Genomic DNA, 44,313 nt, shown 5'->3' on the forward strand with positions numbered 1-44,313 from the left:
CATCAGCGTCGGTTAAGGGTGGATTATGAACGTTCGGTAAAGGTCTCCGAAGCGATGATCCAACTGGCAATGATTCGTATTATGATTCGACGTTTTTAATTTTTAGACAGCCTCTAAGACTATGTATCTTAAAAACCTCGTTTGGAAAAAAGTCTTCTTTTGTCTGATTAAGGCAACAATACGCTCATCGTTCGGCTTATCTAAACAATTGATAATGTGCTGCTCTGCCAGCGAAAACACTGACATTAAACGACTTTGGAATAGTGCGGACACTTCCTCCTCACTGTATTCTTTATTCATAGACTATGGAGATAGATTTGAACATCCTCGTCTTCAAAGGATCCGAGGTAATGTTCGGTCGAGCGACCTTGTGTGTGGCCAATTTGCTGACCAATCATCGCAACCGGCGCACCGCTACGGAGTAAAGTAGTAGCAAAGCTGTGACGAGCTGTGTACGTCACCAAATCACCCTCAACTTCTAGCTTTTCGCCTATCCGGCGCATCCATTTGTTAGTCTGCTTCACCACTTGACCGATTATATCTTTTTCTCGTTTTACTGTTTCCGCACCATTTAGAAAAGGAAATATATACTGATCGGGGTCGTGTTGTTGGTTAGCGTATCGGTTAATTATAGCCCATGTTTCTGTTCGTAATGTTACTCTGATGGGAGTACGGTCGCCTTTACGGGTTAGCTTTGTCTTTTGTCTGACAAAGAAAAAACAGTTGGCTGACTCATCTATATCACGCCATCGTAAACGGCATAAGTCGGCCATATTTAAGCCACTTGAATAATAAGTGAAAAGCCAGAGGTCATGTGCTCGTTGCTCACTGCTGTCCGATTGAGGTCGATAAGATTTAATTTTATCTAAATCAATCTTAGGTAACGCCTTTTTGGGAGTACGACCAGCCGGAATAACGTATCGGTTACGCCCGAAGGGATACTCTTGGATTGAGATAATGCCTTTGTCCTTTGCTTGGTTAAATACCGCCCGTAGGTGTCTGCAATAGATACCTACCGTCGTCAACGAGGCCGGTTGGGATAATCCATTTGAGCTTTGTGATGCTTTTCCCTCATGTAACATCCAGGATTCATATCTGCTCAAAAAATCGGCATTTATTTGCTTAAACTGCAAAGATATCTGCTCTAACGTTGGTTGTTTAGGTAGTATTGGTAAGCTCATACGCCGGCGTTCTATATCAGATAACTGATTAATAAACCGTAGTAACGATTTTGCCACAAGGCCGTATAAACTGGCAGTTCCAACGCGTTTTTGTTCCTGCATTGATTCTTGCCTACGAAGTAGCGATTGAATCACATCATCGCGATCAGCATGGTGTAATTCCTCTTTGCCATAATTGGCGAACTTGTCTTTGAATGTATCAAAAGTAAAGTTTGGTCCTAATTGCTCAACTACGTTGCGAGCCTTACCTAACCAGCCCTCTATATAGCCGTTAAGCGAGTCTTTAAATCCGTAAAGACTACGATGCAGATTGATAAAGTTATCATCTTTGATGCGATTATCTAAATCACTTTTCATTCTGTCAAGGCGTTGCCAGTCAGAACGAGTAACTTTAATGCCAGTTGTGAAGAATCGTTTTTCCCGCTGATGGGTCACTCTAATTTTGATGATACCGAGGTTAACATCCTGAACTTTCTTTTGGTCGAATACCAGGGCAATTGTTACCTTTTGCATAAGCTATTTATTAATTTAGGGACACCACAAGGGACACCACAAAAATAACGAATAGACCATAAATAGCAATAAAACCAAGCTTTCTCTTATTTATAAACTACTGATATTCAGCAATTTTGCCTGAAATACAAAAACAGCTATAAGGACATCTATACGAGTACTTATGACTGTTAATCAGAGGGTCGCTGGTTCGAGCCCAGCTTCGGGAGCCTGATAATCAAATAGTTACGCTCTAATTTTTCGTAACTCCCTTATCAACAGGTTTTATTTACCACAGGCCGCTACCCCATAGCGGCCTGTTTTTGTGTTATCGCAACCCCGCCCCTGAGTCCCAGCACCTTATTTCCCGCTATTTCCGCGCTGCAAACCCCCTCGACTCCCCATTTGTAGCGGAAATCTTTTGTACACCAACTATTCAACAAAAATATATAAAATCATATGATGTTAACAAATTCCTGAATGAGTAACCTTTGCGGCTTTTTTTATCGCCAATAGTGGCTATATTTTTTCCTTGTTAGTAATGATTACCAAAAAAGAATGCCTATTAGTGTCCGATTTACGGTTCGTAAGAACTATAACCTGCTCTTAGCCAGACTTAGTGTAGACGGAATAGAGGGTTCCCTGTTCTCGCCCGTAGTCAAGGGCAAGCCCGCGTTAGTTGTTGGTGGCGTGTGGACCCAGAAGCAACAGAAACGAACGGATCGCAATCAGGAAGCTACCGACTTCAATAAATTGCTTCGCCAGATTGTCACCGACCTTGAAACGATTTGCGACCGGCAGCGTGACGCGGGCTACGAACCGACACCCAAAACCGTTCAGCGCGAATACCAGACCGGCGAGACGCCCGAATCCCTCCTACCGGCCAAACCCGCCAAACCAGAAAATACCCTCCTCGATACGTACCGGGCGCAACTCATTACCCTCCACAGTTACAGGGGCACCGAAAACCAGCTATCTCCGAGTACCATCGAAAAATGGGCCTATGGACTTACCTATTTGGAAGCTTATCTCAAGGAGAAGGGACAAACCAACCTGAGAAGCGATCAGGTTAGCGTGGGTTGGGCCAAAGACTACCACGTTCATTTGATGAAGGCTGGCCCTATGTCAGCCGACAGCGCCACCCGCTACGTCAAGCGAATCAGCGATTCCCTCGATAGTCTCGTCGATTACCGAACCCTTCCGTTTAATCCCATTGCGGGCTATAAGTTCGGCCGAAGCAAAACCAAAGACGTGTATTTTCTCGAAAAACCCCACCTCGAAAAATTCTGGAAACTCGACAATCGGGGCAAGGCCGGTGAATGTATCTGGTGGATGGGCCTGATCTTCCTGACTGGCTTAGACTATCCTGATGCGGTTCGCTACGTTCGGAACCGCAGCGACTATGACCGGCCTGGCAATAGCAAACCCAGCATTCTGATCCGGCGCAACAAAACACCTCATGCCGAGTGCCGTATTCCCGTCTGGCCCGAACTAACCGCGTTGCTTCAATTCGTGCCACCCGGTGAGCCACCCGAACCCGAAGAAATTAACGACTACATGAAGGGCGTCGAGGTGCTGATCAACTTTCCACACCGGCTTACCTGCAAGATTGGTCGGAAAACAGCCGGGTACATTTTTCTGATGCGTGGCTACACCATACGCGCCGTTTCGCGAATCCTGGGTCATTCGAGCATCGCTGTAACCGAACGCTATTACGTCAAGGTCACGTCCGAATTAGTTGATCAGGAGACCGAAGCCCTTTAATCCGCTATTTTTTTGCAGCTCTTGTACATAATTATGTACAAGCCTTGATATGTGTGTCATTCCCCCGGTCCGACTCTCCTATTTTGGGGGAAAACCGGGGGAAAATGACCACAATTCGGGCGATAATAGCCGCTTTTCTGGATTTCGAGGGGATTAATAAAGCGTACATTGCCGAGCAATTATACGGCAAGCGAGGGCCGACATGGACATCTAAGTTGCGAAGGAAGCACCTCGGCATTGAGGGACGGAGCTTTACGGATGCCGAGATTGACCGGCTTATGCAAATACGAAAGGAGTTCCATCAAAAGTTGTTGTAATCAATTTTTTCGTACATAATTATGTACTACATAAGCTAAAATAAAAACTCATATGATTAGAACACCCAGTATCTCATCCCACCGGGTTGTATGCAGAAGGGCCTCCGGCCCGTAGTGAACTCTTGAGCGAGTCGACTCCGAGCCGGAGGCCCTTCTGCATCTAAGCACTGGACTTTGTCAGGTGGCAACGACCGCAGTGAGAAAACGTTTAGTAGATAGTGTCGAAGAGCGTATAGGTGCCCAGAGTGAAACCAGAAGCGCCCGCTCCATGACCGGCCCCTTTCAGGGTTATCAGTTCAACGTTTGTCGCACCAAGGCTCCTCATGGCATCATACGCATTTTTCGAATTGAAGTAAGGCACTACTTCGTCGGCATCGCCATGATACAACTGCGTGGGGGTCCGGGGTTTCCAGTCGTGAATGTCATTATCCTCTATAGCCGCTATAAAGGCCTTGTCGGTCCCGCTATTAACGCCCCTCTTGAACGTATCGGTAAGAATCGTATTCAAGCTGACCCTGATTATTGCCTCTTTGCCCTGGGCAGCGATTTGGGTAGCATAAGGCTCCTTAAAGTAGTACGACATTGGTCGATTCAGCCCATAAACCCGGTCATAGGTCAATAATGTCCAGATATAAAGCCTATTGATGCCGGGGTCAGGAAGCGATGGTTTATTAATGATTTGATTCATAAAGGCCGGTTTGTCGTAGGCCCCAGCTCCACAACTCGACGCTACTAAATTAAATTCGCTGCCGGTTTCTTCTTCAATTTTTTTCTGTAAAGCCAGGGTGGCATAACCCCCTTCCGAATAACCCGCAATGAACAGCCGCTTGTCCCAATTCATATTTTGGGCACTCATAAACTCGCGGGCAGCCCGCAGCATATCGAGCGATACGGTAGCTAAGCCATTGCGATTCTCATAGGCATGCTGGAGGTTTTTTGAGACTCCATACCCAATATAATCCGCAGCGGCAACAATGTATCCCTGCGAGGCAAATGCTGACCCATAGTTGTAGGCATCACTGCTCGGCTTGTAGTACGACGGCGCATCATTGTCGCTTATGATTGTGCCATGTTGTGTGCTTAACAGGGGTAAGGGCGTTGTTAATTTAGGCACAAGCAAGGCACCCGATGCTTTGACAGCTTTCCCATCTGTATCGGTCGTATTGTATTCCAGCCGGTAGACTTTGATAGCATATTGAACGAAGGGCAGGTACTTGACGCTTGCCCCTGTAAACCGGGTACGCAACTGTGCGGCTGAATACTCGCCAATGAGCGAACCGCTAACTAATGTTGCGGCCTGGGTTGACCGTGCGCCATTTGGTACGGTAATCTCAGTTGGGACAGGCTCATTGGTTTCCGACGTTTTGCAACTGACCGGTGCTATAAGTAACGTGCAGCCAGTAAATAGGGATACAAGAGTTGACTTGATGGGTAACATCATGAGGGGGTGAGTTAAGTAAGTTACGTGAGTTTATTGTTTTAAAGGGTTGTTTTCTTAGTATTTGTATACTATCTGCTCAACAACCAAAAAAATCAAGAAGTGAATAGTAGTCACTTATTCAGCTACTTATTAATATTTTTTACAAAGGTAAGCAAACTCAACCAACCGTTTAATAAATAAATTATTATTATATTTAAAATTTACATTAACTAATTAAGTTTTTTTAGGATATATTTTACATTAATAATATACTTATGATTTATAGAAGAATTAGTAAAACTTTATCCAGATTTCGTATTTAGATAGAGAGGCCTGTTCAAACGCATATAGCTTCTTAGCGATATAGAAACTTCTCGAAAGTCAGCGGTTGTCCTGCTACTGTCAATGCGTCAAATAATAGCCCGGTTCAAAATTGAACTGGGCTATTATTTTGTTTTTAATAAGATTGCTCAGAACCGACGAACAATTAGCACCACCACACCCACACAGAACCCGGCAAACCCGGCCAGCGTGATTCGGTATCTGTAGCGACTGTGCCGGAGCCGACGAACGGTCAGGATGAGCAGGCAGACGGTGATAATGAGCATAGATTGCGTAGCGGAGGTGTGAACGTGGTGGTTCATAAAATGATAATCTGTTGATTGTTAAGTATTTAAGGATTAATACTTTTCCATATATTTTTTAAGTTCACTAAGAATTGGCAAGATTTTGGCTATTGTTGTAGGCTTAAACCACCCCATCAATGGTCGACCCTGAAAATACCGATCTGCTCAAAGAGTACATCATGACGCTACTGGCCACTGAAGAGGTGTTTCCCGGTATTCCACACCGTCAATGGGGCAACGAGTTTACTAAAACCGAACTACAAGCTATTTACTCTGGCCTGAAATTTGTGCTCGAAGAGGCCAATCGAAAAACCCATAAAGAGCTACTCAAGGAGTTCATCAAGATCGATGAACCGAATATGCAACTGCGTTGGTTTTTGCACAACCACTGGGAGGACATTGTGAAGTTAATGACGAAAGAAGCTAAGTAAGTGATTGGACGCAGCGTGATACAAGTAGTTCCATCGTCGGCGGTGGGTTGGCATTCCCGATTTGCTTCTGACGTTGCTCCTTATTGCCCAAAATCTGGTAATCGACCGGGAACCCTTGCGCCCTGGCTGTTTCGCTCGGCTGAAGCATCCGAAAATAACAGTCCTCAATGTTTGGCCGTCCGTCGATTAAGGCGATGCTATCCCGCGTCGGTATGGTTGAGGTCGGCTCATACGCGTGGCTCGCCTGATCCTGACCGTGATAGGGTGCCAGAATCAAACTACTGTGTCCTGTCGTCATAACCGTATCGGTCGGCTCGGTGGTTGGTTTGGCTCTGGCCGAGCCGTGAATCGGCACAATCAGCGACATACTGTTTCCCTGTCCAGTAATCGTAGGCAGCGAATCGGTCATCTCACGCGCGGGGGTCGTTTTTCGATTCGGCACGATGAACGAACCCAATGGAGCGAGTAGCATTTCCTGACTTGCCGTTGTCTGGGTGTGCATGATGTCGGTCAAGGCCCGAGACGGTGAACAAGCCCGATTCGCGACCAAAAACGGTTGAGGACTGACCAAATTCATATCAATACCTGTTGTCTGGGTTGGCATTGCATCGGTCAAACTTTTCGTTCTATCGCCAGCGGAATGCGTAAACGAGGATTGAAACAGGAATGGCGCAAAAAGGTAGCTGCTGTATCCCGTCGATTGCGTGTTGAGCGGGTCGGTTTCGGCTCCCCGAATGCGACTTTCTAAACTACCGTGCTGGTTTCGCTGGTCCAGAATCGTCGGTTGGTTGCCGAATTTGTCAAGGCCGAATTGAATACGCTTGAGGGTATTTGGCGTAAGCGGTTTTTTCTTAAACAAATGCCGGTCGCCAATCCGAATCATTGGGTAAGTCAGGTCGAGGGCGTTGAGTGCAGCATAGTAAAACGGCACGACGGGAGCGGCACAAACCGAGCAACGGTAGATGTACTGAGTTTTGTACTTACCGGCCCGGCGTCCGTTTTTCCACGTTTGCACGGCTTCGACGGTTCCGCAGCGAGGGCAGGGCGCTTTCGGCCTGATGTCGAGGTCGGGTTTCTTATTGCCCTTTTTCCAGAAAACAATATAAATCCGGTCGCGGCTCTGGGGAGCAAACCCGGTGATTCCCTCGCCATGTGCGAACATCGCATTCATGTAGACGCATTCGTGTAAATAACCGAGTGCGTGCATGGCTTTCAGCCAGGCGTCGAACATGACCCACATCCGCACATCGACCACGTTTTCCACGATGACGTTCTCGTATTTGTGAACCTCAGCAAAGCGGGGAACGTCCCACATGGTTGCGCGACTCCGAACCGCCGAGGCATCGAATGCCTTATTTTGAAAGATGTCCTGTTGGTGGAGGTTCTTTCGCTTTTGTCCCTTGGCCAGACTGTGATTGGTACACTCAGGCGACGCGATAAGCATCGTCGTTCGCTGATAGCGGGCGGGATGCGTTTCGGAGATGTCGGCGCAATCGTGATGCGTGTCGGGATGGTTCGTGTTGTGCGTTTCAATGGCGAGTTTCCAGTGATTGAGGGCATATTGAACGTGAACACCGGCCACTTTGCGAGCACCCTGTGAACTGCCACCCATGCCGCAAAACATATCTTTTATGGTAATCATACTTGTACGAGTTTCGTTTTATAAATCCATTGTTTCCGCTCCTCCAGACTCTCTGCCACAGCCAGCCACGCGGCTTGTTCATCAAGGGTTGCGCCCAGCAGATCGAGCGCATGAAAATAGACCGGGCGTTTGTTGCTGACTACGCCGTCCGCATCGGGTGGGTAGGTGAAGGTGTAGTAGTTCGTCGTGCCGATCCGGGCATCGAATAGCCAGGTCATGACGTGAGCGGTATCGGTGGGCAGATACACAGGCGTACCGCGCTGGAGGGTGTTGAGTTCGTCGGTCGTCATTGCTCGTTCCGGTTGGGCGGTTTTTGGTTCATCGGTCAACAGAGTAAGCCCGTTCACGCTTAGCCAGAAGTGAACGGGCTGTGAATAATTAAGACTTTTTGGCGTGTTCCACTTTCAAGACCACCACGTCACGCACGGCACCGCCAGCGTTGAGTTTCTCGACCATCTTATCGAGCAGGGGCGTTGCCCAGTTGGGAATGTATTTGTCAGTCGTTTCAATCATGACTTTAGGGAAGTCGTACAAGGCCCGGCCTAATCCGAACTGAACAGCGCAACGTTTCATGGCATCGCTGATACCGCCCTTGACCGGCTCGATGTTCGTTCGTGAGGCACCGTCGGTTTTGCGAACAATCTCGCCACCGGGTAGCACGGCGGTAATGGTGCAGAGGAAACCGCCCTCGATTTCCTTAATCTCATTCTGCCAGCCCGCCCAACCGAACTGATCGTCGAATCGTTGCATCACACAGCGATTCGTGATATAGGGCACAACGATAATTTTTTGCCCGTCTTTGGTCTGGCTCTGCATTCGCCATTCGATTTCCTGAACAGAAAGTGGGGCCATTAGTACGTCTAAATTCATTGAGGTAAGGGGTTATTTGTTGAGGGCTTCGATTAGTGCGTCAGCGTATTCGACGGCTTTAGTTGTAGCCGTTTCCTTTTTGGTATAGGCTGAATTAGCCAGTAGGCCAGTAAGAGCCTGAGCCGCGAAGTATTCGCGTTTGGTTAGGCCGGATTGCCAATCGCTGGCAAAAGCGTTATCGCCATCATTGGTAGGGGCTTGTTGTTCTTCCATACTTGACATTTGAGTTTAAGGCCCGGTTATGAGCCGGGCCGGTTGATTAATTCATCGGTAACGCACGGACAACCTCCTGTTTCTGCCGGGTAGCTACGACTTGCAGCATCGTCAGCATGAGTATTGTGGCCTCAAGGTCATTGCCCGGCAAAAGCCTCGATTGCCCATTGCGTGGGTCAGTCGCCAATAGGTCATACAGCGCATCGGGCGCATCGGTGATTGTCACTTCGACCGCGTGAGAGAGCCGAAGGGTCTGGATGCGCCCGACCTGATGCGGAAAGGGTAAAAAGTTCATAGCGATAGATAGGATTAGTCGAGAATGAGCCGATCAGCGCGGAACGAACGCCAACCCTGAACCAGTGTATCGTAGTAGCGAATGGCGAGCAGGGTGCCGCTTGGTTTGGCATCGCTCTTGGTTTCGGGAGCCGCCCCATAGTATCCCACCGCGAAACGCTCGCTACCATCGTCTTTGTAGTAGAAAAAAGAGACGGGTTTGACCAGCATTTGGGCTTTCAGGCGAACCGTTGCCCACGCCCGTTTGAGGGCTTCGCCGAACGATAAACCCGCTTTTTTGATGAGTTGCCACGCCATGCGAAGAATTTCGGCGCGGTCGGGGTTGGTAAATTTGATAGTCGTTTTCATGTGTGTAATTGTTTTAACTGTGACAAATATATCACAATTACACATAAAAAGAAAACAATTGTGATAAAAAAAGAGATTTTTTAACGCAACTTTTGGTATACTTGTAGGCACACTCACCAATTGTATTTCCTACCGCCCATGAGCAAGCCTATTCCGGCCCTGTTTGCTGAGCAATCAGCCGCCCCCTTTGTGTTTCATTCCGATACGGTTCCCCGCCGAATCTCCGAACCCAAACTCTCGTTTCGCTTCAATAAAGGCGAAATCGGCTTCACCAAAGGACTGCTCGAACTGCTCGACTACGACAAAAGCAAACGCGTCGCGTTCGTCAACTTCAACGCCCATGCCTACCTGACCCGCGTCGATAAAAACGGTCACTGGCTCAATGTCATCGCGAAAGGAAAATTCGGCATCACCGGCGCGACTGTGTGCGACAAAGGGTTTGTGCAGACGGCCATGCGCGCGCTCGGTCACGGCCCCGGCGATGTGATTTATTTCCCCGTCGCGAGTTACCCGACCACAGCCGCCGAACTCGGTCTCGACCCCGCCGTATATACTAATCCGTTCTACCGGATCGTCAAGGACCAGAAGACTACGAAAGGCTGATGCTCAAACTCCGAATCGAAACGCAGCTTACTCCGAAACACCTCGGCGTTGACCTGGCTCCGACCGAGGCCCGGTACCTGCCCGTTTTTCCCGCCCCCGAGGTGCCCGACACCTTCGGCGATTACGAAAAAGCCCTCGACCTGGCCAGAGCGGTTAACCTCAACGACTGCCCACGCATGTACGCGCGTCTATCGGGTAGATTCATTTTTGGGGATTTGATCGAGGCTCTGTTCACGACCTATAACATTCACACGGAACGGCTCATCATATCGACCTACTCCTACTCACAGAATAACGTCGATAGTTTGCGAACCCTGCTCGACGGCGGTTTCGTTGATTCGATTGATTTGCTTGTTTCGGACCAGTTCTACACCCACGAAAACCGACCGGGTAAACTCATCCCGTACACCTATCAGGAATTAGACCGGGATAATCGGTTTCAACTCGGCGCATGTGGTACGCATGACAAGCTGACGTTTTTTAAAACGGATGGTGGTAAATTCATCTGTATGCACGGATCGGCTAACTTTCGCTCGTCGGGTTCGATGGAACACGTTATGATTGAGAACAGCGAAGCCCTGTATACTTTCGTCGTTCCCGGCATTGACCGACTGATTAAATATTTCAAAACGATCAACAAATCCGCAAGGCACTCCAACTTATGGCAAACGGTTCAGGCTCCTACAAATCCATAAATCGCTTTCGCGAACGTAACGCGTTTACTGCCGGGCGCGGTACACCCTCAGCAGCCGCCCAGCGCCGAGCCGAGACGATTCGTCGAGAGGCATTCAACGTGGCCAATCCGGTTCCGTTTTAATCAACATCACGACACGATCACGACATGCCATTCAAAAACGGCAACACATCGGGCAAGCAATTTTCGAGCGACTATCAACCGGCTGACGACCGCAAAACGCACGGTCCCCAACGGTCATACGTCGCCCGTCAGGTATTGGCCTTACGCATGGAAGTGGAAGCCGACACCATGATTGAACTCCTCAAATCGTACCCCCAGATTGATGAGTACCTGACCGCCGAGGAACTCATTACGCTCATGCAGGTACACCGGGCGGTTATCCACCAGGACACAGCCGCGTATAAGGCGTTGATGGATTCGGCCTATGGTGCCCCGATGCAGCCGCTTGTCGGCGAAGACGGCGGGCCGGTCCAGATTGATCAGAAAGCGCAGAGTACGGTGTACATCATTGACACGACGGGCGGGCATCGTATCCCCGCACCTGATGAAGATTATAGCAACCCCGACAAATGAAAGCTATTATCTGGTTCCTTAATAAACTACTGATTCTCGCTGTGTTGGCGATCATGATTTACGTAATCGGAACGCTTGATTCGATTACCGCTGAAGAAAGGGGCGAATGGTGCGGCCTTCTTATTGTCGTTTTCGTCTACTGTCTGCTTTCTAACGATGAATAAGCAACCCCGACGCATGAGAGAGCAAGAATGGCCGGTTCCGCTTTACCCTGTTGGCGGTTGCAGTACATGGCACTGCCCACTGACGGGTAGACTATACGTCATGCACATTCGCTATTCTACTCTCAAGATTCACTCCGAGGAACTTACCAACTTCGGGCGTCAGGTCGGCCAAATCGGTAACAATCCGATTGATCGGCCCCATCCCTCACGACGGGGTCGCCACCTCAAACCCGACGAGTCTCGTAAAGCCCGGTATTCGACCGCTCGCAAGTAACTTAAGGAGTGGTTTTCTGTTCCCCCATCTACGCGCCCCTCTACAACTTACCCCCCGAAGTTCGGTACATCGACCTGTGGGGCGGTCGCTCGCGCGGTGGCTCCCATGCCGCGACCGATTACGCGCTGTTTTACCTCTCCCAGCCCGATTACTTTCGCGGCTACCTGATGCGCTACATTCAGGGCGACATTCGCGTATCGCTTTGGCGTGACGTGATGGACCGCATGGACGAGCGCGAGGCTAAGGGATTGCTCCGACGTTCCGACTACCGCATCAATACGAACGCGATGTCGATTGTTCACATTCCCTCTGGCAACACCTTACAGTCACGCGGGTTTAAAAAATCGTCGGGCGCACAGACCGCCAAAATGAAGTCGATTGCCGGAGCGACGCATATTTTCATCGAAGAAACCGAGGAGGTCGAAAAAGACGACTTTAACCAGCTTGACGATTCGCTGCGGACGACCAAATCACCGCTTCGCGTCTTTCGGATTTTCAACCCGCCCAAGAAAAACCACTGGCTCATTCAGGAAAATTACACCCTCACCGACTCACGCGTAACGGGTTACTACGTCGCCCAACCGATTTCCCGCCCGAATTTCCTATCAATCTTTTCGACCTACCACGATAACATTAAAAACGTCGCGCAATCGACGATTGATAAGTTTGAGAGTTACCGCTTCACCAACCCCGAATGGTACTGGACTGTCGTTCGGGGTTTAATCAGCGAGGGGGCCAAAGGCCGGATTTACCGAGGCTGGAAACCGATGACCAACGCCGAATTTAACGCGTTGCCCTACTCGTCTTATTACACCCTCGATTTCGGGTTCAGTAATGATCCGCTTGCTCTCACGGAAGTCAAACGGCACAACAAACGCCGGTATGCCAAAGAGTTAATCTACGAAACAGAGGTTTCGGACGAGGAATTGATGCGTCGGCTCAAGGCGTTTCGGGTCGGCTCGCGGCCCATCATTGCCGATTCTGCTGAACCTAAATCTATTTCCCTCCTGCGGTCGAAGGGCTTCAACGTCATTGCCGCCCGCAAAGGAGCCGATTCGGTTCGGTACGGCATTAAGACCATGCAGGGGCTTCAGTTCTTCTATACCGAGGAGTCGAAAAACATTGCGCTGGAGTATCAGGAGTATCGCTGGCAGCTTGACAAAAATAAAGAGCCGACAGATGAGCCTGAAGATAAGAACAATCACGCGATGGACGGTCTACGCTACGGGGAGATTACCGACCCCTGGGGCGGTGGACCCATTGAGCATACATAGCCGCTCCTTATCTTCAATTCGCAATCTGCCTTGCTTGTGTGTGTCACGGCGGCCCGACACTATTGGTTAACGACGGCCAATTTGTCGCCCGCCCTTTTCCTACACAGTAAGACTCCAGACTGCACAGACTGCACACACACGCTATAGACGCACCCGCGTCAGGGTATGACTGCCTCAGCCAGTCACCAATTCCCAATTATAGCAATGCCAAAACGTTTGTATGAAGCCGCCAACCAAACCGGCGTCGTTCAGGGGTCGCCAAATACGGGCGTCGATATTGTGCCCGGTAACGTCGTCAAGGTCATTTTCGTAGCCCTCGCTGACTTTACCCTCACGACAACGACGTTCCTAACCTCAGCCGCCTGGATTGCCTTTCTCGCTGATGTCGCCAAAACCCACGCGGTCACGCCCTTCATTGACAATTTCAAGATCGAGGGAACGACGCCCCTGACCGAAGGCGGTAACGATACAACCACGTATAACGGGGTTCCTCGTTTGCTGTCCACCAGTTTCGCCAAAGCCTCGGGGATGATTGTAGCCGCCGACCCGCTCCAACTCAAGGCCATGCGAAAACTGGCTGCTAAATCGGGCAATTTCCAGCAGGGTACGCGGGTGGGCTGTTTTCTGGTTCACGAAGGCACCGGCATCACAGGCCGCGAACCATCGGCCGGAGCGCCCACCATCGTTCGGGCCATTCCCTGCTTTAACATCTTTATCGGCGATGCCGAGAAGGGCGGTTTAGGGGCACCCGATAAGTATGCGTTCGAGTTCCACTTAGAGGGGGGATGGTCGGATGAGCAGAAAATCTATGAACTTGCTTTCGAGGGAGCGGTCCTAACTAACCCCGCTCCGTAAGCGAGAACATGGATTCCAATGATGCAGCAACCACCTTTCTGTTACGAGGAAAGGAGAAAGAACCCGTCGAATTCCCCAAAAAACAGGCCAAACGAATTTTAGACCTTCAACAACGTACCGGACTTACGGACTACGTTGAAGCCGAAGACGAGGCCCAAACAGACCCCCCAACTCCCAATGCCGATAACGGACAGCCAGGCGATTCAGTCGATACTAACGCCGGTAAACGCAAAGGCTCTAAAGCGGGCGAGTGAGGATAATGACCGGCAACGGTTCCATACCGGCCCGGCGACCGACGAAACGGACGCCGGGCCGTATGCCGCTGTTTTGAAAGCAAGGGTAAGCGGGATTCTGAACAATGAGGAGAAGTTCAAACGGTTTTGCTCGCTACTCAATTACCCCCTACCCTCCTCACGTCTGATTGACAAAGGAGCCGATGAATACGCCAAAGCCTTTAACGCCGAGGATCGCTACGTCGATTTTGAGTTTAGTTCTGACAATCTGAAGGCCGACGCATCGGAATTCTTAGACGCTATCAAGTTCGACGACTGGCTAACCAAAAACCTGTTTAATCAGTGTTTACGGGCGTCAGCCGCCATCTGGATTGTTGATTTACCCGCCGAACCCAACCTCACCGGCTTCGCTACCCCCGAACTGCTACTTCGCGAAGTGGGCGGGTTGACCGACCTGTTTACCGACAAACGCGGGGACGTGACGGCGGTTATCTACCCGATTTCCCCATTACGCGACGAGACCGGCCAGAAAATTACCGCGAAGCGATGGGCGGTTCTCGACGATGAATCGTATCGTGTACTGATTGAGCGCGACGGTCAGAATGGCGCCACTGTTCAGTTTACCAATTACCACGAGTTGGGCCGTTGCCCGGCCAACTGGATATGGCACGATAGGCTCGACGAAAACAAGCCGCTCCGCATTCAGTCACCGTTACACGCCATATTCTCGGACCTCGACGATTTGGTTATCGGCAACGTCTTTCGTCAGCACGTCGATTTGTACGCTTCATTTCCCATTCTGTGGAGTTTCAAAACCCGGTGTGGCTACGAAACGCCCGACCGCGAATCGAGTTGTAACAATGGCCTGATTACCGTTCCGAGTAAGGATGAAAACGGCTCTGATTGCCGGGTTTCGGCCCCTTGCCCGGTTTGTGCGAAGAAAAAGCCCATTGGACCCGGTTCATGGTTAGAAGTGCCGCCCCCGGTCGATAACCTGTCGGCCAATCTGAGTACACCGGCTGGCTTCATCAACGCTGACCGCACCCTGCTCGACTACAACGTCGAGAAGCTTGACGCCCTGAAAAAAGACATTCTCGAGGCCTTGACCGGCGACAGCAACAACGTCGACCAAACCAAAGATGCCGTGAACGCCGACCAGGTGCAAGCCCGGTTCGAGTCACGAAAAGCCATTTTGTCGTATTGGGCGTCCCATTTGCAACAGACCCACGCCGAATGCCTGTCGGTCCTGTTTTCGCTTCGCTACGGCCCGTCGTTTATCTCGCTCGCGGTTGACTACGGGACCGAGTTTCATTTGTTGAATCCCGCGCAGGCCATCGCGGATTACGACGCAGCCCGCAAAGCGAACCTGCCCATGTATCAGCTTGCCATTCGTCGAGAGCGGATTGATAAGCTACTCGCTGGCGCCAACGAAGCGAAAATGACCCGGCTGGACATGCTCGCCCAGCTCGAGCCTTACCCTGATTTGCCCCTCGCTCTGGTTCCAGTGGGTTCGGACGCGTGGGAATTAAAGGCTAATTTCAGTCAGTACATTGCCCGGTTTGAGACCGAGAACATGGGTCTCGACCTATTCGGTAAAGGAAAGCCCTTGCCGACCCGCTTAAGCAACATCACCCAAATTTTATACCAATACGTAAACGATGGAAAATCCAGACGAGAAGTCCCAGAACCAACAACAATTCCTGGACAGCCACGGTAAACCCCTGACGGGAATTGCCTTGATTAACGCCCAGAAAGCCGCCGAACGAGCCGCGCTCGCAGCCGAGGCCAACCTAAATGCGGGGCCAAAACCGCCCATCGAAGCCATCAAAGACGAGGCTACGGCAACCGGCGAAACCGAAGAACAGCGCATCGCTAAAGCGATAGCCGCCGTTCGGGAAGCCAATCCCGATATGTCCATCGACGACATCGCGAGCTTAGTTACGAAAGTGTTCAAAAAAACGGAGACAGTTGAGGCCAAAGTGGATAAGGAAGCGGCCCGCATTATCAGTTTCGTTGACAACACGTTCAAAAAGAAAGTCTTTCTCAAGAAAGATAAAGACCGTCAGTTCCCGCTGGAGGAAGAAGCCCTGAACGGGGTCGTGGTTCGGCAGACCTACAGGAAGACGACCGAGGAAGGCGACGCGGTGACGGTTCCCGCCCGGAACGTCAACGAGATTGCCATTTACTCGAAAGAAGATTTCGAGCGGCTCAATCACGGCGATCCCAAGAAGCCCGGTTTTGCCCGCGAAGGCATCACGGTTGAGGTATGGCACAAGCCCGGTCAAACCGATACGGTTCAGGATTAACCAACGAACTGTAGTATTTTCATCGGAAACTAAACACGCTTAGCAAGGCAACGCACGCAATGACTTACGAAGAATTTCAGGCTGGATTAGCCGAGACCCCCGAACTACTCGGAACCGTGTTGGAGAAACACGAAGCCGATGCAATCAAGCATCTGACGGATGGAAAAAAAATGGTCGTCACGACGCTGGATGAGTACAAGACAACCACTCAGAAAGCCATTGACGAGGCCACGAAAAAAAACCATTCGGATTGGGAAGCCAAGATTGAGAAAGTGACGGGTCAGAAGCGGCCGGAAGGCAAAAAGGGACTTGAATGGTTCGACGAGTTATCGGCCAAAATCAAGTATCTGGATGGTGAAGGAGTTGACCACGAATCACCGCTTTACAAAGGACTTAAAAAAGAGTTGGACGATCTAAAGACGGAGCGGGCCACCGAAAAGAAAGAACTGTTTAAAGCGAAAGTGGAGAACCAGGTGACTAATGCCATTAAAGGCTTACAGTTTGCGACGCCCAGCCATTTAAAAAAAGACGACGACAAAGCGTCGTTTCTCAAACAAAAGGCTGAGGATGCCGCCGACATCTTTACCGCACGGTACACGCCATCCTACGATGATCAGGGCAGGCTTATTTTTAGTAACAAAAAGGGAGAAGCGCAGACGTTAAATGGCGAGCCAATGACAGCCGACGCCATAGCCGCCCGCGACTTCGCCAACGAACTCCAGCCGAAGGGTCACTCCCAGGGCGGAGCCGGTTCGGGTGGTACGGATACCCCCAACCCCAACGGGAACGCGGATTATTTAGGCGCAACGACCGAAGACATTCGGACCAAACTCGCCGAAATGATGATTCCGTTCGGTAGTGATAAATGGGCTGACCTGTACACCAAAGCGCATTTGGCAGCCGGGTACATCAAAACCGAGGAGGGGACTTACGTTAAAAAAAGTTAGTGCCGCTCCGAGTGAGCAGGGTGAATGAGACTACGCACAGCAAGGCCATGTCTCACAATTTCACCTCCTATCAAAAATGGCTGCTATTGCCGGAACAGTTCTCGAAAACGCCGTACTCATGGCGCGGGACCGATTTATGAATTTTGAGAAACGTCGGCCCGATTTGGGCGTCGTTGGCGCCTTCAACAAGTACGGTGATAACCTCATCGACGCGGGAACGATGAAGAAAAACCGGGCCTCGGCTCGGCGCCAAACAAACATCGTCGTGTTGAACCGTCAGCAGACGGTCGTTCGCGACACGCGGTCGGTGAACATCACGCCCATGGGTTCGACCAGCGCAAAGGTTGGGCTGAACTGGAAAAGCTACGGCTTTGACGTGGGCGTCGTTGAGTCCATCAACGCCGATAACTACATCACGGCCCAGGCTGATTTAGCGAACCAGCTTGAACAGGGCATTCGCGACGTCTTGAAAGCCATTGACGCGGATTTCGCCACGTTCCTCGAATTAGGGAAGTATTCAGCCTTACCCGCGAGTACGCTCATGGCCATCTCGGGGGGTGCCTACCTGACCACGCAGAAAGACATCTGGGTCAATTTGCCCGCCGTCATGCGAAATCTGGAACTCGACGGGCCGTACCACATGCTGAGTAACATCGAAGCCCTGGCCAACCTGACGGAGTTATCGATCCACGGCACGTACAACGACCAGAACCGGCAGAAGCTGATTCAGAACTACGAGTTCGGCTACAGCAAGAACCTGAATCCAGGCACGTCGAACGAGGTCTACTACGCCGTACCAACCGGCTCGCTGGCGATGGTGGATTGGGTTGAATACGATTGCCGCAAACCGGGCGGGCGTGGCTCGTATGACGGTGGGTTGTACTACGATACGATGACGCTCGAATTTACCGCCCTTGGGGGTGAGAAATTCAGCCTAACGTTCGGGTTCATGTACCGGGGCGAAGCACAGGACAAATCAGCCATTCTGCCCGGTCTGGAGCGTGCCTACGCTGATGCGTGGTCGTTGTTTGTGGACATCGCCCCCATCAAGGCGTACTCGTCGGAAGCGGGTAAATCGCCCGTCGTGAAAGTTCTCGCCGACGCGGTATAAGGATTGGGCCCCGATGGTGGCTAAGTAACCACCATCGGGGCCCATTTTATAACTTCTTGATTTGTTCCCTCATAAACCGTTTTCAGGAAAATGAAATCATTCCTTATTCTCGCCATTGGCGTACTGCTTAGTCTGGTTCTCGCGCAGCCCGACGCCAACGCCCAAACGACCCTGTTACCTTCCGCGAATCGAATCGTGTATTCGACCAACGCGGTTGAGGTGCAGGATTCGGTGAAAAAGGTCGCCTATACCTTCAAAAAAGGCACGCTGATTGTCCAGACGAAAGGATTTTCAGGCGGTTCGGCGGTGCTTGTCGAAGCCCACAGCCGACAGCGTATCTGGGCCGGTCCCGTCAACAGCATTAGAATCGTCGGCGTCGCGAGTAGCGACTCGTTGAAAGTCCTATCGCTCAAAGCGACGCCGTTCTAAATCAGTTACTATTGCCTGATTATTCATACTGTTGCAAAACGCCCGCCTGCCAACGCTGGCGGGCGTTTTGTTTAACCTCATCGCCAATCATGCTGACTGACAAACTACTTACCCGCTTGCAGCCCATGATTGGGTTTCGGGCCAATACGTTCAACCCCGCCGATGCCAACAATTACGGTTTGACCGATGAGTTAAAGAAAACCTCGACCGGGCTGACGGTGGACCAGTGCCACGAACTCCTGCAGCTACCGACACTCTTTGCGGTCTATCCCAACAAGCTGGCCAACTTCGGCGACTTTCTCAAGCAAACGCGGGACGATGCAATCCGCTCGCTTCTCACTACACTCGATACCCGGCTCGCCGAGGTGGGATTGGCGGCACGGCTTCTAAACCCGACGACGTTGTTCAAAGGTACTCCGGCCGCGACGGCCGTTATTGAAAAGGCGGGCAATTCAGTTGGGTTTCAGCTTCGCCTGCAAAAATCCGACGTGACCGTCACGCTCGACCGATTGCTGTTTTCGGGTTTGTGTGACGAGGGTTTCGCCCTCACGCTGACCAATGAAGAAACCGGCGAAGAAACGCCTATCTCCATTGGCGAGGCTGGCATCTGGCAGGATGTCGCAATTCAGTTATCAGCGGGTTATGGTTATTTGCTCCTCTACGACGAGGCCGGGTTGGGCGAGAGCAATGCAGCCCGGAATACGATCACCCAGTGGCCGAGGGCAAAGTCGGGCTGTCAGGGGTGTTGGGCGGGTTGCCTGAACAGCTACGTAGCGATTGATTCAATTAAGGTCAGTAGTAGCGGAACGACGATTACCAAAGACACGAATTACGGCCTGAATCTCGTCTTTTCGGCGGAAGGCGACGTTTCGGGGCGGCTCGTCGATAATCCGAAACGGCTACTCCCCTTGCTACGCCAACAAATGGCCATGACGTTTCTGGAAAAAATTGCCTATTCGACCCGGAAGAATCCCGATACCGAGGATGCAATTCAGGGAGCGTTATTCGCCCTGACTGATAAAGACAATGCAAACCGGGTGCCAGTGCTGTATGAGCGTGCGTTGGCGTCCCTCGTCAAAGCGATGCAGGCCGAAGCATCGGTAGCCATCGACGTAAATCAGGCGGATGAAATAAGCTGGAGTAGCATTTAATTCTGCAAACGAAATGGTTTCGGAACTGGTTAATTTCTTCATCGGTCCACTGCTTCGAATTCCCATTGAGCAACTTGTAGCCCAGACCATCGACGCCCACGACGACGACATCGTTGAATTGAACCTCGCTCAACTCGCAGCCGGGAAAACCGCTGAGGGGTCGGACATTCGACCGTTCTATAAACCCCAGACCATAAGGCTCCGGCAGAAAGAAGGTTTGCAGACTGACCACGTTGATTTGAAGCGAAAGGGCGGTTTCTACAAAGGCACATTTGCCAGGCGCACGACGGGCGGAACGGAAGTGTCGAGCCGTGACCCCAAAGCCCAGTTTTTGCAGGGTCGTTATAGTGTCGATATATTCGGCCTATCGGTTGCCAGTCGTGAGCAGCTTAGCGAACGGATGCGACCCACGCTTCAGAATAAATTTAACCAGGCGCTTTTATGAACGAACCGCGCACCCTTACCGAAGCGATAGAGCGGATCGGTAATAAACTCTCGGGCCTTGAGTGGACCGAAGTAATTTACAACCGCGTCGCGATTCACGATGTTAAACTCGCCGGTCAGGACAAACCCCAGATAAAGCCAATGGCCTATGTGGGTAATGGCGAGTATGCCGATTGCCGTCCGAATGACAACTATACTTCGGTTGTCTTTTTCGCGTCGAAGGATCCCGAGAAGAACGACTATAATCAGGCATCACCGTTCGGCCATGCCCAAAACCATATCAACCACGCTACGCGCGCGGTCACGTTGTACGGGTGGGTGAATCTGTCGAAACTACCCGACTATGACGACGGGTCGGGGTTTCCGGAAAAGATTAAGCTTCAGGTAAAAAAATCGCTCCAGCTGGTTCGATGCGTCACGCAGATAACCGGTTATCAGGATGGCGTGTTGCCCGACGTGTTCAGACCGTTCGTCGTTTCCGACCTCGACCGCAAGTATGACCGTTGGCCAACTGTTGCTTTCAGAATTGATTTCACCGTCATGACCGTCGAAACCAATGTTAGTTAATCAGAACGTGTTGAGCATTTTTGACGGGAAAACTCGTCGAGAGATACCGTTGTCTCAAATCGAATACCTCGCCGGGATTGGTAACTATTCGCTGATTCACATCGCGGGTGAAAGACCGATTCTGGTATCGAGAACGCTCCGAATAATGGCCGAGGAGTTGCCGGGCTTTATTCGTATCCACAAACGCACGCTCGTCAATCCCCGGCACATCGTCGATTACCAGCGAAAGGCGGGCACCATCCGTTTACCCAACGACCGCTCGCTGCTAATCTCGCGTCGACGAGAATCCTTCGTCTACGCCCTGCTATGCAAACCCTGATTGCTTCGCCCCAACTGACGGTCTTACTGTATGACTCGATTAAGGACCAACCGGCGAGCCTATACCAGTTAAGCCGACAGTATGAGATCATGGCGGCTGAACTCGGCAGCAACGAAGCGGAACAGGCTGAAATGCTGAACAAAGCCGAGGACTACGCCCTGACCGGAAAACTCCCCGAATTTCAGGAACAGATGCGAAATTATCGGCTGGCCAGAGTATTAGCCAAAAGCCGGTTTCAGACCGGGCAACTCGATTGGGCCTGTCGGATTCATTCGGTCAACGGTGTACCTGTAACTGATTATGGCGAAGATGCACTCCTTACCAAAATCGACGAGTGGTCAGCGCTTGGGTTGACACAACAGCTAATCGAGGACTCCCTTGCTGACGTAAAAAAAAATGCCTTGACGAACTGAAACGGTTCTTTCCGGGACGGTTCGGAAAAGGCGGGGTACGAAACCAGCTCGAGCACTTGCGGACCTACTTACTGGCCAAAGTGTCGTCGGTCCTCGACCCGTCCGCAGCGACGCAGCAAGCCTACCGCGATGCGTTCGGCGTCTTGGTGGGCAGCCAGAAACCGGCCTGTTTTTCCGAGAGCGGAAACCATGTGCTGACCGCAATGGAAAAGGGATTTGAAAAATTGCTCGTTGTTTTGTCGGAGTGTGGTTGCTCATCGCCCGACCGATTGACCGTTTTTCAGTTTTACACCTGGCTCGATCACCTCAACGAAAAGTACGAGGCCCAGAAGCCCAAACCCAACCCGCAGCATGGTCAACGATAGTAATTTTCTGGTCTGGTTTCAAAATGGTGAGTCGGAATTCGATTCGAGCCTACCGCGTCCCTTTCTTCGGGAACCGGAAATCCTTTCGCCAATCGTCTGGCTGGTTCCGGGAGAAACCATCTCGTTTTACCTCAACGCCACCGACAATACCGCTCCCGCAGGAGTCCTAACGCTGGTCGATGAGAAAGGCGTATCGCACGCGCTGGCGCAAACGCTCTCGACGATTGAGTTTTCAAATGGCGCCCATCGGTTCGGCTCATTCACAGTTCCGGCCTTATCCGAAGGGTTCGCGCGAATCAAACTTGGTACGCTGACAAGTCAATATTGTTGGGTGAGTAGTGCCGCCAATGCAGTTGATAAAACGGCCCTTGTCAAGTTTCGCAATAACGACCGGCTTCAGAACTTTCGGTACCGGTATTTGCCCCCCAATTTTTACCAGCAGTTTCGGATTCGGTTAGCCGTGCGCGGGGAAGAGGCCGAACTTAATAAATCGACATATCGCGAAAGTACTACCGGAAAAACCCGGCATCTATACTCCGAGCCGCGTCAAATCGTCACGTTTTTAACGCCCGAATACGACCGCAACGGACACCGGGCGATGGTGTCGATGCTCGAACACGACTCCCTATTCATCAATGGCGAACCGTTTGCCTTCGCCCAGGCGTATAAATCGAATCCCAACGAAGGCCAGGCACTCACGACCGGCGAGTTTAGTGTTTCGGATGAAAATTACGCGACACTGCACCGGAGTTAAAAAAGCCCGGATTTGCGAAGGCCGGGCCTTTTTTGCAGGTGGAAAGCAGCAGGTAACGTTTAGCGGGCGTATACCTGATGAGGGAAGGGATTATCTTAAAAATAGGTAGGCAAAAGGACTCAATTCTACCTTTAAATAAAAAGGATAGTATTTGCAGTGTCAGTGCTTTTTATAGCTTTAGATTGACCGCTACTTGCCTGTTTTCAGTGCCTTAATCCTTATTAAAATTCTAAACCTCCCTCACTATGAAAACAATACGTATAAAAAAGGCTCTTTTCGGCCTATTGTATCTGGCTTTGGCTACTCTGCCCTGGTCTTGCGCCGATCATCGCATCGACCCGCCCGTGAGGGTAACTTGCTCCTGCCCCTATCTGTTTAATGATCCGGGCAATCATGGATCTGAGACAAGAACGATGGAATGTCCTACCGGACGGTTTAGCTGCATATGTGGGGATCTTTCCTTCAGAGGAGGAATCCGAGAGTTTAAATGCCTCGATTAAGAGTATGCGACGTTGTTGGTGGAGTTTGGATCTGACTACTCCAAACTCCGTTGGACACACGTAACAGGGCTTTAAAGTAACGTCAATTTACACTTCTTACGCTCACAAAAAAGCCCCAACTGATGTCAGTTGGGGCTTTTTTAAGTCAAAGAGAGTTGATTGTTTGATGCAATTAAGAAGGGTACTCGTTACGGCGCTTCACCGCTTCCTCTATGAGTTTTTCGAACTCGCCATATTCAATAAACCCATTAAGGCTTGTATCGTACTTTGTAATGAGCTGCTGAACATGAGTCGTCGTGACTTTGACACTATAAGGATAGTTATTCAGACCAGTAAATAATTCTACATCGGACAGTTGCCCATTTTTGTCCGCATCAAAATCCTTGAATCCTGCCAGAACTTGCGCCGGTGTGAGTGTGATTTGTGCAGCGCCTTCGCGGGCATTTGCCTTGTTAGTCACTGGATCGACGTCACCGGTTTGCTGACAAGCGGTGAAGGTTACTGTCATGGCTACAGCCATCAGAGAAAGCAGTCGTTTTTTCATAAAATCCGATTCGTTAAATTGATAGAAAATGAAGTTAATACTATTTTAGGAGATTGGGAGGCAATGTGCCTCTTTTACTACTCAAAGAAATAGTTCGTGCTAATTAACACGAAAATTATCTTTCTAAGTAGAATATCTAAGTAATAATCTATTAATACTTATAAATGTTATGTGCTAGAAGGGCAATATTTACTAAAAGGTTAAATTTGATGTATAATTATTTTAAAATATGTTAACAAATTTCAGTCGTTGCTTATCGCCCCTGCAACGACATAAGCTACCTACGCCAACATTGATACCCTAAAGTTTGTTGAGGCCTTTTGCCTCCTGACTCAACTCCGGTGCAACGTTGCACCGGAGTTGAGGCCGCCCTATGGTCCCAAGTAACGGGGTTTAGCCAAAGCCCGGACTTACAATCCGGGCTTTTTGTATCTTCATACCCGACACGCAGTTCAAGGCCATTGCATCAATCCGATGTATCGCAATGGCTATCTTAAAAAATTCTGACCTTTTCGACTTTGAAGGCTATTCTGCCAGCCTGAAAGCGCTTGAAATGGATACTCAATCCTGGGCGCAATCGACTGTCACATGGCTGAATCGCATTAAAGCCTCTGAGCGGGACGCCACTGAACAGCTTAACGGAATTGAAGCCGCCCTTCGTAGCCTCTCTACGGCCAATCCCGATAAAGCAGTCGCACAATTCAAGTCCTATGAACAACAGATTGAGCGACTATCGTATCAATTGGACGGCGCTCGGCACGCCAATGATCACCTATCGGATGCTCAGCGATTAAATGGACAGGTCATTTCAGGCCTGACCTCAAAGCTTGATTCACTTCAAAAACGCTACCAGGCGTTAGACCCCTCCCAGAAAGATTACCTCAAGCAACAACGGGCGATTCTGAATGAAGCGAAAACCGTTACAAAAGCGATCGACGCTCAAAGTAAATCGCTCAAAGCCGGAAAAACCATCATTGATGCCGCCGAGAATTCGGTCGCACATCTCAAAAAATCGACCGCAGAATTAAAACGGACGCTCGATGGTCTGCCAAATGCCTACGATGCCGGAACGGGTAAGATCAATGAACAGAACAAGGCTGCTGTATCGCTGAATGCTCAGTACCAAAAATCAGTCACGCTGTTAAAGCAGATTGAAAGTGGACAGCAGGTACATAACCGAAATGTGGGTAATTACCCCAAACCGGGCGGTTCAGGTGCCATAAGCGCGATTGGCGACCTAACGGGTTTGGGCGGTGTTGCGACGGCAGCCGGTGTCGGGGCATTGGTTGCCTCGGCAAGTTCGGCAGTGCTGGAGGTTGGGCAGGAATACGAAAAGCTGAATGCCCTGACGGAAAACGCCCTCAATAATAACAAGAAAGCAGCCGCCGAAGCGAATGCTGTTATCCGTGATTTTGCCGACCACAGCCCGCACGATATGGAGGGGGTTACCAAGGCATTTAACCGAATGGTTGACATTGGTATTGTCCCCACCAAAGAGCAGCTAACCGAACTATCTGACATGGCCGTCGCGAAAAATAAGACGGTCATGGATTATGTAGAGGCCATCGCCGACGCGCAACAGGGCGAGTTTGAACGGCTCAAGGAGTTCGGTATCAATGCCAGTAAAGCCGGTGATAAAGTCAACTTCACCTTTAAGGGCGTTCGCACGACGGTTGCAAACAACAGCCAGGCCATTAGCGACTACCTGATCGGTCTGGGCAAAGTACCGGGCGTTATGGGCGCAACGGATAAATTAGCCCAACAATTCTCCGGCCGTTGGTCCACCATTAAAGACGGAATCAAAGGAGCGGCCAGCGACATTTATCAATTCCTGTTACCCGCCCTGAATGGGTTGTTAGGCTTTCTAGGAAAAGGTGTTTCAGCCCTGAGCAACTTTACCGCTGGATTGCGCCAAATGGCGAAAGAGCAGGGCTTTTTAGCGACGGCCCTCAAATTTGCGGTCAACCCTTTTGCGGCTACAACTGAAGCGTATCAGGCCCGAGATCGAGCGGCTACCGTCAACCCCAATCAGGGTACGCCCGAACTGGATAAGTACCGCAAACAGCTACAGCAACAGCAAAAAGTAGCCGAGGCCAAGCGAAAAGCCGAGGATGCAGCCGCCAAAGCCGCCAAGGATGCTGATAAGGTGCTGAATGAAAATCTGTCCAATCGCAAAGCCGCCAACGATACCGAACTTGCCCAACTGGAAGCCAATAAACAGGACGGCCTAATCAGTGAGAAACTGTATATCGAAGAACGTCAACGTATAACGCTGGCCGGTATTACCGAACGTCAGCAGTTGTTAGCCAGGGCAGGTAAAAAGGAAACCGACGACTATAAGCATTTAGCCGCCGATAAACTTGAGGCCGAAACGCTCTACAAACGCGATAGCCTCAAACTCAAACTTTCCGACAGCAAGTCCGATGCGTCGAAGGCCGTCACCGGATTAGCCCGCGATAAAGAAGACGGCTCCATCTCGGAGGCTGATTTTGTTGAGGGTAAGCGGGGCATTATGGTGGCCTCCCTGAGTGAGCAAAAGCAGATTTTAGCGCAGGCAGGCCAGGCGAATAGTAAACTTTCCAAAGAGATTGATGCAGAGTTATTGGAGGTAGGCCGGGTTTATTACAAGGATCGGCTAAAAGCACAGGAAGAAGCCTGGAAAAAAGAACTCGAACAAACCAAAGTCGCCCTAACTGCATACGACCAAACGCTCGGCGAAGATTACCAGAAAAAATTAGCAGCCCTCGATAAGTTCTACAATGAGAAAGAGCGAAAGGTCGAGGTAGATATGGCCGGGCGAACCATTACGCCCGACGAAGGAGAGGCTCAATTATACGCCATTCGATTAGAGCGACTAAAGGCTGAATTAGAACTCACCGAATCGACTTACCAGCAAGATAGGCAACTCAGTAACGCCGTCGTTGATGATAAAATAGCGGCCCTGAAACGCTACAAAGAGGAGGCCATCCGAACGCCCGCTGAAATCGCAGCCGCCGAGAATGCGATTGTAAAACTCAAACAGGCCCGAGACAAAGAAGCCGCCGACGATAAAAAACGATTAGATAATGCCGTCGCTGATAACGCCCAGAAAGCAGACGACCTTGCGACCGAGCATCAAAAAAAGAATGCCAAAGACCTCGCCGACCATCGGCAGCAACTTTGGCAGGCCGGTTTGCAACTTGCCGACACGATAGGGCAATCGCTGTCCAGTATAACGCAATCGTATAACCAACGCGACCTCGATAACCTCGATAAGCAGAAGGAACACGAACTCACCCTCGCCGGGGACAATGCCGACGCCAAAGCCCGAATCGAGGAACAGTACCAGAAACGAAAAACCGAACTGGCCCGTAAAGCGGCCATTCAGGAACGGGCAGCCGCCCTGTTCTCCATTGCCATCAACACCGCTCAGGCGGTGATGTCGGTGCTTTCGACCGGGGGCGGTGCCCATTACCTTGATTTTGGCGTATCGGCGGGTATTCTGTCGGCATTCGTGACCGCAGCCGGTATCGCCCAGGCCGCAGCCGTACTCGCCAAACCCTTACCCGCTTTTTGGTCGGGTACAACCTCCGCGCCCGAAGGCTTCGCCCTCGTCGGCGATCGGGGACCTGAACTTAGGAAAAAGACGGACGGAAGCTATCAGTACTACGATAAACCAACCGTCGATTACCTCGGCGCAGGCGATGTCATCTACACGGCGAGCCAGACCGCCCGGATGGTCGCTGACTGGCAACGCGACGAATCGGCCCGCCAAGCCCTTCAGGAATCCCTACTCTATAACCAGACCGCCGACCACCTTCAGATCGGCCGTCGCGATGAACAGGTTATCATTCACCAACTCGCCCTGAATGGGAACCCGCCATTGAGTGAATCCCAACTCGAACGCGCGTTCGGACGGGCATTGGATGCCAGGCCAGTCAACGAAACCAACATCGACGAAATCGGCGTTCGTCGCGGTCAGCGTCGGGGTCGAAACCGTGAGGAATATTTAGAACAACGCCATCGCCACTAACCATGACTGAGCAATTATATGACAACTGGGGGCGGGCCTTTACCCTTCCGGGCGTCTATTCTGACTTTATAAATTTCTGTCGGCTGGTTCACCTGGCACCCGATGGAAGGCGAACCCCTTACCCCCTTCAACGCGAGCCGGTCGGTTGGGCCAACATCCGATTTACCCTCAAACGAGGGACGTTGCACGGCGTAAATTCGGAATACAGTTCGTCGGGTTCTACCCTCGAATTCGACCAATCGTCGGGGCGCGAGTTTGTACAGTCCATTTTCCAAGTGGAAGGCGAAGACGCCAACCTGTTGTTTCAATTCGGCCTGACCATTCCCGAACTCATCGACGCAAATTCGGGCATCGGCACGCCCGGTTTCGAGGTGATTGAGTACGAGGGCCGGGTCAATCTGTCGCTTCGCAAAACCGAACAGCGACGGGTTCTGGCAGGTCTGGAGCGCAACACCCTACAGAGCCGGGTCGAAGCCCGGTGGGATACGTCGGTTAACCTGTCGGCGTCGCGCTCACTCGATAACGCGCCAATTACCCCGCCCACGTTCGGGCAAATCGTCCTAACGCCCCAATCGCTCGACGAGCGGTTTGGGTGTAATCTGATTGGTAGTAATCGGGTAGAACAGTCGTTTCAAGGCGACACAAACGGGCACGTCTGGATACAGTTCGATACCAGTCAGCCGCAAATCTCGGAAATCGAAGAACTCGCGGGCGGGCGTCCGATGGGTCTGTCGGAGTCAGACGGCCCGATTGCCAATGATGAATGGCTATTTAAGTTCCGCTCAGCCGGTACGCGTCAGGTCAAAATAGAGGTAGCGTATAATCTATGGTTCACCATCAAAAAACGCACGGTATCGGTTGGAAAGGCCAAAATCTTGGGGTTTCGGCTCGATACGTTCCTCACGCTGATTCGCGCCGATGGAACCCGGCAGGACTGGACCATTACCAACCCCTGGGCCGAAGGTCTCGGCAAACGCCCGCCCGCTGGCTTCGCTGAGGAAATCGTCGAAGTACTCGCGACCGGCAAACTCGATACGTCATTCGAGACCAAACCCGGCGACAAACTGTTTTTATACGGCCTGTTGCAGTTTTCCCACAACAAGAACGAGTTGCAGCAGACGCAGGTCGTTGTGCAGACCAAAACGCAGCGCATCACCGTAAGCGGCAAATCGACCAACAATTCCTCAACCGCTCGTTGTCTGCCCATTGGGGAGGCCATCAATGCCGCCCTGACGGTGCTGACGGGCTTACCGGACCGCTTTCGGTCTGACTTCTACGGGCTGCAATCGGCCCGCTACGGGGTGAATGGGTGTGGAGCGCGGAGGGTGTTGTTCAATGGCTTTGCCGCCCGGCAGTTCAAGCCGCTCGAACGACCGCTCGCCTTTTCCCTTCAGGAAGCCATACAGAGCCTTTCGGCCATTGATTGCGTCGGGTTGCAGTATGGCCATGAACTCGACCTCAACAGCAAGCCGCAGGAGATTGTATCGCTCAAACCCATTCAGGAGTTCTACCGGCCTGTCGAGTTACTCCGATTGGATGAAGTCGGCGACTACAGCGAGGATAGTCTACCCACTGAATTATACAGCACGGTCGAGGTCGGCTATCAGGAATGGGTATCGGACGGGTCCAATTCGCTGGAGGAGGTGTTCACCACGCACCAGATTACCACGCCGATTCAACACGAAGCGGCCAAAAAGACCATCATCAGCCGGTTTATTGCCTCATCGCTGGCCATCGAAAAAACCCGGCGCGAACAGTTTACCGACACGCCTAAAGACGGCACGGCCTACGACGAAAAAGTATTTATCGTGCAGTGTAAACCCATTCCGGGCTTTTCGGGAGCGGGCACGTTCACGCGCGGGTTCATTGCCAACATCATCCAGTTACCGACCTCGCTGAGCTGGCTGGCCGCAGGGATGAAAATTACCATCGGCGGCACAAGTCAAAACGACGGGATATATACCGTGTCGTTCGTAGCGGATGCGGGTCAGCGCCCCTGGTCGTTTTACGTTGCCGAGGAAGTTACGAATGAAGTTACGACAACGCTCACGATTGAGCCGGTACCGGGTTCGCTCGAGCTGCAACCCGAAACCGGAGCCGACTTCGAGACGGTTTCGGGCCTGCAATCGCCGAATGACACGTACAATCTGAGATTGACACCGGGCCGGATGCTGCTGCAGAATGCACCGGTTTGGGCGGGTTGCCTGATTAACAAGGATAAATTCAATCTCATCAATCAGCAGCCGACTACCGAAACCGGACTCATCGACGTCACCTTCGGGCACATTCTGTTTTTAAACGTCATTACCACTGACCTCTACGTTCCCTGGCTGGCGGCTGGTATGACGGTCGCGATTTCGGGCAATACGCCCAACGTCGGCACCTATACCGTTGTGGCCGTTGCCGCGCCGGATTATTCGCCATGGGGTTTTTTCGTCAAAGAAGCCATTGCGGGCGGGTTCGGCTCGGCGGTCAACATCGCCTTTGACAGCATCGGAACCGACGATCTGTATGCCGCCGTCAACAAAACGCGCATTCCCAATAACAAGTCGGTTGTGACTGAACTACCCGCCCTCGATGCGTGTGGAAAAGCGGGCCGGGTTGGTGAATCCGCGCCGGTCCGGGTCGATGAATTGATCACCGACCTGTTGTATTTGCCCCGACTGATTCGGTTCAAGACCCGGCTAAGCCACAGCCAGATTCAACGACTTCGCCTTGGCCATTCAGGGTATTTGCCCAGTGAAGCCGACGCCAATGGCGACCCCATCGATCCGAATTACGGGTACATCTCACTACTCAATGAAAGCGGCATTCGGGTCGCTGGTTTCCTGCACACGCTCGACTACAGTCGCGATAACGAGGAGGCCATTTTTGAACTTCGTCAGACCGCGTTAGATTTGAATGACACGACTTCGGGGCTGGATTGCGGACAGTTCGCCGGGTGGACACTCGAACAGGCACAGGCTGCCAACGAGCGGACACGCAGGCGGATTGAGATATGTCGATTTATCGACGTTGACCCGCTCTAACGAATGGCCATCACCCCCCAAAAAATCCCGGTACAAAATATCATTCGCAAAGTCGCTGAGGTCGTTGACTTCAACGCCGACTTGCTGATCGTTTCCGGCGAAGCGACCGACGCCGGGTTTAGCCTGGCGACCGAGAGCGGGGAAACCGTCGAGGTGGACCTAAGCGAGAAATTCGTCACCCGTCAGGAATACGTCGACGGCACTGACGTTCCCCCAGCCTCCGAATTAGATTCCGGTCGAATCAAAATCGCCGATCAGCCAACGGCAGAAGCGGGCGAGGATGATACCGAGGCCATGACGCCCCTAAAAACCGGGCAACTCCTTCTCAAACGCGGTATTCCCTTATTTGACCTGACCGATGCCGAGAATGGCCAGGCGCTGATCATTGAGATAACCAATGAGGGTTTACTCATCAAGCCGGGCAACGCGCCGGGCGGCACAGCAGCTACACTTTTAGCGCTCTACACTGCCGCTCCGTCCCCCGACCAGATTACGTTCATTGCGGCCCTACTGACCAAAATTGCCGCGACGCCCGCCCTGAAAACTCAATTCTGTGCGATTGTCAGCAGTTGCACTGTCGTCACGCCACCCGATCCGGTTCCGGTCTTTACGGGCGGTACGCACTATCAGGCCGCACCGGTTACACCGCCCGTCGAGTCGATTGACGTGGTGGCCGATGCCGCCGACTTTACCCCGATAGTGCCCCCTGCTGACTCAATTGATGTCGTTGCAGACGCGGCTGATTTTACCCCGATTGTACCGCCCGCCGATAGCATCGACGTGGTAGCGGACGCGGCTGACTTTGCACCCATTGCCCCAACCATCACCGATTACCGAATTGACGTCGCGCCGTCACCTAATATTCCTGAAGGTGGAGAGGCTACGGCAAAGGTCATGATCGAGTACTCATCCGGTCCTGACGAACAGTACACCGGGGGCGGCTCGTTTGGTTTGCCTATTCCATTAACCGGCGTAGACGTAACCAATGAGCCGAATGCCGAATGTACGATAACAGTCGGAGACGATGTAGTCAACGCAGATACCGAACTCGTGCTTCGCTTCACCTTCCCGGCAGAGGGAAGTTCCGGCATAATCGGAAAAACCTTAACCATTCTCAACGGAGCAGCTACGGTGACGGGCCACACCCTGCCCGACCTTGACGTGACCGAAGGCGAGGACAGCGTAGAGATTCAGGTAAAGACGCAGTTTTCAAGTGGCCCCGACCAACAATATACCGGGGCTGGTGATTATTCCCTGATTGCTCCCTATCCCGATGACATGACCCTGACACCGGGGCCAAATGCCACCGCCGTTGCTCATGTTGCCGAAGGCAGCATTACCGCCAACGTCCCCGTAACGTACCGGTTTACCTTCCCCGATAACAGTGTCATCGAGGGAATTATTACGGCCGTAAACGTGGCCAGCCCGCCCGCGCTCATTATTGAGAGCATTCTACGGGAAGTACGGAACAGTAACATCATGTTTTACGTCCGCACCTCACCCGAAACGTTCGCAACCGGGAATTTCACCAGCATTTATTACCGACGCACGATCACCGACGAAGAAGGCACTACCGGCTATAACGCCTGGGGCGAACTCTACACTCTGGGGCCGAATGGGACCGATCCAGCCGCGTTTATTTTCGACCCGGATGCCTACGACGACGGCTACCATCATTTGAGTTACGGCCAGTACTACCAGGAAAGCGGAGCCGCCTTCTCCTTCAGCATCGAATTTTCCCTATCGGCTGACGGCAGCAACGCCATTCACCTCGATTACGAGATGCCTGCAATGGCCAGCAACCCCGTCGATACGGGCACGATTGTCTACAACGCCCCAACCCCCTAACCGATATGGCCTACCGACCCTACACCAACACAGGCGACACGATTCCGGGCTGGGCTTCGGGCGAAGAACGCTTTTTCGTCTACGATGACGCGCTGAGTTGCGACGAAGGCGATGACCTGTTCGATGGACTTTCGCCCGCGCAGAAAATAGCCCAAACCACCGCCGTAGAGCCGGTTTACCCGAGCGGCAAAGTGGCCCGCAACTGTGGCGGAGGAGGTAGCAACCCACCACCCGCAGGCACTTTCGGACTCGACGGCGACCCGATTGAGGGTGGGGATGATGGCAGCGAACAATCTAACGACGCACTGAACTAAGATGAAAAAGATACTCAGCCTTTATCTGATTTTAATCAGCTTTTTAACGTCCGCTCAGGTTGTGTACCAACCCGTTTCGGCGACCGTAAGCGGTACTGTCGTTAAAAAAATCGTTGCCCGCAACAAGAGCATTTACCCACTCACACCAACGGGCAACACGGCCTTTCTAACAGCAGTCAATACCGGCACGTTGCCCCTCAAAGCTGTTCCCGCCGAGGGGTCAATCGTGGGTCGGTACACTTATGCGTTCAGCGATTCGCGTCAGGACTATTTGAATCGAGCGGTTCAGTCGGCACCCGCGCCGGTCCTTGCCGATGGCGTGCGAACCGTTCCGCGCTTAGTCGGCAATTACTACCCGATGGCTCCGCAAACGGCTCTGAATACCGCCTTGTACAAGCGGTTCCCGGCCTTTACGCCCCACGCGAGTAAGGTCATTATCTATCCGGGCGGGCTGTTCAACGATGCCAGCGATAACGCCCTGACCTCGCGCGGCTGGACCCATACCTCCGAGTCTGCCCACTGGATCGATGGGCAGACCTACCCCACGCAGTACCGCCGTGCGCTCGAACTGGCCAACTATGCAGCCGCTTACAACGCGGCTCAAACCCTACCCAACAGCGATCCCCGTAAACAAAAACTCCTCGATTGGGCCGGGCCGTTACCCGCCTTCGAGGGCAACCATTTGTTTATCGACGATGAAGAAACCGCTAAACTCTATGCTCAATTCTGGTGGAACACCTTTAAGCAAAATGACTGGAAAGGAGCCGGGGTTGATTATTTCTCAGTAAACCACGAAATCTTCGTCGAACGGCAGGGAACGGGTTTAAGCTACTATCAACAGTGGTTTCGGCAAATTGGCTGGCTCACTAAGGAGATTATTCGCCTGGCCGCGCTGGAGGGCGTGACGCTCAAATCGGGCATGTCCGATTTTGGCAACCTGACCCATCTGGCCCCCTATTTCTTCGATGACAACGATCCGGCGACGGGCTATCCCAAGTATATGTCGTATGGCTATATCCACGAGCCGTACCGGGGGAGTAGCCAGTCGGCTCCGATGGGTACACCGTCGGATATAGGCCAGTTGGTGAAGGAGGGGAAAGCCTTTACCGGCGTCGGCTCCTACGTGCAGCACACCTTCGACGAGCAAAGTCTTTTCGAGAAAAACACGAACGGCACCTACAAAATCGGCAGCGACGGCGGGCTTATCTGGCGAACCGACGTTCGCAATACGACGATAACCGGTCAAACGACGGTACTCTACAATGAGGATGCTTATAAATCACAGTTAAAGTTTTACGGCATTTTCGCCCGGTACTGTGCCAATCAGTTTTTTCGGGCGGGGGGGGTGCATTTGCCCCTATCGACCGACCGGCAAACCGGCTTTGAAAACGTTCGGTTGTTGCGTCAATTCCGGCTCGACGCCGAGGCCGAATCGGGGATAACCCCGCAGGGCACCGGCACGACGCAGCAACAATACGACCTGTTGAACGAACGCCCGCTTAATCCTGACTGGACCGAAGCGGACGCGATGGGTATGTATTTGTTCAACGACTACCTACGCGGGTGGATGGCCACGCAGCCTAAATCCAATCTGGGATCATCGACCATTGCCCATTCGCGGGCGTCGGTGGAAATGTACAGCAAGGGGTTCCACCGGGCGTCACAACTGAACTGGATTTTTGATACACCCTGGCGATTGGTTCAGCCCAAACTATGGATCAAAAATCAGGGTATCGTTTCGAGCGTTGACCCCAACGAGCAGTTTTACCGCAAACCCATCATAACGGGCGGTATTGCCACAAAGGACGGGAAACCTACTTTATGGCTGTATTGGTGGTGGCCGTGTCAGGACGTGGACCGCTATACTGACGTAACGGTTTGGGTAGACAAGGGAGCCGGAGCGGTTTCGCCCGGTTATCGCATTCGCTTGAAAGGTCGCAAGGCTGGTCTGGAGTATTGGCGGTTGCCCGATGCCGCAGCGGGTTTGGCTCCCAGGGATATTTATTTTCAGTTTAAAAGTTTACTCGGCGAAAAAATAACGTGGCGTGGCGATTACCGCGAAGCCCGGATCACCTCCCATCCGACACCTCCTGCGATTCAGGAATCCGAACTAACCGGCAGCACAAGCCCACCGCCGACCGTCGCCTGTAGTTTCTCTGTTGCCAATGGTACGCAGACGTCGGGTTGTAGTTCGGCGGTTACACTGACGTCTACTGTATCCGGCCCCGATGCGACGGGCTTAACCTATAGCTGGTCAGGTAACAATCTTTCGGCATCGAATCAGAGTGTCAATACGGTCTCCCTGACCGCTCCGAATGCCAACGGGCAGTACACGTATACCGTGACCGTTGCCAAGTCAGGCTGCACCAGCAAAACCGCTACGCGGGTTCTGACCGTTTCGGGCTGTGGTGGTGGAGGGGGTGGTACAGTGGCTTACAATAAGCCAGACTTCGACAATTTCGATTACACGCCGATAACCACGAATCCAACGTGGCCAAGTCATGATTTTACACCCAATCCGCATACCAATACAGAAGCCTACTGGAGTGGCGACGTTGGCGATTATGCCGAACTGAGTAACGGCATTGTAACCGTCCGCATTCACCGCAAATTCGGCGCAGCTCCTACCCATATTTCGGTCTGGAACGGGCCGAATTTGGTGAACATACACGATCTCGGCACCATGAATGGCTATGCCTTGTACAGAGGTGGCCGCACAACCCAGAGTGATAACATTGAGGTGGCTACCCAGTGGGCGCACCGCTTAGGCACCTACGCGCCTGACCCGCCTGGACCTGGCACGGGGAATGACCCGATTCAGCATGGCAGCTATTTTGGCAACTCCAGCGAGGTCGTCGCCATTGGTCGCACCGACGACGCGATTTATACGAAAACGCACATGCGGAACTGGGCTGTAAACGACGAATACACCGACGTTTACTTAGAACAATGGGTTTCGTTAGACGGTCGGGGCATTCACATACACACGAAATGGACCAACAATCGGCAGGATGATAAACTCTGGTATTTTGCCCGGCAGCAGGAATATCCATGTGGCTATTTTCTGGGTAATCACCGGTACGCTCACTACGTAGGAGCCAATGGAACCAGAGAAATGGTAACCGGCCACTCCGATCAGTTCGGTATCTTTTTGCGTGAGCCGTTTGTGGCGATGCTACCCAGCACCAACCCGAATGATGTCGGTATCGGGCTTTGGGCCGAAGGCATGTATAAGGGGGCGCAGTGGCAGAAAAATCAGGGGGAAATCGGCGATCAGTTTGAGAACGGATCGGGCTACACGGCGAATCTACCGATTATGCATGTCGATTGGGATGGCGTCTATTATGCCCACCATGCGTTCATCGTCGGCAATTTCGACCAGCAACGGGAATGGGCCAATGCACACCCTGACCCACGAAACAAAGTCAGTTGGAAATTCAACAACCGCAATGGGCGGGGCCTGTTCTGGTATGAAAATGCGTCTGACACCGGCTATCCCACGCCGGAGACGGGCATTGAACTGACTGTTACCAAAAATTCGGATTACGGGTTTTGGTTTCCCCGCTTCGCCCTGCAAGCCACGCAGGTTCCCGATTTATATATCCGCTACAAAGCCTCCGCCGGCTACCCCAGCGCGGGTACGCTGTACTACGCCAAATCGCTGGCCTTCGACTGGACCGGCAATCAGCATATCGATTATAATCTCACAGTTGACAATAACTGGCACACCCTCCGAATTCCGGTCAATCAGAACAGTGACTGGAATGGCCTGATCAACCAAATCCACCTGACCGCGCCCGGCGCACCCGTTGGCGCAAAGTTCCAGGTTCAGTGGATTAACACGGTCGATGCCGAGCCAACTGAGAACGGTAGCGTACTGCTGTTACTGGCGGCTGGTGGGCTTTTCAAACGGCGCAAAAAAACTTACGGCATTCGTGCCAACAAACCAAAAACGCTTATCAATCATGGCAAACGAAACCTTTCACGCAACGATTAAACGCAACAGCGACGGCGTATCGCTCTATACCGTTACGTGCGTCGCTGACCGCGCCCTGTATCCCAGAACCAACAACGGTAAGAGTGGGTTCGAGGCCGCAGTCAAGGCCGGAACGTTCGAGTTGACCGTCGATAATGGCGCAATCATTCCGCAGGGGACCGTACCACCGTTGGTCAAGCCAGCCGCGCCGGGCGGGGGTAGTATTCCAGCCCTGAACCTGCATCTGAACGCGACCGATGCCGCTGGCTCGGTTGGGGTAAGTGGTTCGCAGCGTGGACCCATCGGAGCGAGTGGCTCACAGAATGCCCTAAGCTATTCGGCCAACAATCCGAACAGTGTCACCCTCAACAACGTGACGCTCAAGCACAAGTACCAGACCAACACCGCCGACACGGGCAACGGTCAGTACCGCGTGAACAGTGGGGCATGGGTTGATTTCGCGCTTGAAGGTGCCGCAGGAGGAACCCGCACCATTGTCCTGTCGACCACCATCTCGCTCAACGCGGGCGCCAACACTATCGAATTCCGGTGGAAGGATGGCACCGTGTATTTCCATGAGTGGATCGAACTCACGCGCCCGGCCTCGTAACCTGCTTTCCCAACGTCTAACCAATAAATCGCAAATCAATGAGACAGTTCCTAATTAGTTTATTGCTGATTGCCGCGTCGTTAACAGCCAGCGCCCAGACATCGATCAATCGAATCTGGCGAGTCAATGACGAGGTGTTAATCACCGACTCGGCCGGAGTGGCAACGCCGAGAAAATACAAAGCCTCAAGCGTCGAGGTTCGCGTGTTGGGGGGTTCGTTCATACGGATTTCTTCAGGCGGCTATTCGCGAACGTTCCTCCCAACCCGCTTTCTGAACCAGTCGGGAACCCCCTGGGGCGGTACGGTCGCGTCGGCCATTACCGCGTTTTATAGTAATGGGTCGGGCGGTTCAGGCGGGTCGGCCTTTTCGGGGAGCGCGGGTGAGTTAACCTCTGGCCAGATTCCAGCGGCCCGGTATGGGCCTACGGTTGTCCAGACCACCGGCTCTTATACTAACCCGGCATGGCTGACGGCACTCGACCCCGCAAAAATCACATGGGGAGCCAGCATCACTTATGTTACGGTAGGGCAAAAGTTGGCGTGGGACGCCAAGCAATCGGCGATTACGTTCACCACAAACGGCACGTCGGGCGCAGCTACCTTTTCAAACAATACGATTAACGTTCCCAATTATAGCGGGGTCACGGGCGGCAATGGGGCTGATGGAAAAACCATTCTGTCGGGAACCGGCATTCCCTCAGCCGGGCAGGGAACGGATGGCGATTTCTATTACCGAACGACGAACTCGCAGTTTTACGGCCCCAAAACGTCGGGAGCATGGGGATCGGGCATTAGCCTGATTGGCGCAACGGGCAACAACGGCCCTCCCGGTACCGATGGAACCAACGGCACCAATGGGAAAACGATTCTATCGGGTTCGAGTAACCCGACGAGTGGACAAGGCGTTGACGGCGATTTCTTCATCAACATCACATCGACAACCCTGTTTGGTCCGAAAGCGGGCGGTGCGTGGCCAACTGGTGTTAGTCTGATTGGCCCGGCTGGTTCGGGCGGAGGTGGCTCGACCACATTAGCCAACAACCTGACGACGGTTTCTTCTGGTAATGCTGCCTTAGATGCCGCTCAAGGGCCAACGATTGCCGCCCAACTTAAACTCATTAAACGGCTGGCCCGGTCTGCCGGAACCGCAATTCTGGGTACGGGTCGATTTTCTGCACCCAATCAGAATGCGTATGCTGGCACCGAAACGGACTTAACGTATGGCTACAATTTCACGCCCAACGTATATGGCACCGGCCTACGCTTTAGCTGGCCGAACTGGACGCTGTGGGTCAGTGGCGCGCCCTTAGAAGCCGCTGGACTCAATCCGCTCACCATCGAAGCGTCGGTCTCGAATGGAACGGCGACTCAGCAGATCACCTGGGATGGTAGTACGACCGTCACGATTGCCCCCGGCGCGACGCTCATCAACGATCCGCTGCCTTTACCGCTCTTCCCCACCGCTACGGCTAACCTTCGCGTCCATGTTATAAAAGGCGCGTCGGATAAGGTCGTTGTTGGCACCCAAACCAATCAGTTTAGTACGACTGATGCGGTGCCATCGGGCACGATGACTACGACTGTGGTAGCGGGGTACGCTCCGCTTGAATTGATGATAAAACCCACAGCGACGCCCGCCAAAGAGTCGGTGGCGCTGGTCTTTGACTCACAGGGCATTGGCGTCGAAGGCTCTGAAATGGGCTGGATTCGCGCGGGTTTGGACGCACAGGGTATCCCCTGGGCGAGATACGCGGTCGGTAGTTCCGTTATCGGGACGTTTGACAACAATAACACGGCCTTCGTACTCAATCAGGTTGCCAAGTACAAGGTCATCATCACCGATATTGGTAACAACAATTCCTTTAGCTGGACGACGGTTGCCCAGGCCCAAGCCGCGCTGACCGCCTGGTGGACAAAATTGGCAGCCCTCAACGGGGCCGATCTCTGGGTAACGACCATTTCCCCCAGTACGGCGGCTAACTCGACCCAAATAACGCTACGGGGTCAGCTTAACGACTGGATCAGGTTGCAGGGGACCGCACCAACGCTATTTCGGGCGGATGGCGTAACACCCCTTGTAACAGGCGTGTACGACGTGGGGGGCATTACTGAAACTCCTCAGTTTTCAAACTCATGTGTACCGTGCAGTGGCTGTACGTCGGATGGTACCCACTTAAGCATTACGGGGGTCAACTTAGCAAAAACCCTCGTTACCAGCACGTCGCACCTGAAAGAAAATTAACCCTCGCTCCCCTGCTGGCTTCCAGGCTGGCAGGGGTTTGGCATTTATCCCAATTGAAACCCCACTCAACCCAACATGACTGACTTGTTAGAAAATTTAAAGGGAGTACCCGGCGAGGCTTATTTCGTGCTGGCTCTCTTTGCCGGATCGACCATCCACGCCATGCGCTTAAAACAGGTGCCAGTCGCTGAGGGGTTAACGGGGGCATTTATCTCATTCGTGGGTGGGTTCTTCTTTTTCAAGATTATCTGTTTAGCCTTTTCGCTCAACCTCGATGACGTCTGGTTTCTGGGCTTTCCCGTCGCGTATATGGCAAACTATGCACTCGGCGGCATGGACACGGTCGGCTCACAGATTCGCGACTCGCCGGTTCAAACGATTGTATCCCTTTTGGGTACGCTCGTCGATGAAGTACTCGCTAAGATTGAAAAATTCAAAACGCAACCCCCTAAATAGTTATGGAAAACACCGCAATTCTACAGGCCGGTTTGCTGGCCGCAAGCATCTTTCTGTACGCCGTCTGCCTGACGACGCACAACACAGGTAAAGTTCTGATTGTCTCCATCTGGTCGCTGATGTTCTCGACCTTCTCCTCGTTCGTGTGCGTCCGGTGGATTCCCCAGGCGGCTTACACCTTACTCGGCCTGACCTTCTTTGTATTGGCCTTTACCTGTGGGTTGGTCGCCTATAGTGACTTTCAGCAACCCGAAACCAATCGCATCCGAACCGGGGCGAAACTCGCCTACGGCTTCGCGGCCTTTCTGCTGTTTACCCTCATTCTGTGGACGTTCGATAACCGCAAATCGCAGCGCATCGAGAAGGCCATCGAACACGTATCGGGTCAGGTCGATACGATTGCCGCCGTTGCCGGAGCGAATGCCATCAAGATTACCCGGCTCGATACGTCGGTCGCGAAGCTGGCAAAAAACGATACGGCACTCACCAAAACCGTTGAGCAGACCAAAGCCGAACTGTGGGAGAAAACCGACGCGACGGGCCAGAAAGTTTCGGAAAAGCTGGATAACCTCAGCTTACGCCAACAGCGCATGAATACCAACATGCAAAAACAGAAACGCAAATGAGCGACAAACGACACGTTCCCCTCATGTGGCTGGTTAATCTACTGCTGCTGGGAGTCGGGCTGTTTTTGCACTTCAGCGCACGCGGGCAGTCATCGACCCGGTGCGATACGCTCGAACACGACCGCCCGATTCTGGACCGGCTTATTGCCTTACAGGATCGGAAACTCGGTGAACGCGGTCAACAAATCGCCCTGCTTAAAATTCGGGTCGGTCTGTCGGATTCGACGGCAACCGAGATTCGCAAGGAAGCGAACCAGCGCATCGTGACCTTAACGCAGCAACGCGACGAAGCCGCAGCGCGGGCAAACCGGGCGAACGTGCCAAAAACGTTCGTCGGCAAGGTTTGGCAGGGTTTCAAACTCAACGTACTCGCCCCCATCGGCGGAGCAACACTCGTTTACGTAGGGATTAAACTAATCGTATTCTAATCGGTAAACTCAATGAAAAAGAACGTGCTGTTTTTTGATATTCTAACCGGGTTTCTCAAGGAAAATCCAGCTTTAACGTGGCAGTCTGTATCATCGGGCGAAGCGATTCAAGCCGTTCGGCTGCCCTGGTATAAAATCCTTCGCTGGACGGATGAGCCGAACGGGGAGGCTGAAAAACGACTGGATTATGCTGTTGAAAGTGATGTGCCCGATGGTAAATTCTACCAGTTGCATAACCTGTTTGTGGAAAAGAAGCTGGTTAGTTTCAAGCGCAAAACGGCTGACCGCAACACCTTCGATCTCTACATTCTGGCTTTCTACGGCTGGTGGTATGTGGGCATAAAAACCCGCCTGGTGGAAGAATAAAAAGACTCCGAACATCGACGCCGGAGCCTTTATATACCCACTCTATAAAGATTAATAGCTGAAAGATACGAAAAAAAGGCCCTGAACAACTGTCCAGAGCCTTTAGCCTTTTACCTTAAAAAAAGAAGGCCAAAAATAGCAAAAAAGGCCCCGTACAAGTATGCCGGAGCCTTTAAGTACCACTATATGAGATATTTAATCAATCAAAGATAACAAAAAAGCCACTGACCGTATAGAACCGCCAGTGGCTAAAAATCATCCTCTTTTTAATATTCTACACTACTAACATGAATAATCCTGTATTTGTTCAACCGACTGTACCCTTTGCCAACTTCGGCCCCTGGCTGACCTACAGTGAAGCGGTCAAGTCAGCGACCGCCATTCGGCTTGGCATCGTCAACGTGCCCACCCCGGCACAGTACGCCAATATGGTACGGGCTTACAACGGCCTGTACGTCCCTATCTGTAAACAGTTCGGTAAACTACCGGTCACGTCCTTCTTTCGGTCGGCCAAACTCAATGCCGCCGTGAAAGGGTCGAAAACCTCAGCGCACCTTGACGGGCTGGCGATTGACATCGACTGCGACGGCCTGAGCCACGTTAGTAATTTTCAGCTATATAAGTTTTGCCGGAAGAATCGCAAAGCGCTGAATTACGATCAGTTGATATTAGAAGGGTATGATTCCACTACAGGACAAGCCGCATGGGTCCATATTGCATTTAGGCAAGTGGAACCACAACGCCAACAGTGCTTGATCATGGTGCGAAAAAATGGCAAAACAACCTATGCCATTGACCCTGAAACTGCCTGATTTTTATGCTGAGTCAGGAGAAAGTGAGTGGCCAATTCAGTAAACGGTAGTAGGGAGGGGGGACGATAAGCACCTCTATTTATAGTTTTGCCTCTTTACCCACTGCGGCTTGAAATTTTGCTTTAGCTTTTAGTTCAGCAAATGACGAGGGGGGGGGAGGTATATTGTCAGTTGGTGAATTTTCTTCTAAGGGTGGACTTAGGTCGAAAATAGGATTCATTGAAATAGACTCAAGTAGAGTTTCCTCTGAGCTTAATATGTTTTCGATCCTAAATGCTATACTGGGCTTATTGCCAAGTTGTTCATTAAATAGATACGCTGCGTTTTTTAACGACATTTCGGATGTGTATAAAATGCCGAACAAACTGTTTGCTTCTTGCTTTGCTTCTTTATCTTTTATTGTACCTAATTGGGTTCTCAGGTACATATTAATTTCCTGAAGGGTTTGTATTTTAACTCCATACCTGCAATACTCATCATCAGTTAATGAATATGTATCTGCTTCGAATTTTTTAAAGACATCCAAAACAAAGCCCCATATAAATAAAATAAGCAATAATGCAATGAAGCCAACAATAACGTAAAATAAGATATCAGCTTCCATAATTATCAACGGTTTAAAAACCTTATGTAACCAACGATAGCTCTGTAAAGAAACAATAGACCCCCACCAGATACAATAGTTAAAACCATTCCAATTGCAATGAAAAATAGTTCTTTAGGCCGCGTTAATGTATCTGGCTTTTTTATAATTAATGCAATAGTTCCTGTTATTGTTGCTAAAAATAAAGCAAAAATAATCTTTAATATCTCTGAAAGAAACTTAATCTGTTCCTTTATATAGTCGGTGTTTAGAACTGAGGGCATGTAATTATTTAATATACACAATAATCAAATCTATAATTACAAAGATAGTTTGCTGAGGTTTACCATTTTCATATTCACAAACAAAATAAGCTACTACTTGATAATCAGTTATTTATCTTATAAAAGCGTATATAAAAATCAAAAGCAAATGTCACTTCAAAGAAAGGTTAAAGTTTGTAAAGGGTGCTTTAAACTCAGTTTCTGCTTAAAGTCGACCAGATTCAATAAAAATCGAGGCTGTCGACTTTGCTACAAAAATTGCTTAAGCCACTCGTTGTCCATTAGCTTAAGGGTCTCACATACCTCTTTAATACGCCTGCGGGAGATGGGTAGTATCGCCCCGTTCTTCATCAAGACCACCGCCGACTTCGGGCCGGTGCGCTGGCAATTCAGGGCATAGGCAGGGTTGATAAGATGCTCTCGATGAATGCGGATAAAGCCCGGCAGTAAGGGGGCATAGTGGGCCAATGTCCGGGACGATAATGTTTGCCGACCCTTTGTAAGGTGAAACCAGGTGTAATTGCCTTCCCCGTCCAGATACTGAATGTCCGACACCGCCACCTTCAGACCGGGCAATCTAAATAGTTGAGCATCCATGCCATTGA

Annotated in this window: 47 protein-coding genes; 34 read left to right on the top strand and 13 right to left on the bottom strand. The window is 51.6% G+C overall.

Going from position 1 to position 44,313, the window contains the following annotated elements; all coding sequences use genetic code 11:
• Positions 1-296 precede the first annotated feature (296 nt).
• Positions 297-1,694: a tyrosine-type recombinase/integrase gene (locus ACYVI1_RS17645; RefSeq protein WP_460912057.1), complete on the bottom strand. Its 1,398-nt coding sequence runs from the start codon at positions 1,692-1,694 to the stop codon at positions 297-299.
• A 537-nt stretch (positions 1,695-2,231) separates the two neighbouring features.
• Between ACYVI1_RS17645 and ACYVI1_RS17650 the strand changes: the two genes are divergently transcribed.
• Both ACYVI1_RS17650 and ACYVI1_RS17655 read left to right on the top strand, forming a co-directional pair.
• Positions 2,232-3,437: a tyrosine-type recombinase/integrase gene (locus tag ACYVI1_RS17650; RefSeq protein WP_460912058.1), complete on the top strand. Its 1,206-nt coding sequence runs from the start codon at positions 2,232-2,234 to the stop codon at positions 3,435-3,437.
• A gap of 104 nt (positions 3,438-3,541) precedes the next feature.
• On the top strand, positions 3,542-3,754 hold the full coding sequence (locus ACYVI1_RS17655) for a hypothetical protein (RefSeq protein ID WP_460912059.1): 213 nt from the start codon (positions 3,542-3,544) through the stop codon (positions 3,752-3,754).
• A gap of 208 nt (positions 3,755-3,962) precedes the next feature.
• Here the strand turns inward: ACYVI1_RS17655 and ACYVI1_RS17660 are convergent, their stop codons facing one another.
• The gene (locus ACYVI1_RS17660) at positions 3,963-5,195 is read right to left on the bottom strand and encodes an alpha/beta hydrolase family protein (protein ID WP_460912060.1); all 1,233 of its coding nucleotides are present in this window, start codon (positions 5,193-5,195) and stop codon (positions 3,963-3,965) included.
• A gap of 449 nt (positions 5,196-5,644) precedes the next feature.
• Complete coding sequence (locus ACYVI1_RS17665; RefSeq protein ID WP_460912061.1) at positions 5,645-5,818, bottom strand: hypothetical protein; 174 nt, start codon at positions 5,816-5,818, stop codon at positions 5,645-5,647.
• Positions 5,819-5,937: 119 nt separating this feature from the next.
• Between ACYVI1_RS17665 and ACYVI1_RS17670 the strand changes: the two genes are divergently transcribed.
• A complete protein-coding gene (locus ACYVI1_RS17670; RefSeq protein ID WP_460912062.1) occupies positions 5,938-6,231 on the top strand; it encodes a hypothetical protein in 294 nt (97 codons plus the stop codon).
• Here the strand turns inward: ACYVI1_RS17670 and ACYVI1_RS17675 are convergent.
• The 6 genes from ACYVI1_RS17675 to ACYVI1_RS17700 are packed head-to-tail and all read right to left on the bottom strand — an operon-like array spanning position 6,224 to position 9,598.
• Positions 6,224-7,873, bottom strand: a complete 1,650-nt coding sequence (locus tag ACYVI1_RS17675; protein WP_460912063.1) for a DNA cytosine methyltransferase — start codon at positions 7,871-7,873, stop codon at positions 6,224-6,226. The genes ACYVI1_RS17670 and ACYVI1_RS17675 overlap by 8 nt on opposite strands.
• Complete coding sequence (locus tag ACYVI1_RS17680; protein WP_460912064.1) at positions 7,870-8,220, bottom strand: hypothetical protein; 351 nt, start codon at positions 8,218-8,220, stop codon at positions 7,870-7,872. The genes ACYVI1_RS17675 and ACYVI1_RS17680 overlap by 4 nt, the downstream gene beginning before the upstream one ends.
• A 31-nt stretch (positions 8,221-8,251) precedes the next feature.
• Positions 8,252-8,743, bottom strand: a complete 492-nt coding sequence (locus ACYVI1_RS17685; RefSeq protein ID WP_460912065.1) for a Rad52/Rad22 family DNA repair protein — start codon at positions 8,741-8,743, stop codon at positions 8,252-8,254.
• A gap of 12 nt (positions 8,744-8,755) precedes the next feature.
• Positions 8,756-8,956, bottom strand: coding sequence for a hypothetical protein (locus ACYVI1_RS17690; RefSeq protein ID WP_460912066.1), 201 nt, complete (start codon positions 8,954-8,956; stop codon positions 8,756-8,758).
• Positions 8,957-9,002: 46 nt separating this feature from the next.
• Positions 9,003-9,251, bottom strand: a complete 249-nt coding sequence (locus tag ACYVI1_RS17695; protein ID WP_460912067.1) for a hypothetical protein — start codon at positions 9,249-9,251, stop codon at positions 9,003-9,005.
• Positions 9,252-9,265: 14 nt separating this feature from the next.
• Entirely contained in the window at positions 9,266-9,598 is a 333-nt protein-coding gene (locus tag ACYVI1_RS17700) for an SH3 beta-barrel fold-containing protein (RefSeq protein ID WP_460912068.1), read from the bottom strand.
• A gap of 138 nt (positions 9,599-9,736) precedes the next feature.
• On the opposite strand from ACYVI1_RS17700, the gene ACYVI1_RS17705 reads away from it, so the two are divergent.
• From ACYVI1_RS17705 to ACYVI1_RS17795, 19 genes are all read left to right on the top strand, one after another.
• The gene (locus tag ACYVI1_RS17705; RefSeq protein ID WP_460912069.1) at positions 9,737-10,201 is read left to right on the top strand and encodes a hypothetical protein; all 465 of its coding nucleotides are present in this window, start codon (positions 9,737-9,739) and stop codon (positions 10,199-10,201) included.
• On the top strand, positions 10,201-10,896 hold the full coding sequence (locus tag ACYVI1_RS17710) for a hypothetical protein (RefSeq protein WP_460912070.1): 696 nt from the start codon (positions 10,201-10,203) through the stop codon (positions 10,894-10,896). The genes ACYVI1_RS17705 and ACYVI1_RS17710 overlap by 1 nt, the downstream gene beginning before the upstream one ends.
• A 146-nt stretch (positions 10,897-11,042) precedes the next feature.
• Positions 11,043-11,471, top strand: coding sequence for a hypothetical protein (locus ACYVI1_RS17715; protein ID WP_460912071.1), 429 nt, complete (start codon positions 11,043-11,045; stop codon positions 11,469-11,471).
• 177 nt (positions 11,472-11,648) lie between these two features.
• Positions 11,649-11,909 (top strand): hypothetical protein, encoded by a 261-nt coding sequence (locus ACYVI1_RS17720; protein ID WP_460912072.1) that lies wholly within the window; start codon positions 11,649-11,651, stop codon positions 11,907-11,909.
• Between the two features lie 8 nt (positions 11,910-11,917).
• Entirely contained in the window at positions 11,918-13,183 is a 1,266-nt protein-coding gene (locus tag ACYVI1_RS17725) for a PBSX family phage terminase large subunit (RefSeq protein ID WP_460912073.1), read from the top strand.
• A 204-nt stretch (positions 13,184-13,387) separates the two neighbouring features.
• Positions 13,388-14,038, top strand: coding sequence for a hypothetical protein (locus tag ACYVI1_RS17730; RefSeq protein ID WP_460912074.1), 651 nt, complete (start codon positions 13,388-13,390; stop codon positions 14,036-14,038).
• A gap of 8 nt (positions 14,039-14,046) precedes the next feature.
• Entirely contained in the window at positions 14,047-14,292 is a 246-nt protein-coding gene (locus tag ACYVI1_RS17735) for a hypothetical protein (protein WP_460912075.1), read from the top strand.
• Complete coding sequence (locus ACYVI1_RS17740) at positions 14,216-15,988, top strand: hypothetical protein (protein ID WP_460912076.1); 1,773 nt, start codon at positions 14,216-14,218, stop codon at positions 15,986-15,988. Before ACYVI1_RS17735 ends, ACYVI1_RS17740 begins: the two co-directional genes overlap by 77 nt.
• A complete protein-coding gene (locus tag ACYVI1_RS17745; RefSeq protein WP_460912077.1) occupies positions 15,930-16,577 on the top strand; it encodes a hypothetical protein in 648 nt (215 codons plus the stop codon). The genes ACYVI1_RS17740 and ACYVI1_RS17745 overlap by 59 nt, the downstream gene beginning before the upstream one ends.
• Positions 16,578-16,636: 59 nt before the next feature.
• A complete protein-coding gene (locus ACYVI1_RS17750) occupies positions 16,637-17,524 on the top strand; it encodes a hypothetical protein (protein ID WP_460912078.1) in 888 nt (295 codons plus the stop codon).
• Positions 17,525-17,600: 76 nt separating this feature from the next.
• Positions 17,601-18,635: a hypothetical protein gene (locus tag ACYVI1_RS17755; protein ID WP_460912079.1), complete on the top strand. Its 1,035-nt coding sequence runs from the start codon at positions 17,601-17,603 to the stop codon at positions 18,633-18,635.
• 90 nt (positions 18,636-18,725) lie between these two features.
• A complete protein-coding gene (locus ACYVI1_RS17760) occupies positions 18,726-19,064 on the top strand; it encodes a hypothetical protein (protein WP_460912080.1) in 339 nt (112 codons plus the stop codon).
• Positions 19,065-19,153: 89 nt separating this feature from the next.
• Positions 19,154-20,215 carry a hypothetical protein gene (locus tag ACYVI1_RS17765; RefSeq protein ID WP_460912081.1) on the top strand — a complete coding sequence of 354 codons (1,062 nt, stop codon included), beginning with the start codon at positions 19,154-19,156 and terminating at the stop codon, positions 20,213-20,215.
• A 13-nt stretch (positions 20,216-20,228) separates the two neighbouring features.
• Positions 20,229-20,660, top strand: a complete 432-nt coding sequence (locus ACYVI1_RS17770) for a hypothetical protein (RefSeq protein ID WP_460912082.1) — start codon at positions 20,229-20,231, stop codon at positions 20,658-20,660.
• Positions 20,657-21,226, top strand: a complete 570-nt coding sequence (locus ACYVI1_RS17775) for a hypothetical protein (RefSeq protein ID WP_460912083.1) — start codon at positions 20,657-20,659, stop codon at positions 21,224-21,226. The genes ACYVI1_RS17770 and ACYVI1_RS17775 overlap by 4 nt, the downstream gene beginning before the upstream one ends.
• Before the next feature lie 49 nt (positions 21,227-21,275).
• Positions 21,276-21,545 (top strand): LytTR family transcriptional regulator DNA-binding domain-containing protein, encoded by a 270-nt coding sequence (locus ACYVI1_RS17780; protein WP_460912084.1) that lies wholly within the window; start codon positions 21,276-21,278, stop codon positions 21,543-21,545.
• Complete coding sequence (locus ACYVI1_RS17785; RefSeq protein WP_460912085.1) at positions 21,533-21,958, top strand: hypothetical protein; 426 nt, start codon at positions 21,533-21,535, stop codon at positions 21,956-21,958. The genes ACYVI1_RS17780 and ACYVI1_RS17785 overlap by 13 nt, the downstream gene beginning before the upstream one ends.
• Positions 21,959-22,014: 56 nt before the next feature.
• Positions 22,015-22,323 carry a hypothetical protein gene (locus ACYVI1_RS17790; RefSeq protein WP_460912086.1) on the top strand — a complete coding sequence of 103 codons (309 nt, stop codon included), beginning with the start codon at positions 22,015-22,017 and terminating at the stop codon, positions 22,321-22,323.
• Positions 22,310-23,077: a hypothetical protein gene (locus tag ACYVI1_RS17795; protein ID WP_460912087.1), complete on the top strand. Its 768-nt coding sequence runs from the start codon at positions 22,310-22,312 to the stop codon at positions 23,075-23,077. Before ACYVI1_RS17790 ends, ACYVI1_RS17795 begins: the two co-directional genes overlap by 14 nt.
• A gap of 672 nt (positions 23,078-23,749) precedes the next feature.
• Here ACYVI1_RS17795 and ACYVI1_RS17800 read toward each other — a convergent pair.
• Entirely contained in the window at positions 23,750-24,121 is a 372-nt protein-coding gene (locus ACYVI1_RS17800) for an EF-hand domain-containing protein (protein WP_460912088.1), read from the bottom strand.
• Positions 24,122-24,605: 484 nt separating this feature from the next.
• On the opposite strand from ACYVI1_RS17800, the gene ACYVI1_RS17805 reads away from it, so the two are divergent.
• The 12 genes from ACYVI1_RS17805 (at position 24,606) to ACYVI1_RS17860 (ending at position 42,841) form a co-directional block, all read left to right on the top strand.
• Positions 24,606-28,133 carry a hypothetical protein gene (locus ACYVI1_RS17805; protein ID WP_460912089.1) on the top strand — a complete coding sequence of 1,176 codons (3,528 nt, stop codon included), beginning with the start codon at positions 24,606-24,608 and terminating at the stop codon, positions 28,131-28,133.
• 2 nt (positions 28,134-28,135) lie between these two features.
• Positions 28,136-31,162 (top strand): hypothetical protein, encoded by a 3,027-nt coding sequence (locus ACYVI1_RS17810; RefSeq protein WP_460912090.1) that lies wholly within the window; start codon positions 28,136-28,138, stop codon positions 31,160-31,162.
• A gap of 3 nt (positions 31,163-31,165) precedes the next feature.
• Positions 31,166-33,010, top strand: coding sequence for a hypothetical protein (locus ACYVI1_RS17815; RefSeq protein ID WP_460912091.1), 1,845 nt, complete (start codon positions 31,166-31,168; stop codon positions 33,008-33,010).
• Positions 33,011-33,015: 5 nt separating this feature from the next.
• Positions 33,016-33,324 (top strand): hypothetical protein, encoded by a 309-nt coding sequence (locus ACYVI1_RS17820; RefSeq protein ID WP_460912092.1) that lies wholly within the window; start codon positions 33,016-33,018, stop codon positions 33,322-33,324.
• Between the two features lies 1 nt (position 33,325).
• Positions 33,326-37,321, top strand: a complete 3,996-nt coding sequence (locus tag ACYVI1_RS17825) for a hypothetical protein (protein ID WP_460912093.1) — start codon at positions 33,326-33,328, stop codon at positions 37,319-37,321.
• The gene (locus ACYVI1_RS17830) at positions 37,290-37,910 is read left to right on the top strand and encodes a hypothetical protein (RefSeq protein WP_460912094.1); all 621 of its coding nucleotides are present in this window, start codon (positions 37,290-37,292) and stop codon (positions 37,908-37,910) included. Before ACYVI1_RS17825 ends, ACYVI1_RS17830 begins: the two co-directional genes overlap by 32 nt.
• Before the next feature lie 38 nt (positions 37,911-37,948).
• The gene (locus ACYVI1_RS17835) at positions 37,949-40,153 is read left to right on the top strand and encodes a hypothetical protein (RefSeq protein WP_460912095.1); all 2,205 of its coding nucleotides are present in this window, start codon (positions 37,949-37,951) and stop codon (positions 40,151-40,153) included.
• A 75-nt stretch (positions 40,154-40,228) separates the two neighbouring features.
• On the top strand, positions 40,229-40,609 hold the full coding sequence (locus tag ACYVI1_RS17840; RefSeq protein ID WP_460912096.1) for a hypothetical protein: 381 nt from the start codon (positions 40,229-40,231) through the stop codon (positions 40,607-40,609).
• Between the two features lie 2 nt (positions 40,610-40,611).
• Positions 40,612-41,235 (top strand): hypothetical protein, encoded by a 624-nt coding sequence (locus ACYVI1_RS17845; RefSeq protein WP_460912097.1) that lies wholly within the window; start codon positions 40,612-40,614, stop codon positions 41,233-41,235.
• The gene (locus ACYVI1_RS17850) at positions 41,232-41,663 is read left to right on the top strand and encodes a hypothetical protein (RefSeq protein ID WP_460912098.1); all 432 of its coding nucleotides are present in this window, start codon (positions 41,232-41,234) and stop codon (positions 41,661-41,663) included. Before ACYVI1_RS17845 ends, ACYVI1_RS17850 begins: the two co-directional genes overlap by 4 nt.
• A 12-nt stretch (positions 41,664-41,675) precedes the next feature.
• On the top strand, positions 41,676-42,029 hold the full coding sequence (locus ACYVI1_RS17855) for a hypothetical protein (protein WP_460912099.1): 354 nt from the start codon (positions 41,676-41,678) through the stop codon (positions 42,027-42,029).
• A 287-nt stretch (positions 42,030-42,316) separates the two neighbouring features.
• Positions 42,317-42,841, top strand: coding sequence for a D-Ala-D-Ala carboxypeptidase family metallohydrolase (locus ACYVI1_RS17860; RefSeq protein WP_460912100.1), 525 nt, complete (start codon positions 42,317-42,319; stop codon positions 42,839-42,841).
• A 79-nt stretch (positions 42,842-42,920) separates the two neighbouring features.
• Here ACYVI1_RS17860 and ACYVI1_RS17865 read toward each other — a convergent pair whose 3' ends face one another.
• The 3 genes from ACYVI1_RS17865 to ACYVI1_RS17875 form a co-directional block, all read right to left on the bottom strand.
• A complete protein-coding gene (locus ACYVI1_RS17865) occupies positions 42,921-43,445 on the bottom strand; it encodes a hypothetical protein (protein ID WP_460912101.1) in 525 nt (174 codons plus the stop codon).
• A 5-nt stretch (positions 43,446-43,450) separates the two neighbouring features.
• Positions 43,451-43,708 carry a hypothetical protein gene (locus ACYVI1_RS17870; RefSeq protein ID WP_460912102.1) on the bottom strand — a complete coding sequence of 86 codons (258 nt, stop codon included), beginning with the start codon at positions 43,706-43,708 and terminating at the stop codon, positions 43,451-43,453.
• A 249-nt stretch (positions 43,709-43,957) separates the two neighbouring features.
• Positions 43,958-44,313: LytTR family DNA-binding domain-containing protein (locus ACYVI1_RS17875; protein WP_460912103.1), on the bottom strand; the 356-nt coding region annotated here is incomplete at its 5' end.

This window comes from Spirosoma areae (assembly GCF_054781775.1).

Bases quoted from the DNA above. Each gene is read 5' to 3' on its own strand.
- ACYVI1_RS17660 (WP_460912060.1), bottom strand. From the start codon at position 5,195: ATGATGTTACCCATCAAGTCAACTCTTGTATCCCTATTTACTGGCTGC.
- ACYVI1_RS17865 (WP_460912101.1), bottom strand. From the start codon at position 43,445: ATGGAAGCTGATATCTTATTTTACGTTATTGTTGGCTTCATTGCATTA.
- ACYVI1_RS17770 (WP_460912082.1), top strand. From the start codon at position 20,229: ATGGTTTCGGAACTGGTTAATTTCTTCATCGGTCCACTGCTTCGAATT.
- ACYVI1_RS17645 (WP_460912057.1), bottom strand. From the start codon at position 1,694: ATGCAAAAGGTAACAATTGCCCTGGTATTCGACCAAAAGAAAGTTCAG.
- ACYVI1_RS17850 (WP_460912098.1), top strand. From the start codon at position 41,232: ATGAGCGACAAACGACACGTTCCCCTCATGTGGCTGGTTAATCTACTG.
- ACYVI1_RS17765 (WP_460912081.1), top strand. From the start codon at position 19,154: ATGCTGACTGACAAACTACTTACCCGCTTGCAGCCCATGATTGGGTTT.
- ACYVI1_RS17815 (WP_460912091.1), top strand. From the start codon at position 31,166: ATGGCCATCACCCCCCAAAAAATCCCGGTACAAAATATCATTCGCAAA.
- ACYVI1_RS17840 (WP_460912096.1), top strand. From the start codon at position 40,229: ATGACTGACTTGTTAGAAAATTTAAAGGGAGTACCCGGCGAGGCTTAT.
- ACYVI1_RS17705 (WP_460912069.1), top strand. From the start codon at position 9,737: ATGAGCAAGCCTATTCCGGCCCTGTTTGCTGAGCAATCAGCCGCCCCC.
- ACYVI1_RS17785 (WP_460912085.1), top strand. From the start codon at position 21,533: ATGCAAACCCTGATTGCTTCGCCCCAACTGACGGTCTTACTGTATGAC.
- ACYVI1_RS17665 (WP_460912061.1), bottom strand. From the start codon at position 5,818: ATGAACCACCACGTTCACACCTCCGCTACGCAATCTATGCTCATTATC.
- ACYVI1_RS17760 (WP_460912080.1), top strand. From the start codon at position 18,726: ATGAAATCATTCCTTATTCTCGCCATTGGCGTACTGCTTAGTCTGGTT.
- ACYVI1_RS17755 (WP_460912079.1), top strand. From the start codon at position 17,601: ATGGCTGCTATTGCCGGAACAGTTCTCGAAAACGCCGTACTCATGGCG.
- ACYVI1_RS17695 (WP_460912067.1), bottom strand. From the start codon at position 9,251: ATGAACTTTTTACCCTTTCCGCATCAGGTCGGGCGCATCCAGACCCTT.
- ACYVI1_RS17845 (WP_460912097.1), top strand. From the start codon at position 40,612: ATGGAAAACACCGCAATTCTACAGGCCGGTTTGCTGGCCGCAAGCATC.
- ACYVI1_RS17700 (WP_460912068.1), bottom strand. From the start codon at position 9,598: ATGAAAACGACTATCAAATTTACCAACCCCGACCGCGCCGAAATTCTT.
- ACYVI1_RS17855 (WP_460912099.1), top strand. From the start codon at position 41,676: ATGAAAAAGAACGTGCTGTTTTTTGATATTCTAACCGGGTTTCTCAAG.
- ACYVI1_RS17870 (WP_460912102.1), bottom strand. From the start codon at position 43,708: ATGCCCTCAGTTCTAAACACCGACTATATAAAGGAACAGATTAAGTTT.
- ACYVI1_RS17650 (WP_460912058.1), top strand. From the start codon at position 2,232: ATGCCTATTAGTGTCCGATTTACGGTTCGTAAGAACTATAACCTGCTC.
- ACYVI1_RS17750 (WP_460912078.1), top strand. From the start codon at position 16,637: ATGACTTACGAAGAATTTCAGGCTGGATTAGCCGAGACCCCCGAACTA.
- ACYVI1_RS17805 (WP_460912089.1), top strand. From the start codon at position 24,606: ATGGCTATCTTAAAAAATTCTGACCTTTTCGACTTTGAAGGCTATTCT.
- ACYVI1_RS17830 (WP_460912094.1), top strand. From the start codon at position 37,290: ATGGCAAACGAAACCTTTCACGCAACGATTAAACGCAACAGCGACGGC.
- ACYVI1_RS17820 (WP_460912092.1), top strand. From the start codon at position 33,016: ATGGCCTACCGACCCTACACCAACACAGGCGACACGATTCCGGGCTGG.
- ACYVI1_RS17720 (WP_460912072.1), top strand. From the start codon at position 11,649: ATGAGAGAGCAAGAATGGCCGGTTCCGCTTTACCCTGTTGGCGGTTGC.
- ACYVI1_RS17730 (WP_460912074.1), top strand. From the start codon at position 13,388: ATGCCAAAACGTTTGTATGAAGCCGCCAACCAAACCGGCGTCGTTCAG.
- ACYVI1_RS17655 (WP_460912059.1), top strand. From the start codon at position 3,542: ATGACCACAATTCGGGCGATAATAGCCGCTTTTCTGGATTTCGAGGGG.
- ACYVI1_RS17740 (WP_460912076.1), top strand. From the start codon at position 14,216: ATGCCGATAACGGACAGCCAGGCGATTCAGTCGATACTAACGCCGGTA.
- ACYVI1_RS17690 (WP_460912066.1), bottom strand. From the start codon at position 8,956: ATGGAAGAACAACAAGCCCCTACCAATGATGGCGATAACGCTTTTGCC.
- ACYVI1_RS17710 (WP_460912070.1), top strand. From the start codon at position 10,201: ATGCTCAAACTCCGAATCGAAACGCAGCTTACTCCGAAACACCTCGGC.
- ACYVI1_RS17715 (WP_460912071.1), top strand. From the start codon at position 11,043: ATGCCATTCAAAAACGGCAACACATCGGGCAAGCAATTTTCGAGCGAC.
- ACYVI1_RS17795 (WP_460912087.1), top strand. From the start codon at position 22,310: ATGGTCAACGATAGTAATTTTCTGGTCTGGTTTCAAAATGGTGAGTCG.
- ACYVI1_RS17825 (WP_460912093.1), top strand. From the start codon at position 33,326: ATGAAAAAGATACTCAGCCTTTATCTGATTTTAATCAGCTTTTTAACG.
- ACYVI1_RS17745 (WP_460912077.1), top strand. From the start codon at position 15,930: ATGGAAAATCCAGACGAGAAGTCCCAGAACCAACAACAATTCCTGGAC.
- ACYVI1_RS17800 (WP_460912088.1), bottom strand. From the start codon at position 24,121: ATGAAAAAACGACTGCTTTCTCTGATGGCTGTAGCCATGACAGTAACC.
- ACYVI1_RS17775 (WP_460912083.1), top strand. From the start codon at position 20,657: ATGAACGAACCGCGCACCCTTACCGAAGCGATAGAGCGGATCGGTAAT.
- ACYVI1_RS17675 (WP_460912063.1), bottom strand. From the start codon at position 7,873: ATGATTACCATAAAAGATATGTTTTGCGGCATGGGTGGCAGTTCACAG.
- ACYVI1_RS17670 (WP_460912062.1), top strand. From the start codon at position 5,938: ATGGTCGACCCTGAAAATACCGATCTGCTCAAAGAGTACATCATGACG.
- ACYVI1_RS17735 (WP_460912075.1), top strand. From the start codon at position 14,047: ATGGATTCCAATGATGCAGCAACCACCTTTCTGTTACGAGGAAAGGAG.
- ACYVI1_RS17810 (WP_460912090.1), top strand. From the start codon at position 28,136: ATGACTGAGCAATTATATGACAACTGGGGGCGGGCCTTTACCCTTCCG.
- ACYVI1_RS17685 (WP_460912065.1), bottom strand. From the start codon at position 8,743: ATGAATTTAGACGTACTAATGGCCCCACTTTCTGTTCAGGAAATCGAA.
- ACYVI1_RS17835 (WP_460912095.1), top strand. From the start codon at position 37,949: ATGAGACAGTTCCTAATTAGTTTATTGCTGATTGCCGCGTCGTTAACA.
- ACYVI1_RS17860 (WP_460912100.1), top strand. From the start codon at position 42,317: ATGAATAATCCTGTATTTGTTCAACCGACTGTACCCTTTGCCAACTTC.